Genomic DNA, 57039 nt, shown 5'->3' on the forward strand with positions numbered 1-57039 from the left:
GGCGGCGGCCACCCGACGGTGGCCGCCGCTCCGCGGGTCCGCTCAGTAGGTGAACTGCGAGACCAGGGTGCGCAGCTCGGCCGCCATCGCGGCCAGCTCCCCGGCCGCCGTCCGGGTCGACTGTGCCGCCTCGGTGGTGTCCTCCGCCGACTTCGCCACCCCGGTGATGTTCTCGGCGATGTGCGTCGAGCCCGACGCGGCCTCCGCCACGTTGCGCGCCATCTCGTTGGTGGTGGCGGTCTGCTCCTCGACCGCCGAGGCGATCGTGGCCTGGCTGTCGTTGATCCGGCCGATGATCTCGGCGATCTCGGCGATCGCCGTCGACGCCACGTCGGTGTCGCTCTGGATCGCCTCGATCCGCCGTCCGATGTCGCCGGTGGCGCGCGAGGTCTCCTGGGCCAGCTCCTTGACCTCCTGCGCCACGACCGCGAAGCCCTTGCCGGCCTCGCCGGCCCGGGCCGCCTCGATGGTGGCGTTGAGCGCGAGCAGGTTGGTCTGCTCCGCGATCGCGGTGATCACCTTGACCACGTTGCCGACCTCGGCCGACGACTCGCCCAGCTTGGCCATCGCCTGGGTGGTGCCGCCGGCGACCTCGACCGCTCGGGCCGCCACGTCGGACGCGGTGGAGGCGTTCTGCGCGATCTCACGGATGGAGGCCGACATCTGCTCGGTGCCGGTCGCCACGGTCTGCACGTTGCCCGAGACCTGGTCGGCGGCCGCGGAGACCACAGCGGCCTTCTGGGAGGAGTCGCCCGCCGAGCCGGTGACCTGTGCCGAGACCGCCGAGAGCTCCTCGGAGGCCGAGGCCAGGGTGTCGGCGTTGCGGTCGATCTCCTGCATCGAGCCCTGCAGCCGGGCGAGCGCCGCGTTCAGCGCGACGGCCATCCGCCCGACCTCGTCCCTGCTGTGCACCTCGAGCCGCTGCTCGAGGTGGCCCTCCGCGAGCCGCTCGAGGACGCCGACGGCGCTGGTCAGCGGTCGGGAGATCAGCCGGGCCAGCACCAGGGCCAGCACCATCCCCAGCACGCCGGCCGCGACGATCAGCCCGATCATCAGGGTCTGCGCCATCGCGGCGGCGTCCTCGGACTCGTCGAGGGACGCCTGCGCGTCGGCGTTCACCTGGTCCAGGAACGCCACCACGCTCTGCGACAGGGCGGCGGCCAGCGGCGTCAGGTCGTCGGCCCGCACCTGCTGGAACTCCTCGATCGCGTTGGCCCGGGCCAGGGGCAGCGACACCTCGTCACGGACCTCGGCGTAGGCCGCCATGGCCGCCTCGATCTCGTCGACGAGCGCGGCCGACTCCCCGAGGTCGAGCTTGCGCAGATCCGTGAAGTGGGCGCCGATCTCGGCATCGATCTCGTCCAGCATCGCCTGGACGTTGTCCATGCCCTCCTCGTCCTGGGTCAGCGCCATGTCGATCACCCGGAACCGGTTCTCGGTCACCGCGGTCTCGAGGCTGCCGGTGATGTCGACGGCGCGCAGCCGCTGGGAGTACATCTCCTCCAGCCGGTCCTCGGAAGCGGTCAGGCTCTGCAGGCCCACGACGCCGACCGCGATCATGAACACGACGACCGAGGAGAACCCGGCCAGCAGCTTGGTGGAGGTGGACAGGTCGCGAAGTCTGGTGAGGACGCCCCGGTGAGGATGATCACCCGAAGGGATGTCGTGGCGCTGCGGTTCGGACATGGCGTGCTCCTTCGGCCGGTGGGCCGTCACTGGGCAGGCCGACAGCTCCCCCCGAGAACCACCGGCCGGTCAGCACCAGCGGCGCAGCCCGTCGGCGCTCAGGTCGCGGTCCCGGAGCACGACCGCCAGTCGATCACCGAACCGGCGGCAGGTCCACCGGAAGTCGGAGCGGCGGTACTCGATGCTCAGCACCCGGCGTCCGTAGTGTCGGGTGTACGACGCGCACTCGCGGTAGCGGCCGCACTCCTCGGCGACCGCGAAGTCGAAGCCGGCCCGCCGTCCGTCCCAGCCGGCCAGGTTCTTCTGCGCGGCAGCCAGACCCTCGCGATGCGCCCGGCGCACCAGCAGCCGGGCGTAGCGGACCGCGTGCCGGCGGGTCAGCAGGCCGTCGCTGCGGGTGAACGAGTCGAGGTTGTCGAACTCCACCGCGTCGAACCCGTCGGCGGCGCAGCCGTGGGTCCAGCGGCCGACGATCCGGGCCAGCCGCTTGCGCTTGTCGGCGGTGCGCAGGTCGAGCAGCCGTTCGCCCCACGCCTCGTCGACCACGGGGTCGCCGTCGGCGTCGCGCAGCACCAGCCGGGGCCGCTTCTTCCAGAACCGGCGTTCGGAGGCCTGGGTCTGGAAGCCGTTGACGTAGCAGACGTTGTAGCGGCCCGCCCGCGGGTCGGCCTCCCGGTCGCGCACGACGATGCCGACCCGTCGCGGCACCGGGCGCACCCCGCCCAGCTGGTAGTCGACGTCGGTGCCGACCGTTGGCAGCGTCACCTGCCGGGATCGCTCGACCGCAGCGCCCACACCGACGGCCGGGGCAGCGGGCGCGACCGCGGGCGCGGTGAGCAGGAGCACCAGGACGAGTGCGGCCGACCACCGCATCCGGCCACTCCGCGACAGGGTCACGGCGTCAGAAGTCGAAGCCGTCGAACATGTCGCCGATGCCATCGCCGATGCCGCCCAGCAGGTCGCCGAACCCCTCGCCGATGCCACCGATCGCCTCCCCGACACCCTCGCCGATGCCACCGAGGGCGTCGAAGCCGCCCAGCCCGCCGAACATCAGCCCCATGAACATCCAGTCCATCGGCCCGAACGCGCCGAAGTAGCCGGCGGCGTACGGCTGGTAGGCGCGCCCGCCCTGCCAGTAGGGCACCCGGCGCGAGCCGACCATCACCTTGCGCACGTCCGGCTCGGCACCGACCCGCACCCGCTCGGCGTCCAGCGCGCAGGCCGGCACCTCGCGGGGTGCGCCGCCGGCCGGCGTCCAGGGGACGTCGACGACCGACAGCCCGTGGCGGGGGTCGAAGAAGCACGGCGGCCGGCGCGTGGGCAGCGGCCGGCCCTCCACCCGCGCACGCACGCAGGCCATGGCGTAGCGGCCGTCCTCGAGGATCTCGGTGATGTGCTTGATGTCCTCTGGCCGCTGGATCCGCTCACCGGCGGTCTTGGCCGCCTCGTAGGAGTCCAGCGCCCGCTGGTAGTCGGCGTTGGCGCCGGGGTCGAGCTGGTGACCGGCCAGGTCGAGGTCGAGCGACTGCAGGGCCTCACCGAGCGCGGTGATGTCCTCGAAGGCCAGCTTGCGCACCGGCTCGAGCTCGGCGTGCTGGCGCTCGAGCGCTCGCTGCTTGCTGCGGCGGCTGCTCACCCCGACCACGGCGAGCAGCGCGGCCAGCAGGACGAGGATGACCAGGAGCTCCATGGCCCCAGATTACGGCGCAGGACGAAGCCGGCCCCTCCCGACGTGGTGCGGGAGGGGCCGGCCGGCAGTCGATCGGGTCAGCGGCTGCTGTAGTCGCGGAACCCGCGCTTGGTCTTGCGGCCCAGGTAGCCCGCGGTGACCAGGTGCTCCAGCAGCGGGGCGGGCGCGAAGCCCTGCCAGCGGAACTCGAGGTAGAGCTCGCGCTGGATCGCCAGCGAGACGTCGTTGCCGACCACGTCGAGCAGCTCGAACGGGCCCATCGGCAGCGCGCAGCCCTGCTTCATCGCGGTGTCGATGTCGTCGGCGGTGGCGTAGTGCGCCTCGAGCATCTTGACCGCGTCGTTGAGGTAGGGGAACAGCAGCGCGTTGACGATGAACCCGGCCCGGTCCCCGCACTTCACGGCGACCTTGCCGACCTTGTCGCACAGCGCCAGGACGGTCTCGGTCACCGCGTCGTCGGTGGAGACCGTGGAGACCACCTCGACCAGCTTCATGATCGTCGCGGGGTTGAAGAAGTGCATGCCGATGACGTCCTGCGGACGCGAGGTCACCTTGGCCATCGAGATGATCGGCAGGCTCGAGGTGGTCGTCGCGAGGATCGCGCCGGGCTTGCAGATCTCGTCGAGGTTCTCGAACAGCGTGGTCTTGATCGACAGGTCCTCGGCGATCGCCTCGACCACGATGTCGACGTCCTTGAGGTCGTCCAGACTGGTCGTGCCGCTCACCCGGGCGAGCACCTCGGCCTTGGTCTCCTCGGTGGTCTTGCCCCGCTGGATCTGCTTGTCGAAGTTCTTGGTGATCGTCGCGACCACGCCGTCGACCTTGTCCTGGCTGCGGCCGACGAACAGGACGTCGTAGCCGGCCTTGGCGAAGACCTCGACGATGCCGCTGGCCATGGTGCCGGTGCCGACCACCCCGACCAGCTTGAGGTCGTGGCGCAACTGCGGCTTCTCGTCCGCCGACGGGGTCTTGTCGTCGGCCACGACCACCGGGCTGCCGGGGGCCTCGTAGGTGTAGAAGCCACGGCCGGTCTTGCGGCCGAGCATGCCGGCGGTGACCATCTGCTTGAGGATCGGGGCCGGGGCGTGCAGGCGGTCGCGGCCCTGGCGGTACATCGTGTCGAGGATCTCGTAGGCGGTGTCGAGCCCGATCAGGTCGAGCAGCGCGAGCGGACCCATCGGGTAGCCGCAGCCGAAGCGCATCGCGGCGTCGATGTCCTCGCGCGAGGCGTACTTGCCCTCGAACATCGAGACCGCGTGGTTGAGGTAGCCGAACAGCAGCGTGTTGGCGATGAAGCCCGCCTTGTCGCCGCAGACGACCGGGTTCTTGCCGAGCCGCCGCACCAGCGCGGTGGCATCCTCGAGCACCGACGGCTCGGTGACGACGGTCTTGACGATCTCGACGAAGTCCTGGACCGGCGCGGGGTTGAAGAAGTGGACACCGACCACCCGGCCGGGGTGCCGGGTGGCGGTCGAGAGCTCGGTGACCGAGAGCGACGAGGTGTTGGTGGCCAGGATCGTCTCGGGCCGCACCAGGTCGTCGAGCTCGCGGAAGATGGCCTTCTTCACCTCGATGTTCTCGACCACGGCCTCGATGACGATGTCGGCGTCGGCCAGCGCCTTGAGCTCGGTGGCGTAGGAGATGTGGCCCAGCAGCTCCTCGCGGGCCGCCTCGTCGAGCTTGCCGCGCTTGACCGCTCGGCCGGTGGAGTTCTCGAGGTGCCCCCGGCCCCGGGCGACGCCGTCGTCGTCGACGTCGACGCCGATCACGGTGAAGCCGTTGCGGGCGAACACCTCGGCGATGCCGGCGCCCATGGTGCCCAGACCGACCACGCCTACGGTGGTGATCGGGCGGGAGGAGCCGGAGGTGGGGCTGGTCTCGGTGGCAGTGGAGCTCGTCATGGCGGGCATCATGGCACGCCGCAGCGGGCCAGGACATGACGTGGTTCACCCGTCGGTAACTTCCGGGCCGCACCGACCCCCCGGCGGCACCCCCGGGTAGATTCTCCGCCCGTGAGACTCGTCGTAGCCCGTTGCCAGGTCGACTACGCCGGACGCCTGACCGCCCACCTGCCGATGGCCACCCGGGTCCTGATGATCAAGGCCGACGGGTCGGTGCTGGTCCACTCCGACGGCGGCTCCTACAAGCCGCTGAACTGGATGTCGCCGCCCTGCACGCTGCGCGAGGGCACCACCGACGACGGCGTCGTGGAGTGGACCGTCACCAACGCCAAGTCCGAGGACACCCTGCGCATCCTGATCGAGGAGGTGCTCCACGAGTCCAGCCACGAGCTCGGCGTGGACCCCGGGCTGCAGAAGGACGGCGTCGAGAAGCACCTGCAGGAGCTGCTCGCCGAGCACCCGGCGAGCCTCGACCCCGGGCTCAAGCTGGTCCGCCGGGAGTACCCCACGGCGATCGGCCCGGTCGACCTGATGTGCCGCGACGCCGACGGGCGCAGCGTCGCGGTGGAGATCAAGCGCCGCGGGGAGATCGACGGCGTCGAGCAGCTCACCCGCTACCTCGAGCTGCTCAACCGCGACCCGCTGCTCTCCCCCGTGCGCGGCATCTTCGCCGCCCAGGAGATCAAGCCCCAGGCCAGGGTGCTGGCCACCGACCGGGGCATCGCCTGCGCGGTCGTCGACTACGACGCACTGCGCGGCCTCGACGACCCGAGCCACCGCCTCTTCTGAGGTCTCACCCGCCGGTCGCGTAGGGCAGGCGCACTCGCACCACCGTGCCGGCGCCCGGCTCGCTCTCGATCTCGACGGTCCCCTCGTGGGCCTCGACGATCTTCTGCACGATCGGCAGTCCCAGGCCCGCGCCGGGGACATGCGCGGCGATCGCGTCGGGCGTGCGATAGAGCCGGTCGAACAGGTGCGGGAGGTCCTCGGGCGCCACCCCGACCCCGGTGTCGGCCACCTCGACCACGGCGCCGCCGTCCTCACCACGGACGGCGACGTCGACCCGACCGCCCGCCTCGGTGAACTTGAGCGCGTTGGTGAGGAGGTTCTCGACGACCTGGACCAGCCGGAACTGGTCACCGGCGACCGGCCGGACCTGCTCCGCGGACCAGCCGAGCGCGATGCCGGCGTCCTCGGCCCTCCGGGCGTGGTCGTCGACCACCCGGTCGACCACCTCGGCGAGGTCGGTTGGCACCCGGGCCACGCGCAGCCGGTGGTCATCGAGGAAGGCCATCGTCAGCAGGTCGTCGACCAACCGCAGCTCCCGGGCCGCGTTGCGCTCGATCCGCTCGACCAGGTCGCGGGCCCGGAACCCGACCTCGTGCTCGGCCAGGTCGCCGAGCAGCTCGGCGTACCCGATGATCGACGTCAGCGGCGTGCGGAGCTCGTGGGAGACGGTCGCGATCAGCTCCTCGCGCAAGCGCTCGGACTCGGCCTGCATCCGGCGCCGCTCGGTGATGTCGCGCACCGCGGCGGAGACCAGCAGCCCGCGCTCGGTCTCCAGCGGGGAGAGCGAGATCTCCACCGGCAGCTCGTGTCCGTCGCGGTGCAGGGCGTACAGCTCGACGCTCCCACCCATCGGTCTCGAGGCCGGGGAGTGGGCGTAGCCGTCGCGATGCTGGGGGTGGGCCGCCCGGAATCGGGAGGGCACGAGCACCTCGACCGGCCTCCCGACCAGCTCGGCCTGCGGGTAGCCGAGGACCTGCTCGACCTGCCGGTTGGCCAGGACGATCCGGCCACGGGCGTCGACGATGACGGTGGCGTCGGGCGCCGCGTCCAGCAGGCCGCGGAACAGCTCCTCCTCGCGCAGCCGCGAGGTGATGTCGCGGACGGTCGCCGCGGTGAACGTGCGGCCCTCGGCCCGGATCGGGGCCAGGGAGATCTCCGCGGGGAACTCGTGACCGTCACCCCGCACGGCGGCCAGTCTCAGCAGGCCCATCGGCCTCCGGTCCGGGGTGCGCTGGTAGCCGGCCCGCCGCTGGGGATGGGTCCCCCGGAACCGGGCCGGCACCAGCGAGTCGACGTGGCGACCGACCAGCTGATCGGGGTCGAGGCCGAAGACCGAGCGGCACTGCGCGTTGGCGCACACGATCAGGCCCTCGTCGTCGGCGACCAGGACCGCGTCGGGGACCGCGTCGAAGGCGCCCCGAAGGAGGGCCTGCGCCGGCGCGGTCGGTCCGTCCACGGGCGAACCCTAGACGAGGCGGCACGCCCGGCGGCGTCGCCATGCCCGCGGACCGGCCTGGAAGCGAGCACCGTCACGTCCGGACACGCTGCGGGCGACCCCAGGGTCGAACCGATCGGTAACCACCCACTTGGGCCATGCCCGACCCCAGCCTCGGGCCTAGCGTGGATGGATTCGGTCACCGCACTCCCGGGAGCAGCCCATGGGACGGACCAGCAGCCACACCGACACCGCGACCCAGCACTCCGGCCGCCGGAGAGTCCGCCACGTGGCACGCACCGCGCTGGTCGCCTGGCTGACGCTCCTGCTGGCCCTCACCCTCGCGTTCGGCGCCGGCCTCGCGCCGGCGACGGCGGACAGCACCATCACCGTCGACTTCGACGACCTGCCGCCGGCCACGCCCGTCGGCACCCAGTACGTCGCGCAGGGGGTCACGTTCGTGGAGACCGCGGGCGCGCTCGGGGCCACCGGCCTGCCCGCGACGCTCGCCGACTCCGCGCTCGCCCACAGCGACGCCAACGTCGTCGAGTCCACCTGCTTCGCGTGCGAGTTCGTGCCGCACTCGATCCGGGCCGACCTCAGCACCACCGCCAAGGCGGTCTCCGCCCACGTGGCGAGCGGCTGCACCGCCGCCACCGTCAGCCTGCGCGGCTACTCGGCCGACGGCGCGACCGTCGCCACCGCGTCCGCGCCGGTCGGCCGCACCGCGATGGTGCCGCTCACCGTCGACGACCCCGAGGGCTCCGACATCGCCTTCGTGCGCTTCTTCGACGACCAGCCCGGCTGCACCATCCGGGTGGACACGCTCTCGGTGACCCACCCCGACGTCGGGCCACCCGCGGACGTCGCGCTCAGCACCACCGCGAGCGTGGTCACGATCGCCGCCGGCGCGCCACAGAGCGTGCCGATCACGGTCAGCCGGATCAACGGGTCGACGGGCGGGCTGACGATGAGCGCCACCGGCCAGGGAGCGGGGGTGGGCGCGACGTTCACCCCCAACCCGGTCACCGGCACCGGCACGTCCACCACCCTGCTCATGGAGGCTGCCTACAGCGCGCCCTTCGACGAGGACGGCTCGACGGTGGTCACCGTCACCGGCACCCCAGCAGGCAGCGGTGTCGCCCCCGGGCCGCGCAGCACCTCGTTCCGTCTCCGGGTGGTGCCCACGTTGGTCGCCTCCGCACCCGCCGCGATCACCGCCGCGGTCTGCTCGTCGGCCCGGCAGAGCGTCTACATCGACCGCGCCCCCGGTTTCACCGGCCCGGTCACCGTGGTCGCGGCCGGTGCCCCAGCCGGCGTCCAGGTGTCGTTCGACCCTCCGGTCGATCCCGACGCCGGCGGCACCGACCCGTCGCCGCACACCATGGAGATCTCCCCCGGGCCGACGGCCACGCCGGGCACGAGCACCCTCAGCGTGGCGGGCAGCAACCCGAGCGCCACCTGGCGCGCGGACGACACGGTGCTCACCGTCACGCCGCTCCAGCTGACCGGCGTCCCGTCGTCGGCCGCCCCCGGCGAACGGATCACCCTGCGCAGCAGCGGCTTCTGCCCGGGCAGCACGTTCCGCTTCGGCAACGACCTGGCGTCGGTGACGCCGCCGGCGGACGCCTACAACGCCGACCGCACCCAGGTGCAGGTCACGGTGCCGCGACTGGCGACGACCGGCCCGGTCCGGGTGCTGGCCTCCGGCACCGAGGTCGGCGCGAGCTCCCGGGTCCGGATCCGCGAGTTCCGGCGGCAGACCGGGTTCTCCTTCGAGAACTGGTCACCCAACCACCCGATGAACCACGCGATCCTCGAGCGCACCTACGGCCGAGCCGAGACGAACCTGTCGATCGACCTGTGCTGGCCCTTCGGCTGCTCCATCGTGACCGACTGGATCGACCCGCTGGCCTGGGTGTTCATGAAGATCTCCAACGAGGTGCTCACCAAGGGCGAGTGCTTCGGCATCGCGATGACCGGGCAGCGGCTCGCCCGGGGTCTGGAGCCGATGAGCCGCTACCAGCCGGCGGGCGCGAGCACCCCCTGGGAGCTCACCGGTCCGAGCGGGCCGGCACCGGCATTGCGCGACACCATCGCCGGCTGGCACTCGGTGCAGCTGAGCACGCAGTTCATCCAGAAGTGGGTGCGCGAGTTCGTCGCCAACGCCACGATGCCCACCGAGACCCTGCGCAGCCGGTTCAGCGCGATCTCGCCGGCCAACCCGGCGCTGGTGTCGATCAAGGAGGGCACCAAGGGCCACGCGTTCATCGCCTACGGCTTCCGCGCGCTGCCGGGCGGCGGCTGGGAGGTCGACATCAACGACCCCAACATCCCCTACACGCTGGCCGAGGAGACCGACACCAGCGGTGTGCCGCACCGGGACCGGCTGGCCCTGAGCACCCTGACCTTCGACGCCTCCGGCAACTGGGTCTACCCCGGATTCAACCCCGACTGGGACGGCGGCAAGGAGGCCATCGCGCTCGTGCCGATGAGCGAGTGGCCACGCGATCCCTCGATGCCGACAGGCGTGCGCGACCTGCTCTCGCTGATCGTGCCGTTCGGCGAGGCGCCCGACGGCGTGGTGACCGACGCTTCCGGACGCAGTCTGGCCGCCGACGGCACCGGCGACCTCCCCGGCACCACGATGCCGATCCTCAGCGGCGAGGACGACGACCAGGTGGCGTTCGCGGTCGAGGGCACCGGACCGCTCACCTACGCGGTTCCGAACCCCACCGGCCGCAGCTACGGCCAGGGACTCGTCGGCCCCGGGCTCGCCGCCCGGATCGACGGCATCGACGGCACCGCGGGCGGCACCGACCTGATCGGCAGCGATGCCTCGGCCGGGCGGGTGTGGCTCGACGCCGCCGGTGACGCGGGCGACCTCGAGGTGCAGGTCGCCCGCCAGGAGCGCGGCCGGGACGGCGGCCAGCGGCTGGTCGACCTCCGGCTGGGCGAGGTCGCCGACGAGCAGCTGAGCGTGACCGTGCCGGACGGCGCCGGCGCCGTGGTGGTCGAGAACGAGGGCGACACCGCCACCGTTCGCGGCACCGTCGGCTGGGCCGGACCCGGCGGGCTCCCCGGGACCGTGCGCCTGCCCGGCACCTCCCTGGAGCCCGGGCAGAGCCTGCTCGTCCGGCCCCGCGACTGGCACAGCCTGACCGGCCGGCCGACCGTGGTGCAGGTGCGCGACGCCGGAGGCGACGTGGTCAGCCAGACCACGGTCACCGCCGCCGTCCCCGACCTGGTCCAGCGGCACGCGGCCCGGCTTCGCGGCGTACGCGGCACGCAGCGGCGGCTCGTGGTGTCGGCCAGGACCTCGCGCCTCCCGGCCGGCTCGCAGCTGGTGCAGACCGTGCAGGTCCTGCGGGGCAAGCGGGTGGTGCGTACTGTGCAGCGCGACCGCGACTTCCGCGGCGGCAAGGCCCGGTGGACGGCGAAGCTCGCACTGCCCGACGGCCGCTACCGGCTGCGGCTGGTCACCTCCGCGGTGATCGTGCGGGGTGCGGTGCCGACCACCGACTCGGCCACCCGCACGGTCCGGGTCAGGCTCCGCTGACCAGGCCGGCCACCTCGGCGGCGCAACCCCAGGCCAGCGTCACCCCCGCGCCGCCGTGGCCGTAGCAGTGCACGACGCGGCCGTCCCGCTCCAACCGCACGGTCGAGCGGGCCGGCCGCAGGCCGACCCGGTGGCGCAGCACCTGCGCGTCGGCGATCGACGGCACCAGGCTCGCGGCGCGCTCCAGGATGGCCCGCGCCGACTCCGGCGACGGGGTGCGGCTCCACTCCCCCTCCTCGTCGGTGCCCCCGACGACGACGTGGTCCTCGAGCGGCACGACGTAGGTCGGCCCGTCGCCGTCCAACCACCACTCGTCCAGGCCGAACGGGGCGACGTGCACCACCTGGCCCCGCACCGGGACCACGGACAGGTCGCCGGCGAGCAGGCGGGCGCCGATGCCCGAGCAGTTCACGACCATGTCCGCACCGGTGGGCAGCGCGCGCAGGTTGAGGCGGGTGAGAGTGCCACCCAGCTTCAGCAGCCGGCCCCGCAGCCAGTCCAGGTGGACGGCCATGTCGACCACCGGGGTCGTGAACCGTCGCGCACCGGCGTAGCCGTCGGGCGGCTCGGTCGCCTCCAGGGCCGGGACGGCCGAGCGCCACCACGGGTCGGGTGCCGGCCAGCGCAGCGCCTCGGTGCCGGGCAGCATCCGCACACCGGTGGCCGGGTCGTCCGCCAGCCCCGCGAACACCTGGTAGGAGGTGGCGGCCCATCGCGCGGTCCTCTCCTGGGGCTCCGCCCGGTAGGGGTACCACAGTGCGGCCGCCACCACGGATGTCGTCTCCCGCGGCAGGTCGCGGGCCAGGACATCGACCCGGTGGCCCCCCTCGAGGAGCCGCACCGCACAGGTGAGCCCGACGACACCGGCGCCGACGACGACCACCCGGGTCGGCCCACCGTGCCCGTTCGATTCGCTGGTCATGCCGTGAAGTGTGACGTACGCGACGGTTGCGGGGGTGGGAGCGCAGGGACAATCCGTCCAGACTGGTCACCGCTGCTGTCACAGCGGTTGTCACACACAGTTACCGATTGCCTGCGGGCGAGGAGTGGTGGAGCACATGGGGTTCGCGGCCGGCATGACCGCACGACTCACCAGGGCACGGTCCGGGAGGGGCCGAGCTTCCCTGCGCACGGCGACTGCCGGCGCGCTGGTCCTCGGAGCGCTGGCCGCAGGCAGCCTGGCCGCCCCGACCGCGCCCGCCGTCGCGGCCGTCGCCGGCGTCACGGCGCCGAAGGCCGGCGGCGCCGAGGTGGTCACCCGGCGAGTGACCTTCACACTCGACAACAGCAACGAGAGCGCGCTGCCCTGTCTCGCCGACGGCGAGCTCCACGAGGTCCGCGGCCGCCTGGTCGGCCCCGCGGGGCAGCTCACCGGCTCGACCTTGCACCGGGTGAACGTGCTGGTGCACGACGTGAGCACCGGAGGCTGGTTCTGGAACCTGCGCCGGCACCCTGCCTTCGACTACGCCGGCAACCTCGCCCGCCGGGGAGAGGTCTCGCTGGTGCTCGATCGGCTCGGGCACGGGCGCAGCCCGCTCGCCGACGGCACGGGCACCTGTCTCGGGGCGCAGGCCCAGATGCTGCACGAGCTGGTGCAGCACCTCTACTCCGGCAAGTACGCCGCCGCGGACGGCCACGCCCCCGCCGCCACCCACGTGGTGCTGCACGGCCACTCGGCCGGCGCGGCGATCGCCCAGCTCACCGCCTCCATCGACCGGGACGTCGAGGGCCTGGTCCTGATGTCGTGGTCGGACCTCGCGCCGTCGACCACCGCGCTCACCGAGGCCGCGACCCAGACCGCGACCTGCCTGACCGGCGGGGAGACCTTCGGCGACCGGGAGCACTACGCACTGTTCGGCGGCACGGACGCGGCCTACCGCAAGCTGCTGTTCGCCAGCGCGCCCGCGGCCGTGCAACGCGCCGCCACCGCCCGGCGTACCCCCACTCCGTGCGGCGACGCGCTCAGCCTGGCCGGCCTGCTCACCAGCGGCAACCTCGCCAAGCTCCGCGTCGACGTGCCGGTCCTGCTCCTCTTCGGCGGCAAGGACGCCCTGCTGGGCGGCGCCGCGGCCGCGCTGCAGCCCGGCTCCTACGCGCCGAGCGCCGACGTCACCACCCGCACCTTCCCCGGCGCCGGCAGCGCGCTGCCGCTGGAGAAGCAGGCGCCCAAGGTGCGTCGGGCCGTGGTCCGGTGGCTGCGGAGCACGCCGGAGCTGGCGGAGTAGGCGCCGCCTCCGCTAGAAGCGGTGGAACGGAGCGGCGAACCGGAAGACGCCCTTAGCCGCGACATCCGCGAAGGTCTTGACCTGGAAGTAGTCGCCGTAGGCGGGCTCACCGACGAGCGCAACGAGCGACTCCCCCGCCTCTTCGGCGCGCGCCAGCACGGCGCGCACCAGCGCGGCCCCGATGCCGTGGCGCTGCCGCCAGTCGGTCCGTCGACTTTCACCCACATGGCCGATGACAGAGCTGCCGCTCGTCCGCCCCATGCACGGGGTCGACCCTGCCGATGAGCGGCTGGGGCTCCTATGGTGGGAACCATGGGGGTGAGCGTCCGGCGGGCCGAGTTCGACGATCTTGATGCGATCGTCGCCTTCGGTTCGGCCGTGATCCCGCCGTACTACACCCCCATCCTCGGGGAGCGTGCCGCACAGGCGCAGTTGTCCTGGTGGTCGCTCGATCGCATGGCACCCGCTGTCGAGGCAAACCGAGTCCATGTCGCCGCGACGGATCGCGACGTTGTCGGCGTGTGCCAGACCAGTGAACTGGCCGGCGAGCAGGTCATTTGGAAGCTGTACCTCACTCCGGAGTACCGGGGCCGATCACTCGGGGTGGAGTTGCTCCGTCAGGCCATCGCATCGCTTCCGCAGGGAGTGCGCCGCGTCGACGTAGAGCACTTCGCCGGGAACACCCGGGCCGCGAAGTTCTACGAACGCGAGGGCTTCAAGGTCATTCGGACAGACCCGGCCCCGACAGGCGAGTCGCCGAACAGCGCCATCGTTTGGCGTAGGCGGCAACTGAGGTAACGCTGGCTCTGCCACGAATCCGCGCTCTTCGAGCTGCGCCTTACCGCCGCCAGTGGGACAGGGCCGACCCCGCCGAGTGCACGCGGTCAGCTGGGCCAGGTGCCGCTGGTCAGGTCCATCTCGAGGTGGGCGCCGGTCGTGGACTCGGGGTAGATCTCGAAGCCGGGTGGTGCGGTGAGCATGAGGTCGGCCTCGGCGTCGGTGAGCGCACGGGTGCCTTGGTCGTCGACGAGGAACGCCAGTCCGTGGGGGGTCTGCCAGAGGTAGCGGCCGGGGCCGGCGGCGCGGCCGCGGTAGCCGCCGTGAGTCTTCCATCGATGATGTCTTCGCCGTAGCGGTGCGCTGTTGTGGGGGCCGGTCTGGCCTGGTGGGCCGCCTTGGTCGGGGGGCTGGTAGGCGACGATGTGGTCGGCGTCGGTCTGGTCGCGGGTGGCTGCGGTGGAGTAGGGGAAGACGTCGCCGCCGGCCAGCAGCCAGGTGTGGTCCTTGAGCCTCTCGGGGTGTTCGTAGGCGTCGACTCGGGGCTTCGCGGCGAGGTCGAGGACGGGCTGGAGCTTCACGTCCGCGTGGCCCAGCAGCTCTGCGAGGCACTGGGCCAGCATCGGGCCCAGGCCCTCGACCCGGGCGATCCCGACTTGCCTCTGCAGGGCGGACTGGTGAAGGTGGACGAACACCGTCCCCCGCGGCCGCAGGGAGGCCAGCTGCCGCGGGGTCAACGCACGAAGCCGATCCAAGGTCTTGTCGAGGCGCTCGGGCGCGTAGCCAGGACGAGCCGTCGGCGCTGACTCCTCCGCCTCCTCGGGCTCGGGCTCATCGCAGGACGTCTCGGGCTCCTCTGAGGCTTCCGACTTCTCGTCCGCAGCGGTGGACGCCGGACCTGCATCAGCCCGCTCGGGGTAGGTGTGGTCCAGCAGGAGCTTCAACAGGTCGGCGGGTCGGGCGAGCCAGCCCACGGCCAGGGAGCGGAGCTCGTCGTGGTTGTGGTCGTGGCCGTGTTCGAGGGCGAGGATGTCGGCCACCCGGTCGACCAGCGCGTCGAACCAGACGGCGTCGCCGGCGGTGACTTTGGCGATGATGTGACGGAAGCCGTGCTCGTCGGTCTGGGAGAGCTTGACGTAGCGCTCGTGGCGGGCGCGTTCACGCCGCTGGGTGTGGGCTTCGGGGTCGGCCTCGATCACCTTGGCGGCGACCAGGTCGAACACCTTGCCGGGCGCCACCTTCCCGATCGCCTTCGCGACGGCCCGGTCGACCAGGGCCACCTTGTCGGCGGGAAGGTGGCGGGTCATCACCGCGACCCGCCGCGCGACCCACGGGTCGCAGCCCAGGGCTTCGACGATCCGCCAGGTCTTGGGGAGGCGGTGGCGCAGGTCGAGGGTGTCGGCGATCAACGCGCGGGCGGTGGAGGCGTGGACGCGCCGTGCCATGCCGAGCTCGGCGACACAGTGGTCACGGACCTCCGGGGTGCCGTCACCACCGGGCTGGGTCATCGGGTCCACCAGACCTGCGAGCTCGTCAACGGCCTCCCGCACCGGCTCACCGTGCAGGGCCGCCCAGTGGGCGGCGAGCCGCATCTCGGCGACCTCGGCTGCGCGGCGGGCGGTCATCGCCTCGGTGGCCGCGGCCAGCGTCGCCCGCGCGTCGAGCCCGTCGAGGTCGGGGACCTCGAACGGTTCGGGCTTCGGGGCGGCGGTCATGGAACCAGTCTAGATCGAATATCTGTTCGAATCAAGGATGTGTTCACAATGGAAACAAGAGGCGACCACGGCCACTCCGCCGTCGCAGGCCCGTCGGCTCACCGCGGCACGGCCCTTTCGCGGTGGTCACGACGAAGTCGCCGCGCAAAAGATGTCGAGGACCGGCCGCCGGCTCCGTCCCAGGTGTGAACGCGGCCAGCAGCGGCCGCCTCATCCCAGGAGAAGACCCATGGCCAAGTACCTACTGCTCAAGCACTATCGCGGCGGCCCCACTCCTCTTTACGACGCACCGATGACCGAGTGGACCGAGCAGGAGATCACCGACCACATCCAGTACATGTCCGACTTCGCCGCCCGGCTCCAGGGCACCGGCGAGTACGTCGACGGGCAGGCGCTCGCACCCGAGGGCACGTTCGTCCGGTACGACGGCGAAGGGCGCCCGCCGGTCACCGACGGGCCGTTTGCGGAGACCAAGGACCTGATCGCCGGCTGGATGGTGATCGACGTCGACAGCTATGACCGGGCGCTCGAGCTGGCCGGGGAGCTGTCGGCGGCACCCGGCGCGCGAGGCGAACCGTTGCGCGAGTGGCTCGAGGTGCGCCCCTTCCTCACCGAGCCGCCCACCGTGAGGGAGTGAGGTGGACGACCTACTGGTGCGCTCCCTCGCGCCGTCGGTGATCGGTGTCCTCGTCCGCCGCGGAGCCGACTTCGCGGCGGCCGAGGACGCCGTCCAGGAGGCGCTGTTCCAGGCGGTGCGTGTCTGGCCGGCCGATCCGCCACGCGACCCGTTCGGCTGGCTGGTCACAGTCGCCTGGCACAAGTTCCTCGACGCCACCCGGGCCGAGGAGTCGCGCCGGCGCCGTGAGGACCTGATCGCCGACCAGCCCTCACCGGAGCCGGGCCCAGACCGCGACGACACCCTGCAGCTCTACTTCCTCTGCGCTCACCCCTCGCTCACCCCGGCCTCGGCCGTGGCGCTCACCCTGCGGGCGGTCGGGGGCCTCACCACCCGCCAGATCGCCGAGGCGTACCTCGTCCCCGAGGCCACGATGGCCCAGCGGATCAGCCGGGCCAAGCGGACCGTGGCGGGCGTCCGTCTCGACCAGCCCGGCGACGTCGCCACTGTGCTGCGGGTGCTCTACCTCGTGTTCAACGAGGGCTACTCCGGCGACGTCGACCTGGCGGCCGAGGCAATCCGGCTCACCCGGCAACTGGCCTCCTCGATCGCGCATCCGGAGGTGTCCGGTCTGCTGGCGCTGATGCTGCTGCACCATGCCCGGCGCGCGGCCCGCACCCGGCCCGACGGTGCCCTGGTGCCGCTGGCGGAGCAGGACCGTCACCGGTGGGACACCCGGCTCATCGCCGAGGGGGTCGAGGTGCTGCAGGGCGCCCTGGCCGCGGACCGGCTCGGTGAGTTCCAGGCCCAGGCGGCCATCGCCGCCCTGCACGCCGACGCGCCCACCGCCGCGCAGACCGACTGGGTGCAGATCGTCGAGTGGTACGACGAGCTCGTCCGGCTCACCGACAACCCTGTGGTCCGGCTGAACCGGGCCGTGGCGGTCGGCCAGGCCGACGGGGCCCGCGCCGGCCTCGCGGCCCTGGCCGGACTCGACCCGTCGCTCCCCCGCCACCAGGCCGTCGCGGCCTACCTGCACGAGCAGGACGGTGACCTCGCCGGCGCCGCCCGCCGCTACGCCGACGCGGCCCGGACGGCCTCGAACGCGGCCGAGCGCGACCACCTCACCCGACAGGCGGCCAGGCTGAACGCGGCGCTGCGCGCCGGCTGAGTCGGCCCGGCCAGGCTCAGGCTCCGGCGGCCCGCGGCGCGGTCGGGTCGGCGTCCTCGCCGGAGTGCTCGCGGGCGACGTACTCCTCGATGTCCTCGATGTCGTCGCGGTTGCGAGAGACCACCGCGAGCAGGTCGCTCATCGTGGCGACCTCCTCGACCTGCTCCTTGATGAACCACTGCATGAACTGCTCGGAGGCGTAGTCGTGCTCCTCCCGGGCGATCCGCAGCAGCTCGTTGATCTGCCCGGTGACCCGCTTCTCCTGCTCGAGGGCCAGCGCCACCGGCGCCACCACGTCCTCGAAGCCCGAGACCGGCGCCTCGACCCCGGGGAACCGCACCTCGGTGTCGGTGTCGAGGAGGTACTGCACCATCATCATCGCGTGCTCGCGCTCCTCGACGGCCTGGGCATAGAAGAACGCGGCCATCCGAGGCATCGTCAGCGCGTCGTAGTAGACGGCGCAGGCGAGGTACTGGTTGTGGGCGGCCAGCTCGTTGCCGATCTGGACGTTGAGCTGGTCGACGAAGCGCGGGGCGGTCATGGCAGCAGCCTAGAGGTCAGGTCGGCCACCGGATCAGGCGACCTTCTGCAGCGACTTCTTCGTCGCCTTCTTGCCGTCGGCGCGCACCAGGACCCGCTTCTTCACCGTGTAGCCCGGAGGGAGGGTGCCCTCCTTGAGCATCCGGATCGGGCAGCGCTGGCAGCGGTCCTTGGACACGCAGCACTTGGTCTTCGGCAGCTTCGCCACCTTGCTTCCAGGCTTGCTCCCAGGCTTGCTCGCGGCAGTCTTGGCCGCCTTGCCGCCCTTGCCTTTGCCCTTGCCCACCCGGGCACCATACCCCAGACGACTTAGGCAAGCCTCACCTTCAGCGAGAGGTTCTCGCTGATCGAGACCGTCGCCGGCCGGCCGACGTCAGTCCAGCCCGTTGGCCCTCCGGATCACCTCGACCATGCCGCCCATGATCTCGGTGAGGCCGAAGTCCTTCGGGGTGTAGACCGCGGCGACCCCGAGCTCCTTGAGTCGCCGGCCGTCGGAGTCGGGGATGATGCCCCCCACCACGACCGGTACGTCGCCCAGGCCGGCCTCGCGCAGCCCGTCGAGCACCGCGGGCACCAGCTCCATGTGCGAGCCGGACAGGATCGACAGGCCGACGCAGTGCACGTCCTCGGCCACCGCCGCGGAGACGATCTGCTCCGGGGTGAGCCGGATGCCCTGGTAGACGACCTCGAACCCGGCGTCGCGGGCCCGCACCGCCACCTGCTCGGCACCGTTGGAGTGGCCGTCCAGGCCCGGCTTGCCGACCAGCAGCCGCAGCCGGCCACCCAGCTCCTCGCCGGTGGCCTTGACCCGCTCGCGCACCGCGCGCAGCTCCGCGCCCGCCTCGGCGACGCCCACGGCACCGCTCACGCCGGTCGGGGCGCGGAACTCGCCGAAGACCTCGCGCAGCGTGCCGGCCCACTCCCCCGTGGTCGCGCCCGCGCGGGCGGCGGCCAGGGTGGCGGTCATCAGGTTCTTGTCGGTCTTGGCGTCGGCGGCCAGCTGCGCCAGCGCCTCGGCCACCGCAGCCTCGTCGCGCTGCTCCTTCCAGGCCCGCACGGACTCGATGGCCGACTGCTCGGCCTCGGGGTCGGCGGTCTGGATCGCGGCGTCGAGGTCGGCGGTCAGCGGCGAGGGCTCGGTGGTCTCGAAGCAGTTGACCCCGACGATCTTCTCCTCGCCCGACTCGATCCGGGCCCGGCGCGCGGCGTGGCTGCTGACCAGCGCCTGCTTCATGTAGCCGGACTCGACCGCCGCGATCGCGCCGCCCATCGCCTGCACCCGGTCGATCTCGGCCCGCGCACCCTCGACCAGCTGCGCGACCTTCGCCTCGACCACCTTCGAGCCCTCGAACAGGTCGTCGTACTCGAGCAGGTCGGACTCGAAGGCCAGCACCTGCTGCAGCCGCAGCGACCACTGCTGGTCCCACGGCCGCGGCAGCCCGAGGGCCTCGTTCCACGCCGGCAGCTGCACCGCCCGGGCCCGGGCGTCCTTCGACAGCGTCACGCCGAGCATCTCGAGCACGATCCGCTGCACGTTGTTCTCGGGCTGGGCCTCGGTGAGTCCGAGGGAGTTGACCTGGACGCCGTAGCGGAAGCGCCGCATCTTGGGGTCCTGCACGCCGTACCGCTCGCGGGTGATCTCGTCCCACAGCTGCACGAACGCGCGCATCTTGCACATCTCCTCGACGAAGCGCACGCCGGCGTTGACGAAGAAGGAGATCCGGCCGACGACCTTCTCGAAGTCGTCCTCGGAGACCTGGCCGGAGTCCTTGACCGCGTCCAGCACCGCGATCGCCGTGCACAGCGCGTAGGCCAGCTCCTGCACCGGCGAGGCACCGGCCTCCTGCAGGTGGTAGCTGCAGATGTTGATCGGGTTCCACTTCGGGATCTGGTTGACCGTGTAGGAGATGGTGTCGGCGGTCAGCCGCAGCGACTGCTCCGGCGGGAACACGTAGGTGCCGCGGGAGAGGTACTCCTTGATGATGTCGTTCTGGGTGGTGCCCGCGAGCCGGGCGGCCACCTCGTCCGGAGCCAGCCCGGGGTTCTGCTCCTCCGCGGCCACCTGGTAGAGCGCGAGCAGCCACATCGCGGTCGCGTTGATCGTCATCGAGGTGTTCATCTCGACCAAGGGGATGTCCTGGAACAGCCGGCGCATCTCGCCCAGGTGCGGCACCGGCACCCCGACCTTGCCGACCTCGCCGCGGGCGAGCGGGGAGTCGGGGTCGTAGCCGGTCTGGGTGGGCAGGTCGAACGCGACCGAGAGACCGGTCTGCCCCTTGGCGAGGTTGCCGCGGTAGAGCGCGTTCGAGGCCGCGGCCGTCGAGTGCCCGGCGTAGGTGCGCATCACCCACGGGCGCGCCTTCTCGGGACGCTCCTGCGGCTGGGAGGGATCGATGGCGCTGGTCGGCTCGCTCATGGGATCAGAGGGTAGGTCCTCGATTACCGCTTGGTAACGCCTCCGCCATGTGGGATGGCCGACACCGCGCGGGTGGGGCCTCGGCGAGCCCGGGTCAGGCGGGGGCGGCGGCTCGCTCGACCTCGACCGCCCGGGCCAGCCGGGACAGGTGCAGCAGGCGGCGCACGGTCGGCTGGCAGCCACGCAGCCGGACGTGGTGCCCGACCCGCTCGGCGTTGCGCGTGGCCGCCGCGAGCACCTTCAGGGCGGTGACGTCGACGCTGTCGACCAGGGAGAGGTCGATGACGACGTCGCTGTCGTGGGCGTAGAGACGCTCGTAGATGGCATCGCGCACCTGGGCGGTGCTGCGGCCGTCGAAGTAGCCGCTCAGCACCAGGGTCGCCCCGTCGGTCGTGATGTCCATCGTCGCTGCCGTTCTCCGCGGTCCCGAGCACCGCGGTGAGCCGTTGTCGGGTGACGCTGACGCGTCCACTACCCACAATGACGCTGCGAGAGCCGATCTGGTTGCACCGAGATGCCGACTTTTCCCGACGTGTCCCGTCGGCAGCCGAGCCGCGGCCCGGAGACCGACCAGCCGCCGGCGCCACTGGAGCACTAGAGTCGCGGCCATGGTCAACCTCACCCGCATCTACACCCGCACCGGCGACGGCGGCCGCACCCGCCTGGGCGACATGAGCGAGACCACCAAGAACGACACCCGGCTACATGCCTACGCCGACGTCGACGAGGCCAACGCCCACCTCGGCGTCGCCCTGGCCCAGGGCGCGCTCGAGGACGACGTCGTGGCGGTGCTGACCCACATCCAGAACGACCTCTTCGACGTGGGCGCCGACCTGTGCACGCCGGTGGCCGAGAACCCCGACTACCCGCCGCTGCGGATCACCCAGGACTACGTCGACCGGCTCGAGGCGTGGTGCGACCACTACAACGAGGCGCTGCCGAACCTGCGCTCGTTCATCCTCAACGGCGGCACGCCCGGCGCGGCGCTGCTGCACGTCGCCCGCACGGTGGTACGCCGGGCGGAGCGGGCCGCCTGGGCCGCGTTCGACGAGCACGGCGCGACCATGAACCAGCTGGCCATCACCTATCTGAACCGGCTCTCGGACCTGCTGTTCATCCTGGCCCGGCACGCCAACCGCGAGCAGGGCGACGTGCTCTGGGTTCCAGGCGGAGACCGCGGCTAGCGATCCTCGGTCGCTAGGAGATGTCGCGGCGCAGGGTCGTGACCCGGCCCAGCACCGCGAACAGCGCGGCGTACCCGAGCAGCACGGCGGTGCCGCCGGCCCGCGGCAGCAGGTCGAGCAGCCCGGAGGCGCTGTAGAGGCTGGAGCCCACCATCGCCTCGGCGGCCGCGCCGGGCAGCAGCTTCGCGACGTCCTCGAGGGCGGAGACCGCGGTGAGCCCCAGCCGCAGGATCGGCTCGACGAACTGGGTGAACGCCAAGATCACCACGACCGCCGCGACCTGGTTGGTCAGCAGCGTCCCGAGCCCGACGCCGATCACCGCCCAGACCGCCAGCGCCAGCACCGAGAACACCAGCTGGGTGAGCACCTCCCCGTCGCCGAGGAAGAGCGGCTGGTCGCGCAGCGCCAGCACCGGCGCCCCGCCGAGCACCGCGCCGAGGGTGCCGGCGACGCCGTGCACCAGGCCGACCGCGAGGCCGGCGGCCAGCTTGGCGAGCAGCACCCGGGTGCGCCGCGGCTCGGCCAGCAGCGTGGCGGTGATCGTCTGGTGGCGGAACTCGCCGGTCATCGAAAGCGCGCCCACGACCAGAGGGAAGACGTAGCCCAGCGACGCCGCCAGCGTGTACGCCGAGAGCGCGACGTCGCGCTCGGCCAGCGGCGGTGCCGAGGAGTCGCCGGTCAGCGTGGCGCCGCCCTCCGCACCGGAGAGCGAGAAGGCCATGGCCGCGCCGAGGAACGCCATGTAGCCCAGGAGCAGGAGCGCCAGCAGCCACCACATCCTGGTGGTGAGCACCTTGCGCAGCTCCATCCGCAGCACCTCGCTCATGCCGCGCCTCCCCTGACCGGCTCGGCCGGCTCGGTGCGGGCGGTGAGCCGGAGGAAGACGTCCTCGAGCGACGCGCCCTCCTCGGCGAGTCCGTGGAGCTCCAGGTGCGCAGTGTGGGCGGCGGCGCCGACGGCGGCCGGCGTCGTGTCGTCGAGCAGCATGCCGTCGGAGGTGCGAGTGGCGGCCCAGCCGTGCTCGGCCGCGAGCCGTTCGAGTCCGGCGAGGTCGGGGGTGACGACCCGCACCTGCCGGCTGGCGAGGGCGACCAGGTCGCCGAGCGGCGAGGCGTGCACCAGCCGGCCGCCGGCGATGATCACCACGTCGTCGACGGTGGCCTGCACCTCGCCGAGGACGTGGCTGGAGATCAGCACAGTGCGTCCCTGACCGGCGAGGAACCGCAGGAACCCGCGCAGCCACACGATGCCCTCGGGGTCCAGCCCGTTGGCGGGCTCGTCGAGCACCAGCACCCGCGGGTCGCCGAGGAGCGTGGTGGCGAGTCCGAGCCGCTGGCGCATGCCCAGGGAGAACCCGCCGACCCGGCGACCTGCCGCATCGGCGAGCCCGACCTGCTCGAGGACCTCGTCGCAGCGCCGGTCGTCGACGCCGGCGCGGGGAGCGTAGACGCGCAGATGGTCGCGGGCCGTGCGGCCCGGGTGGAAGGCGGCGGCCTCCAGGTCGGCGCCCACCACCGCGGTCGGCCGCTCCAGTGCGGCGTAGCGGCGGCCGCCGATGGTCGCGGTGCCGTGGTCGGGCCGGACCAGGCCGAGGAGCATCCGCAGCGTCGTGGTCTTGCCAGCCCCGTTCGGGCCGAGGAACCCGGTGACCGCGCCGGGGCGCGCGACGAAGCTCAACCGGTCGACGGCGCGCACGGCGCCGAAGCTCTTGGTCAGCTCGTGCACCTCGACGGGGATCGCGTCGCCTGCTCCGTCGACGGCGGTCATGACGCCACCCCTCCCTGGGTGCGCCCGGGGGCCGGGCGCGCGGCGAACACGGTGAGCGCCGCCGGCACCATCAAGGCGGCGACGACGAGCAGCATCTCCAGCGTGCCGACCCGGTCGCCCAGCATGCCGAGCAGCGGCGGGCCGGCCAGGAACGCGCCGTACCCGATCGTGGACACGACGCTGACCCGCGCGGCCGCGCCGATCGGGTCGTCGGCGGCCGCGCTCATCCCGACCGGGAAGCCGAGCGAGGCACCGACGCCCCAGACCAGGATGCCGACCGCGACGGGCAACCAGTGCCCTCCGAAGACCACCATCACCACACCGGCGGCCGAGGCGGCCGAGCTGGCCCACAGCACCGGGGCCCGGCCGAAGGCGTCCAGGGCGACGGGGCCGAACAGGCGCCCGGCCGTCATCGCCGCCACGAAGAGCGCGAACCCGGCGACACCGGCCCAGTGGGGCGCCTCGTAGCCGTCGATCAGCGCGAGGGTGAGCCAGTCGTTGGCGGTGCCCTCGACGACCGCGAACGCCAGCACCATCACGCCGATCGCGAGCGTGCGCGGCTCGGCCCACGCCGCCAGCACCCGGGTCGGCGTGTGCTCCTCGGGGGTCGGCGGCAGGAAGGTGCGCACCATCGTCATGGTCGCCAGCCAGCCGCCGACGACCAGGACCAGGACGTGGGCGACCATCGGCACGTCCCAGGCGGTGAGCGGGATGCCCAGGCCGGCGCCGGCGAAGCTGCCCAGGCTCCAGGCGGCGTGGAAGCGCGGCATCATCGTCCGCGCGAATCGGCGCTCGACCTCCGCGGCCTCGACGTTCATCGCGACGTCCCAGCCGCTGAAGCCCAGCCCGTAGACGAACAGGCCGACCGCGGTGGGCAGCACCGCGTCGACCACGGTCGCGCCGACCGCCGCGAGGATCAGCCCGACCGCGGCCAGGCTGGCCGCCAGCCGGACGACGTTCGCGGCGCCGAGGCGCTGGATCAACCAGCCGCTGCTCGGCAGCGCGATCAGCGACGCGGCGGACGCGGAGAGCAGCAGCAGTCCGAGGGCGCCGTTGTCGAGCGCGAGGTCGCTGCGCACGTCCGGCAGCCGCGAGACCAGCGTGGCGAACATGAAGCCGTTGAGCGCGAAGACGACGGCGACCGCGTTGCGGGTGGTGGTCAGCGCGGGCACTCCCCCATCCCACCGCACCCCACGGCCCAGCTCCAACTCCGGCGCCGCGTCTGATTCGCCACGTTCTTTACCGCGCCAGTGGGGACCACGGCGCGCGGTGCGTTCAGTGCAGCCGGGCGGCCCCCGGGGGGCCGGCCTCGAGCCAGGACTGAAGGCCGGTCAACGAGTCGGGACCCATCGCCAACTCGACCTCGCCCTCGGGCGTGCCGCAGACGACCACGACGTGTCCGGGGTAGAGCGACAGCTGCTCGGGACCCTCCGGTTCGCGGCGGCCGAGGTAGCGCAGCTCGGACCGGTGCCAGCGGCACCGCGGGCGTGGTGCCAGCGAGAAGATGCGGAACCACTCCAGCGTCTCGCCGGAGTAGCGGCCGAGCCCGAGAAGCCAACCGCGCCCGGCCCTGGTGGACCGGACGCGGAAGCTGAGCTCGAAGGTGCCGCCGTGACGCGAGAGCGCACGCCGGCGGACGATCAGGCAGACCCCGTAGAGCAGCACCAGCAGGAGCAGCGCGCCGGCTGCGTCCAGCAGCACCTGCCATACCGGCATGCGAGGCCTCCGTCGTCGGTCACCGGGACTCACCCGGGGCGCTCACCCTAGCGGGCCCCCGGTGACCGACGACGGTCGGGTCTGCCTCGTGGTCGGCGGTCGGTCAGCGCGCCTTCTCGACGGCCCGGATCCGCGCCTCGGCACGCCGCAGCCGCCGCTCCGCCTCGTCGGCGGGCAGCAGCCCACGGGCCGTCTCGAGCTCCGCGCGCGCCTCGTCGATGTCGATGTCCTCCGAGAGCACGACGTGCTCGGAGAGGATCGAGATCCGGTCGCCGGCCACGGAGAGGAACCCTCCGTCGGCCGCCGCGATGATCACCTCGTCCTCGTCGTCGCGGACGATCTCCACCACGGCGTCGGTGAGCAGCGAGAGCATCGGCGCGTGGCCGCGCAGCACTCCGACGTCGCCCTCGGTGGTGCGGGCGATGACCATCGTGGCGCTGCCGGACCAGACCGTGCGGTCGGCCGCGACCAGCTCCACGTGCAGGTGGTCGTCAGTCATCGTCGCCTCAGAGACTCTTCTGGATGTCGGCCCACTTGCGCTCGACGTCGTCGAGGCCACCGCACATGAAGAAGGCCTGCTCCGCCACGTGGTCGTACTCGCCGTCCGCGATCTTGTTGAACGCCTCGATCGTGTCGGACACGGGGACGGTCGAGCCCTCGATGCCGGTGAACTGCTTGGCCACGTAGGTGTTCTGCGAGAGGAACCGCTGGATCCGGCGGGCCCGGGAGACGATGATCTTGTCCTCCTCGGAGAGCTCGTCGACACCGAGGATCGCGATGATGTCCTGGAGCTCCTTGTTGCGCTGCAGGATCTGCTTGATCCGCACCGCGCAGCGGTAGTGGTCCTGGCCGATGTACTGCGGGTCGAGGATCCGCGAGGTCGACGTCAGCGGGTCCACCGCCGGGTAGATGCCCAGCGAGGCGATCTCGCGGGACAGCTCGGTGGTCGCGTCGAGGTGGGCGAACGTGGTCGCCGGGGCCGGGTCGGTGTAGTCGTCGGCCGGCACGTAGATCGCCTGCATCGAGGTGATCGAGTGACCGCGGGTCGAGGTGATCCGCTCCTGGAGCACACCCATCTCGTCGGCCAGGTTCGGCTGGTAGCCCACCGCGGACGGCATCCGGCCGAGCAGCGTGGAGACCTCGGAGCCGGCCTGGGTGAACCGGAAGATGTTGTCGATGAACAGCAGCACGTCCTGCTTCTGCACGTCGCGGAAGTACTCCGCCATCGTCAACGCGGAGAGCGCCACGCGCAGCCGGGTGCCCGGCGGCTCGTCCATCTGGCCGAACACGAGGGCGGTCTGCCCGATGACGCCGGCCTCCTCCATCTCGACGATCAGGTCGTTGCCCTCACGGGTGCGCTCGCCGACGCCGGCGAACACCGACACACCGCCGTGGTCCTTGGCGACGCGCGCGATCATCTCCTGGATGAGCACGGTCTTGCCCACACCGGCGCCACCGAACAGGCCGATCTTGCCGCCCTGGACGTAGGGGGTCAGCAGGTCGATGACCTTGATGCCGGTCTCGAACATCTGGGTCTTGGACTCCAGCTGGTCGAAGGCCGGGGCCTTGCGGTGGATCGGCCACCGCTCGGTGACCTCGAGCCGCTCGCCCTCGCCGAGGTTGAGGCACTCGCCGAGCGCGTTGAACACCCGGCCCTTGGTCACGTCGCCGACCGGCACCGAGATCGGGTCGCCGGTATCGGTGACCTGCGCGCCGCGCACGAGGCCGTCGGTCGGCTGCAGCGAGATGGCACGGACCATGCCGTCACCGATGTGCTGCGCCACCTCCATCGACAGCGTCTTGGCCTCGCCCGAGAGCTCCAGCTGGACCTCGAGCTTGTTGTAGATCTCGGGCATGGCGTCGACGGGGAACTCCACGTCGACGACCGGCCCGATGACCCGGGCGATCCGGCCGACGCCAGCCGAGCCCGCCTGGTTGGTCTCTTCAACCGTTGCAGTCATTTGTCTTCACTCACCTTGTGATTCGGTGTGGGGTTCGGGTGTCACTCGCTGGCGGCGTTGGCGTCGGCCAGCGCGTTGACGCCACCGACGATCTCGCTGATTTCCTGGGTGATGCCGGCCTGGCGGGCCTGGTTGGCGATCCGCGTGTACTTCTTGATCAGCTCCTCGGCGTTGTCCGTCGCCGACTTCATCGCCTTCTGCCGGGCCGCGAGCTCGGAGGCGGCGGCCTGGAGCAGCGAGAAGAAGATGCGGCTCTGGACGTACTGCGGGAGCAGCGCGTCGAGGACCTCCTCGGCGGAGGGCTCGAACTCGTAGAGCGGCAGCAGCTCGCTCTCCGCGGGGCGCCCCTCGTCCTCGACGACCTCCAACGGCAGCAGCCGCACGGCGGTGGGCTCCTGGGAGAGCATCGACCGGAACCGCGTGTAGACCACGTGGACCTCGTCGACGTCGCCGTCCTCACCCTGCTCCTTGAGGAACGAGTCGATCAGGGCGCGGCCGACCTCGGCCGCCACCTCGTAGGAGGGCTGGTCGGAGAAGCCCGTCCAGCTCTGCACCACGGGGCGGTTGCGGAACTTGAAGTAGGCCTCGCCCTTGCGACCGCAGATGTAGGTGTCGATCTCCTTGCCCTCGTCGCGCAGGCGCTCGGCCAGCCGCTCGTACTCCTTGAGCACGCTCGAGGAGTAGGCGCCGGCGAGACCGCGGTCGCTGGTCACGACCAGCACCGCCGCCCGCTTCGGGTTCTCCTCCTCGCGGGTCAGCGGGTGGTCGACGTCGGAGAACGTCGCCAGGGCCGACACCGCGCGGGTCAGCTCGCGGGCGTAGGGCGCGGCGGCCTGGGCCCGCTGCTGGGCCTTGATGATCCGGGAGGCGGCGATGAGCTCCATGGCGCGGGTGATCTTCTTCATCGACTCCGTCGACTTGATCCGCGCGCGGTACTCGCGCACCGAGAGAGCCATGTGAGATCAGCCCCGCTTCTGCTTGACGATCTGCTCCTGCTCGACCTCGTCGTCGCCCAGTGCCTCCGCCTCCGGCTCGTGGCCGACCTTGACCGAGCCCCCGTCGGAGGTCTCGAACTGGTCGAGGAACGAGTCGTAGGCGTCGGCGACGCTGCGCTCGGTGTCGTCCTCGAACTTCAGGGTCTCGCGGATCGTGGCCAGGATGCCGTCGTGCGAGCGGCGCAGGTAGTCGAGGAACTCGTGCTCGAAGCGCAGCACGTCGTCGGCCGGCACCTTGTCGAGACGGCCGCTGGTGCCCAGCCACAGGGAGACGGTCATCTCCTCGAGCGGGTAGGGCGAGTACGCCGGCTGCTTGAGCAGCGCCATCAGCCGCTGGCCGCGGTCGAGCTGCTGGCGGGACGCCGCGTCGAGGTCGGAGGCGAACATCGCGAACGCCTCCATGGCGCGGAACTGGGCCAGGTCGACCTTGAGCGATCCGGTGACCGCCTTCATCGCCTTGGTCATCGCCGAGCCGCCCACGCGCGAGACCGACACACCGACGTCGATCGCCGGCCGCTGGTTGGCGGCGAACAGGTCGGACTGCAGGAAGATCTGGCCGTCGGTGATCGAGATGACGTTGGTCGGGATGTAGGCCGACACGTCGTTGGCCTTGGTCTCGATGATCGGCAGACCGGTCATCGAGCCCGCGCCGAGCTCGTCGGAGAGCTTCGCGCAACGCTCGAGCAGGCGGCTGTGCAGGTAGAACACGTCGCCCGGGTAGGCCTCACGGCCCGGCGGGCGGCGCAGCAGCAGCGACACCGCGCGGTAGGCCTCGGCCTGCTTGGTCAGGTCGTCGAAGACGATGAGGACGTGCTTGCCCTGGTACATCCAGTGCTGGCCGATGGCCGAGCCGGTGTAGGGGGCGAGGTACTTGAAGCCCGCGCTGTCGGAGGCCGGCGAGGCGATGATCGTGGTGTACTCCAGGGCGCCCGCGGCCTCGAGCGCGCCACGCACCGAGGCGATCGTCGAGCCCTTCTGGCCGATCGCGACGTAGATGCAGCGGACCTGCTTCGTCGGGTCGCCGGAGTCCCAGTTCTGCTTCTGGTTGATGATCGTGTCGATCGCGATCGTGGTCTTGCCCGTCGACCGGTCGCCGATGATCAGCTGCCGCTGCCCGCGACCGATCGGCGTCATCGCGTCGATCGCCTTGATGCCGGTGGCCAGCGGCTCGTGCACCGACTTGCGAGCCATCACGCCCGGCGCCTGGAGCTCGAGGGCACGGCGTCCCTCGGCCTCGATCTCGCCGAGGCCGTCGATCGCGTTGCCGAGCGGGTCGACGACCCGACCCATGAAGTTGTCGCCGACCGGGACCGAGAGGATCTCGCCGGTGCGGCGCACCGACTGGCCCTCCTCGATGCCCTCGAAGTCACCGAGGATGACGACACCGATCTCGCGGGTGTCGAGGTTCAGCGCCAGGCCCAGCGTGCCGTCCTCGAACTCCAGGAGCTCGTTGGCCATGGCCGACGGGAGGCCGCTCACGCGGGCGATGCCGTCACCGGCCTGCGCCACGGTGCCGACCTCTTCCTTGCTCGCGGCGTCGGGCTGGTACTCGGACACGAAGCGCTGCAGCGCGTCCCGGATCTCGTCCGGACGGATCGAAAGCTCCGTCATCTCTGCCTACTCTCTTGGGCTCTCTGGGGCTCTACGTACAACGGATGTCTGGGGTTCGGGGCGGCAGCGGCTCAGCCCGCGAGCGCCCGGCGTGCCTCGTCGAGGCGGGAGGAGACGGTGCCGTCGATGACGTCGTCGCCGATGGCGATCCGCAGACCACCGACCAGCTCCGGGTCGACCACGACGTTGAGGTGCACAGGCCTGCCGTACTGGGCCGACAGGGTGCGCTGCAACCGCTCCTGGTCCGAGGCGCTCAGCGCAGCAGCGACCCGCACCTCGGCAACGGACTCCTGGTGCACGGACGCGGCGACCTTCTGGTACTCCTCGATCGCCACGCCCACGGTCCGGTACGAGCCGGCCAGCGCCTGCTCGGCCAGCGCCAGCGTGGCCGGCAGCACCCGGTCGCCCAGCAGGCTGCTCAGCAGCCGCCGCTTGTCGGCCACCGACCGCGACCGGTCCGAGAGCGCGTTGCGCAGCTCGGACTCGTCGTTGACCAGCCGGCCCACGGCGAACAGCTCGTCGGAGAGCCGACGAGCGTCGGCGTCACCGGCGGAGCGCACGGTGGCGACCACCCCGAGGTGCTCGAGGGCGTCGGCCAGGTCGCGCGCCAGGGTCCACCGGCTCGCCACCGCCTCGCCCACCAGTTGCAGCGAGACGGGGTTGACCTTGCCCTCGAGCAGCCCACGCATCAGCCCGGCCCGGGCCTGGCGGTCCTTGCCGGGGTCGGTGGCGCTGCGCCGCAGCGCGGGCTCGGAGCGCAGGATCTCCGCGACCGCGAAGAGGTCCTTGCCGACCCGAGCCAGGTCGGTCGAGCCGGCCGCCTGGTTCAGCTGCTCGGTCAGCCCGGTCGCCGCCTCGGCCGAGGCCCCGCGCAGGTTGCTGGGCAGGGTCATCGGCTGGTTCCCTCGAGGCTCTCGAGGTCGGCCAGGAACCGGTCGACCACGCGGGCCGAGCGCTCGTCGTCGGCGAGGCTCTCACCGACGATCCGCCCCGCGAGCGAGGTGGCGAGGGTGCCGACCTCGGCCCGCAGCGAGGTGACCGCCTGCTGGCGCTCCGCCTCGATCTGGGCCTTGCCGGCCCCGACGATGCGGTCGGCCTCGGTCTGCGCCTGCTGCCGCATCTCGGCGATGATCTGGGCACCCTGCTCGCGCGCCTCCTCGCGGATCCGCGCGGCCTCGTGCCGGGCCTCGGCGAGCTGCTGCTCGAGCTCGGCCAGCTTGGCGTCGGCGGCGGCCTGCTTGGTCTCGGCCGCCTCCAGCCCGCCCTCGATGGCCTTGGTGCGCTCGGCGAAGGCCCGCTCGAAGTTCGGGACGACGAACTTCGCGACGGCGAAGAGCAGCACCAGGAAGACGGCCGTGCCCAAGATGATCTCGGACAGGTGCGGGATGAGCGGGTTCAGCTCCTCCGCGGCCTGGATGGAATCACGCATGTGTCACCTCGTGGTCTTCCGGACTCCCGACCGGATCACTGAATGGCGAAGGCGAGCGCGATACCGATGATGGCCAGCGCCTCGGCGAGCGCGAAGCCCAGGATGGCGATCGACTGCAGTCGGGACTGCGACTCGGGCTGGCGCGCGACGCCGTTGATGTAGGCGGCGAAGATCAGGCCCACGGCGATGGCCGGGCCGATCGTCGCGACACCGTAGCCGAGCATGTTCAGAGAGCCTTCCACGGCTTTCCCTTTCGTCGTGACGCGTGCGCGTCGTATGTGCGGATCGAGCGAACTTCGAGGGGTACTTCGAGGGTATGCAGTTGTGGTCGGGCGGCGGGCCGCCGACTTCTCAGTGGTCCTCGGCGACCGCGCCCGCGACGTACATCGCGGTCAGCAGCGTGAAGACGTAGGCCTGCAGGAACATCACCAGCAGCTCGAGGGCGCTGACGGCGAAGAACATCACGAACGACATCACGCCGCCGAAGATGTTCATCAGCGAGGAGCTGGCCTCGAAGAGGAGGTACTCGCCGCCGAGCGCGAACAGGATGAGCAGCAGGTGGCCGGCGAACATGTTGGCGAACAGACGCAGCGCCAGCGTGACCGGCCGGACCACGATGTTGGAGAGGAACTCCAGCGGGATGATCAGGGCGAGCACGGGGCCGCCCACGCCGCCGGGGACGGTGGTGTGCTTGATGTAGCCCCACACGCCGTGCTTCCACATGCCGGCGCCGTTGTAGAGCAGCCAGGACAGCGCGGCCAGGCCGTAGGCGTAGCCCGAGTGCGAGAACGTCGGGAACTGGACCAGCGGGATCATGCCGAAGTAGTTGTTCACGAGCACGAACAGGAAGAGCGTGAACAGGTAGGGCACGAACTTCATGAAGTGCTCGGAGCCGATGGAGTCGCGCGCGATGCTGTTGCGGACCCCTCCGTAGACGAACTCTCCGGCGAACTGCAGCCGGCCCGGCACGACGGCCGCGCGCCGCGACATGGCGTAGGTCAGCGCGAAGATGAGCACCGCGGAGAGCACGATCATCACCATCGGCTTGGTGACCTCGCCGAAGATCGGCGGCAGGTCGAAGTCGGCCGGCCCCGGCGGGGTGAAGCCACCGCCGCTCGCCATGGGGGCGAGCGTGGTAGCGAGGTTCCCAGCGATCAACGCCGTGTCTCCTTCGTGTAAGTCACTCGTCCGAGGCGCTGGGCGCCCCGAACCGCTTCATCACCAGGTAGATGCCGAGCCCGGCCCCGAACACGATGCCGAGGGCCACCAGGAAGGTCGTCCCCAGCCAGCGATCGGCCAGCCAGCCGAGGCCACCGTAGAAGAGCACCCCGGCCAGCAGGTAACTGACGGCCTGCCAGGGATCCACCGACGGCGGCTCCGGGTCTGCGTCCCCCACGTGTCTCGGTGCCATCGGGCACCGGACTGTAGCAGTCGGTCGGGGTCATCGCGTCCCCGCCCCGTGGTCGTCCGACCCGCGGTCGGGCAGCACGAAGATCGGGATCCGGGCCCGGGTGGTGACGGCGACCTGACCGGCCATCCAGATCAGCGTCGCGCCGATCACCGAGCCCGCCACCCAGCCCCGGTCCAGCTTCTCGTCCAGGACCGCGGAGTCGGCCAGGGCGGCCAGCGCGACGAGCACCAGCAGCACCTGCAGGAAGTAGGTCAGCAGCGCGATCATCAGCGCCGCCTCGGGCATCAGCCCCGAGACGACGTTGACGGCCGCGGCGCCGCCCGAGAACACGACCGTGACCAGCGCGGTGCCGACCAGAACGCTCCAGGCGGCCGCCGGCCCCTGGGCCAGCCAGCCGATCGCGGCGACCAGCATCCCGGCCAGCACGGACACCCCGACGGTGCGCACGAGGATGCCGCCGATCGAGTGCGAAGTGCCCAGTCGGCGGCCGACGGGCGGTCTGTCTCGGGCCCTGCCTCGCGCAGACCCGGGTCGCCCGGCGGGGCGGTTCTCGGTCGTCATGAGGCGGCCGTTCCTGGTCGGGGTCGAGGGGGTGACGCACGGTCGCGGACCGAGGTCGGAGCGGCTTCTCCAGCCGCTCGTGAAAGTTATCACAAGGTCTTTGGACCCTAGAAATGGAACGTTCCAGGGCGGATCCTCCCCCGCAGCCGGGCTGGCGCCGCTCTAGGCGACCGGCTTGCGGGGCCGGTGCAGCATCGGCAGGGCGAACGTCGCCACCAGTGTGACCGCGGTCATCGACGCCAGCGTGCCCCACAGGGCCGGACCCGTGTAGAGGCTGGCCAGCACGGTGCCGAACGCCACCAGCCCGGCCCACAGCCACATGATGAACACCGCTCGCCGCTGGGTGTGCCCGATCTCCAGCAGGCGGTGGTGCAGATGCTGCTTGTCGGGAGCGAACGGCGAGCGCCCGGCGCGCGTTCGCCGCACCACGGCGAGCACCAGGTCGGCGATCGGGACCAGCAGCAGCGAGACCGGCAGCAGCAGCGGCAGCAGGGTCGGCAGGAGGCTGGACCGCGAACCCGACGCCCCCTGCGAGATCTCGGGTCCGGGGAACTGGCCGGTGAGGGTGATCGCGCTCGCCGAGAGCACCAGCCCGATGAGCATCGACCCGCTGTCGCCCATGAACAGCCGGGCCGGGTGGAAGTTGTGCACGAGGAAGCCCACACAGGCACCGGCCAGAGCGGCCGTCAGCAGGGCCGGTGTGGTCGCTCGCGAGGCGTCGTTGAGACGGGTGAGCTCGTAGCAGAACAGGAAGAACGCGATCGCCCCGATGCCGACCACCCCGGCGGCTAGGCCGTCGAGGCCGTCGACGAAGTTCACGGCGTTGACGGTGGCCACCACGATGAACCCGGTGAGCAGCGCGCCTTGGGCGTTGTCGAGAGACAGCTGCTCGCCGTCCGGGAGCGGGAAGAGGATGTACTGCACCCCGAACGCGATCAGGAACGCCGCCGCGAGCATCTGGCCGCCCAGCTTGGTGAGCGCGTCGAGCTCGAACAGGTCGTCGAGCACCCCCACCGCGCAGATCATCGCCCCGGCGATCAGCACGATGCCCGCGTCGTGGAAGACGAACGGCCCGCTCAGCGACAGGAACGGCAGCTCACGGGCCACCAGGTAGGCGGCAACCAGGCCGCCCAGCATGGCCAGCCCGCCCAGGTAGGGCACCGGCTCGGCGTGCACGTCCCGGTCGCGGACCCGGGCGACCGCGCCGGTGCGCAGCGCGATCTCGCGGGCCACCACGGTCAGCAGCGACGTGACGGTCGCCGCCACCAGGAAGACCAGGAGGTACTCGCGCACGCCTCAGCCCTCGTCCACCAGCGCGGCCCCCGTCGGCTCCAGCACGGCGTTGAGCTCCTCGAGCGACAGCGCACCCAGGCGCAGCACCCGGCCCGGCGTGACGGTCGCGTCCACGATGGTGGACGCGGCCCCCCCAGGCGACTCACCGGCGTCGACCAGCACCGACACCGACTGTCCGAGCATCTCCTCGGCGGCGTCCGCGGTGGTCGCGGCCGGCAGGCCGGTGCGGTTCGCCGAGCTCACCGCGAGGGGGCCGGTGCGTTCGAGCAGCTCGCGCGCCACGTCGTGGTCGGGCATCCGCACCGCGACGGTGCCGCGTGTGTCGCCGAGATCCCACTGCAGCGAGGACTGCTGGTGGCAGACCAGGGTGAGCGGCCCGGGCCAGAACTCATCGACCAGGGTGCGCGCCCACGGCGGGACCCGCACCGCGAGCGCATCGAGGGTGGTGGCCGCGCTGACCAGCACCGGCGGAGGCATGTCGCGACCGCGGCCCTTGGCGTCGAGCAGTGCCCGCACGGCCGCCGGGTCGAAGGCGTCGGCGCCCACCCCGTAGACCGTGTCGGTGGGCAGCACGACCAGCTCGCCGCGCTGGACCGCCAGCGTCGCCGCCGCGACCGCGGCCTCGCGATTCTCGGGGGTGTCGGTGGGGAAACGCTCGCTCACGACGCTGATCCTGCCAGTGTGGCCGTCACGAAGCGCGGCCGACCGGCCAGGTCGCGGTGGTCGCGCACCTCACGCCACCGGCCGGTGTCGGTGAACACCGCCGGCGCGGACTCGCCCTGCTGGTCGGCGTGCTCCACCGCCACCACTCCCCCGGGCCGCAGCAGCAGCGCCGCCCGGCGCTCGAGCACCCGGATCGCGTCGAGCCCGTCGGCGCCCGAGAAGAGCGCGAGGTGCGGGTCGTGGTCGCGTGCCTCCGGAGCGACGGACTCCCACGCCTCCAGCGGGATGTACGGCGGGTTGCAGGTGAGCACGTCGACTCGGCCCAGCAGCTCCTCGAACACCTCGGCCATGTCGCCGAGCCGTAGCTCGACGCCGGTGCCGGCCAGGTTGCGCTCGGCCCAGGCATGGGCGGCGGGGTCGAGCTCGGCGGCGTGCACCCGGGCGGCCGGCACCTCGTCGGCGATGGCCCGAGCGATCGCCCCCGAACCCGTGCACAGGTCAAGGACCACGGGCTCGGAGAGCGCTGCGGCGCGCTCGACCGCCCACCCGGCCAGCAGCTCGGTCTCGGGCCGCGGGACGAACACCCCGGGCCCGACCTGGAGGTCCACGTGCCGGAAGGCGGCCACGCCGGTCAGGTGCTGCAGCGGCGTCCGCCCGGCGCGCCGGGTCACCAGCGCGGCGTACCGCTCGGCGTCGCCGGCGCTCACCTCGTCGACGAGCGGCAGCCGGCCGCGCGAGCAGCCGAGCACGTGCGCGAGCAGCTCGGCCGCGTCGTGCTCCGGGCTCGCCACCCCCGCCTCCCGCAGCCGCGCCGTCCCCTCGTGCAGCAGTTCTCGCCGACCCGTCACTGCTCCAGGGCCTCGAGCCGGGCGGCCAGGTCCGCCTCGACGCAGGAGTCGAGCAACGGCTGCAGGTCGCCGTCGAGCACCTGGTCGAGGTTGTAGGACTTGTAGCCGGTGCGGTGGTCGGAGATCCGGTTCTCCGGGTAGTTGTAGGTGCGGATCCGCTCGGAGCGGTCGACGGTGCGAACCTGGCTGCGGCGAGCCTCGCTGGCCTCCGCGTCGGCCTCCTCCTGGGCGGCGGCGAGCAGCCGGGAGCGCAGGATGCGCAGTGCCTGCTCCTTGTTCTGCAGCTGGCTCTTCTCGTTCTGGCAGGAGACCACGATGCCGGTGGGCAGGTGGGTGATCCGCACCGCGGAGTCGGTGGTGTTGACGCTCTGGCCGCCCGGGCCGCTGCTGCGGAACACGTCGATGCGCAGGTCGTGGTCGTCGACCTCGACGTCGACCGGCTCGGCCTCCGGCAGCACCAGCACCCCCGCGGCGCTGGTGTGCACCCGGCCCTGCGACTCGGTGACCGGCACCCGCTGCACGCGGTGCACGCCGCCCTCGAACTTGAGCAGCGCGTACGGCGCCTCGCCGGGCTCGGGCGTGCCCTTGGCCTTGACGGCCACCGTCACCGACTTGTAGCCGCCCAGGTCGGACTCGGTGGCGTCGAGCACCTCGACCTTCCAGCCCCGCCCCTCGGCGTAGCGGGTGTACATGCGCAGCAGGTCGCCGGCGAACAGCGCGGACTCCTCACCGCCCTCGCCGGACTTCACCTCGAGGATGACGTCCTTGTCGTCGGTGGCCTCGCGCGGCACCAGCAGCCGCCGCAGGCGCTCCTCGGCCTCGGCGCGCCGAGTGGTCAGCAGGTCGACCTCGTCGGCGAAGGCGGCGTCCTCGGCGGCCAGCTCATGCGCCGCCTCGAGATCCTCGCCGAGCCGGCCCCACTCGCGCCAGGCGCCGATCACGGCGGACAGCTCGGCGTACCGGCGGTTGAGCTGCTTGGCGAGGCGTGCGTCGGCGTGCGTCTCGGGCGCCGCCAGCTGCGACTCGAGCGCGGTGTGCTCGGCGAGCATGCCCTCGACGGCCTCGAACATGGCGGCTCCCGGTGGGTGGCTTCGGTGGGTGACCCGGGGCCGTCGATCCGGCCGGGCCCAGGCACAGCACGGGCGCCGGCCCCCCGCATGCAAGCGGGGCGACCGGCGCCCGGAGACGGCTACTTCTTGTTCTGGGTGGCCTTCGCGTAGCGGGCCTCGAACCGGGCCACGCGGCCGCCGGTGTCGAGGATCTTCTGCTTGCCGGTGTAGAACGGGTGGCACTGCGAGCAGACGTCGGCGTGGATCTTGCCGGACGTCGCGGTGCTGCGCGTGGTGAACGTGCTACCGCAGGTGCAGGTCACCTCGGTGTCGACGTACTCGGGGTGGATGTCCTTCTTCATGGTGTCCTCTCTGGGCCGCCGGGTCGCCGACCGCGCTCTGCGGACGACGTGAACCGGAACCGGCACGCAATTGTGCCACCCTCCAGAACACGGCGGTAATCGGTGGCATTCCGCCGACGACGGCCGGTCAGGAGGCCGCCGTCACCCGCCCCCGCTCGACCGGCCCCACGACCGGCCCGGAGACCGGCTCCACGACCAGCGGGGCAGGCTGGAGCCGCAGCCGCAGGGCGACGGTCGTGCCGACGCCCTCACGGGACTCGATGACCACGTCGCCGCCGTGCCGGTCGACGATCGTCTGCACGATGCGCAGCCCCAGTCCGGTGCCGGCGATCTCGTTGGTGACCGCGTTCGACGCCCGGAAGAACCGGGTGCCGAGCCGGTCCAGCTCTGCCGCCGGGATGCCGATGCCGTGGTCGGTGACCGACACCACGACGTCGTGGCCGACGTGCCGGGCGGAGACCTCGACCTGGCCCCCCTCTCGGCTGAACTTCACCGCGTTCGTCAACACGTTCAGGAAGGCCCGTTGCAGCATCGCCCGGTCGGCCAGCACCGGGAGCGGCTCGGCGATGTCGACCCGGACGCCGATGGAGCGGCGGGCCGCGGTGATCCGGACGTCGGTGACCGCGTCGCGGAGGATCCCGCCGAGCTCGCCCTGCTCCAGGTCGGCCGGCCGACTCTCGGCCTTGGAGAGCGTGAGCAGGTCGTCGATGAGCGTCTTCAACCGGGTCACGTTGCGCCGCGTCGCCTCCAGGATGCGCTCGTGGCGCGGCTCCATCTTGCCCTCGAACTCCTCGGCCACCAGCTCCAGGTAGCCGCTGATCGTCGTGAGTGGGGTGCGCAGCTCGTGCGACACGTTGGACACGAAGTCGTCCTTCGCCGTGTCGAGGACCCGCAGCTCGTTCTGGATGCGGGACTCCACTGCCTGGGCCCGGGCCTGGGCGTCGGCGAGGTCGTTGAGCGCGGCCGCGACGGCGCGCACCTCCTTCGGGCCGTGCTCGGCGGCCCGCACGTGCGACTCGCGGCGGGCCATCTTGTGGACCACCGACTCCAGCCCGCGCAGCGGCTCGGACAGCTCGACGAGGAACCTGCGCTTGGCCCGCCCGAGAAGCAGCGTGGCCAGGACGGCCAGGGCGACGACGCCGAGGATGGTGCCGCGCAGCACCCACGTCACCTGCCGGTCGGCGCTGCGGACCCGGGCGTCGAGCGCACCCTGGGTCTGCTGGTGGGCGGACAGCACATCGGCATAGAGCTCGTCACCGGCTCGAGACAGCCGGCGCTCCTGCTGGAGCGAGCCGGCGGCTCCCTCGCCCGTCCTGGCGATGCGCGGCGCGGCGTAGTCGGAGATCCACAGCCCGACGGCCTCCTCCTGCTCGGACACCAGCCGGGACAGCCCGGAGGAGCCGGCGACGGCGGCTCGGACCTGCCCCTGGTGCCCGGAGAGGCGCGAGCGCGCCTGGTCGTAGGCGTCGACGGCGGAGGGCTCCCGGGTCAGCGCCCAGTCGGACGTCGCGGCGTCCATCTCGGTGAGGTCCTGCAGGACCGCCCGGTTCGCCGCCACCGCGGGCTCGAGGTCACCGGTGAGCCTGCTGACCGCGACACTCGCGGCCACCACGCCCGCGACGGCAACCAGGGCCACCACGCAGACCACCGCACCCACTCGGGCCAGCACCGCGGTGACCAGCCCTGCCACCGTGCGTCCGTTGCTCGCTCCGAGCGCCATGTCGAGCATCCCCCTGCCTGAGTTCCCCCGCACAGACTCGGCAGGGGCCGAGTCCGCTCCGCCCACCGTAACGCCCGGTGGCGTGAGACGGGCGACACTTCGCTCCGCACGGCGCGTCTGTTGAGCGGCTGTGGCGAAGTTGTGGACTTGTCCTCACGATCGGTCGCCGGGGAGCCACGAAGGCTCCGGCCGGAGACCCGCCCTAGTGGGCGCGGGCGAGCAGCGCCTCGACGCGCGAGGCCAGCTCACGCGGGCTGAACGGCTTGGTGATGTAGTCGTCGGCACCGGAGTCGAACCCGGTCTCGACGTCGGACTCCTGGGCGCGGGCGGTGAGCAGGATGACCGGCAGGTCGGCCAGACCCGGGTCTGCCCGGATCGCGCGGATCGCCTCGAGCCCTGAGACACCGGGCATCATCACGTCGAGCACCGCCAGGTCGGGGCGTCTGGCCTGGCAGGCCTCCACCGCGGCCGCACCGTCTGCGACTGCCACGATGTCGTGCCCGAGCGTGGAGAGCTTGAACTCGACCAGCTCACGGATGTCGACGTCGTCGTCGGCCACCAGGATCCGTGCCACGACATCCCCTTCCCCTCTGGGTTCTGCGTGACTGCCCGCGGAGTGTGCGGGGTCGCGTTGCGGGAGTCGCCCACTGCCACGCCCGTTCGGGGTTCAGCCTATCCGCGATCTGGGCGCCGCGTCGGAACTCGCCGCAGAGTCCGGCGCCCGGCGTCCGCACAGAACGGTGTCAGTCCTCGTCGACGCCGTCCGCGGCCGGGGTCGTCTTCTGGATCTGCATCAGGAACTCCACGTTGCTCTGTGTCTTCCGCAACCGCTCGAGCAGCAGCTCCAGGGCCTGTTGGCCGTCGAGCCCGGAGAGCACCCGGCGCAGCTTCCACACGATCGCCAGCTCCTCCTTGCTGAGCAGGAGCTCCTCTCGGCGGGTGCCCGACGCGACGGCGTCGATCGCGGGGAACAGGCGCTTGTCGGCGAAGTCGCGGCGCAGCCGGATCTCCATGTTGCCGGTGCCCTTGAACTCCTCGAAGATCACCTCGTCCATCTTCGAACCGCTCTCGATCAGCGCGGTGGCGAGGATGGTCAGGGAGCCGCCGTTCTCGATGTTGCGCGCGGCGCCGAAGAACTTCTTCGGCGGGTAGAGCGCCGCAGAGTCCACGCCCCCGGACAGGATCCGGCCGCTGGCGGGGGTCGACAGGTTGTAGGCCCGCCCCAGGCGAGTGATGCCGTCGAGGAGCACGACCACGTCGTGGCCCAGCTCGACCAGCCGCTTGGCCCGCTCGATCGCCAGCTCGGCGACCGTCGTGTGATCGGACGCCGGCCGGTCGAAGGTGGAGGAGATCACCTCGCCCTTCACCGAGCGCTCGAAGTCGGTGACCTCCTCGGGACGCTCGTCGACCAGCACCACCATCAGGTGGCACTCCGGGTTGTTGGTGGTGATCGAGTTCGCGATCATCTGCAGGATGATCGTCTTGCCCGCCTTGGCCGGCGACACGATCAGACCCCGCTGCCCCTTGCCGATCGGTGCGGCCAGGTCGACCACCCGACCGATCAGGTTGTCGTGCCCGGTCTCGAGGCGCAGCCGCTCGGAGGGGTAGAGCGGGGTCAGCTGTGCGAACTCGACCCGGTGCTTGGCCGCCTCGGGGTCGGCCCCGTTCACCGAGTCGATGCGCACCATCGGGTTGAACTTCTCGCGCCGCTCGCCCTCCCGCGGCTGACGGACCTGGCCCACCAGAGCGTCGCCGCGGCGAAGGCCGAACTTGCGCACCATCGACAGCGAGACGTAGACGTCGTCGGGGCCTGCCAGGTAGCCGCTGGTGCGCACGAAGGCGTAGTTGTCGAGGACGTCGAGGATGCCGGCCGCCGGGACCAGGACGTCGTCGTCGAGGATCGTGGTGTCCGGCTCCCCGCGCTGGCCCGGACGCGTCCGCTCGCGGTCTCGTCCTCGGCGCCGCCGGTTGCGGCCGCGGCCGTCGCCGTCCAGGTCGTCCTGGTCGCTCTGGTCGCGGTTCTGGTCCCGGTCGCGGTTCTGGCTCTGGTCGCGGTTCTGGTCCCGGTCGCGGTTCTGGTTCTGGTCGCGGTTCTGGTTCTGGTCGCGGTTCTGGCTCTGGTCGCGGTCCCGGTTCTGGCTCTGGTCGCGGTTCTGGCTCTGGTCGCGGTTCTGGCTCTGGTCGCGGTCCCGGTTCTGGCTCTGGTCCCGGTCCCGGTTCTGGCTCTGGTCCCGGTCGCGCCGCTGCCCCTGCTCGCGCTTCTGGCCCTGCTTCTGGTCCTGCTCGCGCCCTTGCTTCTGATCCTGCTCGAGACCCTGCTTCTGGTCCTGCTTCTGGTCCTGCTGGTCCTGCCGCTCCCGCGGTCCGCCCTGCTGCCGCCCACGAGAGTCACGGCGCTCCGGCGCGGGCTCGCCGTCGCTCGCGGACGCCGTCGAGTCGGTGGGTGCCTCCGCACCGGTTCCCTCGGCGGTCGTGTTGCGCTGCCGGACCCGCCGCGTGCGGGTCGCCGTCACGCCGGCCGCCGGTGTTTCGGCACCGTCCTGGGCGGGAGTCGCCGGCGAGGCGGCGGCCTGCGCCCCGGTCTGGGAGGCCTTGATGGCCTCGACCAGCTGTGCCTTCTTCATCGAGCCGGCACCGGGGATGCCCATGCCTGCGGCCATCGACTTCAGGTCGGCGAGCAGCATCGAGCTGAGCCCACCACCGCGCTTCTTCGGCGCCGGCGACGCCTCCGTGCCGGCGGACGACCCCGACGCAGGGGAGGTGGGTTCGGAGGTCTGGGTCACGTGAGGTCCTTCCCACGTATCAGTGCCGCAGCAGCCGCGATGGACTGTCGGCAACGGGGTCTGGCTCTCCTCGCCGCAGCAGAGCGGAGTGGCGTGCGGACGAGGTCCGCACAAGAGGGAGAGTGTGTGCACCTGGGCTCGGCCGCAGGCACTGCGCCAGGATCTGCGGCGCCCGGCAAATGTAGCACCAGGCTCGCGGCTTGTGGCATCGGACACCCCAGCTGGGACCGGTCAGGCCAGCACCCGGGCACCCTCGACGTCGACGGCCAGGTGGTGGGCGGTCCAACCCTGCGGTGCCCGGGCCAGCAACCGTCGCGTGGTCGGCGCCTCGGAGGCCTCCGAGAAGGCCAACACGGTCGGGCCGGCACCCGAGATGACCGCCGGCACACGCTCGGCTCGCAGCCGCTCGACCAGCTCCAGCGAGGCCGGCATCGCCGTCCTGCGGTAGCCCTGGTGCAGGTAGTCGCGGGTGGCCAGGAACAGGTGCTCGGGCTGGCCCGCCAGGGCGGCCACCAGCAGGGCCGCACGACCGGCGTCCGCGGCGGCGTCCGCGTGGGGCACCTGAGCGGGCAACAGCGTCCGGGCGGTCCGGGTGCTCACCAAGTCCGGGGGCACGAACACGACCACGCCCACCCGCGGGTCGACCGCGGACGGGACCGCGAAGAACGCCTCGTCCTGGCGGCCGGAGATGACGAACCCACCGAACAGGGCCGGGGCGACGTTGTCGGGGTGACCCTCGAGCGTCGCGGCCAACCGGAACAGCGCATCGTCGTCGAGGAGCAGCGAGCCGCCCGCCACCAACGCCCGAGCCAGCACCAGCCCACCCACGATCGCCGCCGAGGACGAGCCGAGGCCGCGGGCATGCGGTACGACGTTGCCGCACGAGAGACGCAGGCCGGGCGGCCGGGCGCCCATCTCGGTGAACGCCGCGCGCATCGCCCGCACCACCAGGTGCCGCTCGTCACGGGGCAGCTGCTCCGCCCCCGCGCCGGTCACCTCGATGCTCAGCCCGTCGGCGACCACCTCGGCCTCGAGGTGGTCGCGCAGCCCCAGCGCCAGTCCGAGCGAGTCGAATCCGGGCCCCAGGTTGGCCGAGGTGGCCGGGACCGAGACTCGGACCGGACCCTCGACGAAGGTCACCACGGCCGGTTCAGGCCAGACCCGCCGCGGACGCGGCGGCGCCCACGTCGGGCTCGATCACGGTGTCGACGATCGGCCCGACGCCCTCCAGCGCGGTGACGGTGTCCTTGAGCCCGTGACCGGTGACCGTCAACACGACCGTCTTGCCGGCATAGGACTCGCCCTGCTCGAGCTCCTGCAGCAACCCGGCGACGCCCGCGGCCGACGCCGGCTCGACGAACACCCCGTCGTGGCGGGCGAGCAGCCGCTGGGCGGCCAGGATCTGGTCGTCGGTCACCGAGGCGAAGCGCCCCCCGGACTCGTCACGCGCCGCCTCGGCCAGCTTCCACGACGCCGGGTTGCCGATGCGGATGGCGGTGGCCTTGGTCTCGGGGTCGGGGAACGGCTCCCCCGTCACCAGCGGCGCGGCGCCGGCAGCCTGGAAGCCGCGCATCACCGGGGTGCGGGTCGCGGCCCCGCGGGCGGCGTACTGCGTGTAGCCCAGCCAGTACGCCGAGATGTTGCCGGCATTGCCCACCGGCAGCAGGTGGAAGTCGGGCGCGTCTCCGAGGAAGTCGACGATCTCGAACGCCGCGGTCTTCTGTCCCTCCAGCCGGGCCGGGTTCACCGAGTTGACCAGCGCGACCGGGAACTCCTCGGCGAGCCCGCGGGCCAGCCGCAGGCAGTCGTCGAAGTTGCCGCGCACCATGATCACCTGGGCGCCGTGGACGATCGCCTGCGCCATCTTGCCGGCGGCGATCTTGCCCTCGGGGACCAGGACCAGCGGCTTGAGGCCGGACTTGGCGGCGTAGGCGGCCATCGAGGCCGAGGTGTTGCCGGTGGAGGCGCAGACCACCGCCTCGGCGCCCTGGTGCCGCGCCACCGAGATCGCGGCGGTCATGCCGCGGTCCTTGAAGGAGCCGGTCGGGTTGTCGCCCTCGACCTTGAGGTGCACCTGGGCGCCGGTGAGGCCCGACAGCCAGCCGGAGTGCACCAGCGGCGTGCCCCCCTCGCGCAGCGTGACGGCCTCGACGCCAACAGGCAGGTCGAGCAGCGGGCGGTACTCCTCGATCACCCCGCGCCACTGATGCGTGTGGACGGCCCTGGCCTCGACGGTGCTCATTCGCTCTCTCCCTCCACGCGCATCACGGACGTGACCTCGCGGACGATCTCCAGGTGGCGCAGTGTCTCGACGGTGGCGCTGAGCTGGGCGTCGGTGGCCTCGTGCGAGACCACCACCAGCTGCGCGTCGAGGTCGCGGCCCTCCTGCCGGACGGTCTGGATCGAGACCCCGTGCTCGGAGAACGCGGTCGCGACCTGGGCGAGCACCCCGGCGCGGTCGTCGACGTCGATCGCCACGTGGTAGCGGGTCCGGGTCTCGCCCATCGGCAGCACCCGCCGGTCGGCGTACGCCGATTCGCCGACGCCGCGGGCCCCGGCCAGCGCGTTGCGGGCCACCGTGACCAGGTCGCCGAGGACCGCGGAGGCGGTGGGCGAGCCGCCGGCACCGGGGCCGTAGAACATCAGCTGTCCGGCCGCCTCGGACTCGACGAACACCGCGTTGTAGGCCTCACGCACCGAGGCCAGCGGGTGGGAGCGCGGGATCATCGCCGGGTGCACCCGCACCGCGACGGCCGGCTCGTCGGCGTCCTCGCGCAGCTCACAGATCGCCAGCAGCTTCACCACGCAACCCATGTCGCGGGCCGAGGCCACGTCGGCGGCGGTGACGTCGGAGATGCCCTCGCGGTGCACATCGGCCGCGGTCACCCGGGAGTGGAAGGCCAGCGAGGCCAGGATCGCCGCCTTCGCGGCCGCGTCGAAGCCCTCGACGTCGGCGGTGGGGTCGGCCTCTGCGTAGCCGAGGTCCTGGGCCTCCTCGAGCGCCTCGGAGAAGCCGGTGCCGGCGGTGTCCATGCGGTCGAGGATGAAGTTGGTGGTGCCGTTGACGATGCCGAGCACCCGGGTCACCCGGTCGCCGGCGAGCGACTCGCGCAACGGCCGCAGGATCGGGATCGCGCCCGCCACGGCGGCCTCGTAGTAGAGGTCGCGTCCGGCCTTCTCGGCGGCCTCGAACAGCGTCGGGCCGTCCTCGGCGAGCAGCGCCTTGTTGGCGGTCACCACCGAGGCGCCGTTCTCGAGGGCGGCGAGGATCAGCGACCGGGCCGGCTCGATGCCGCCGATCACCTCGATCACGAGGTCGATGTCGGGGCGCGAGACCAGGCCGTGGGCGTCGGTGGTCAGCAGGCCCTCGGGCACCTCGACCTCGCGCGGCGCGTCGAGGCGCCGCACCGCGACCCCACCGAGCTCGAGGCGCGCGCCCACCCGGGCCGCCAGCTCCTCGGACTGCTCGTCGATCAGGCGCACCACCTGCGACCCCACCGAGCCGCAGCCCAGCACGGCCACCCGCAGCGGCTTGTCCGCCCTCCCGGCGTCACTCGTGCTCACGCGTCATCACCCATCTCGCCCATCTCACCGAAATCGACGGTACCGCCGGCATCGCCCACGTCCGTCGCCAGCAGGTCGTCCTCAGTCTCGCGCCGGACGACGACCCGGGCCACGCCGTCCCGCACCGCGACCACCGGGGGCCGCAGCAGGTGGTTGTAGTTGGAGGCCATCGAGCGACAGTAGGCCCCGGTGCCGGGCACCGCGACCAGGTCGCCGGGCGCCAGGTCGCCGGGCACGAACTCGTCCTTGACCACGATGTCGCCGGCCTCGCAGTGCTTGCCGACCACCCGCCCCAGCAGCGGCGCCGCCGACGAGGCGCGGGAGGCCAGCGTGCAGGAGTAGTCGGCGTCGTAGAGGGCGGTGCGGATGTTGTCGCTCATGCCGCCGTCGACCGAGACGTAGGTGCGGCTGGCGCCGCCGTCGAGCGCGACCCGCTTCACGGTGCCGACCTCGTAGACCGTGCACATCGCCGGCCCGACGATGGCCCGGCCGGGCTCGATGGAGAGCCGCGGCTCCGCCACGCCCAGCGCTCGGCACTCGTGCTCGACGATCTTGGTCATCTCGGTGGCCAGCTGCGCCGGGTCGGCCGGGTCGTCCTGGGTCGTGTAGGCGATGCCGAACCCGCCGCCGAGGTCCATCTCGGGCATCGTGACGCCCAGCTCCTCGCTGACCCGCGCGTGCAGGGCCAGCACTCGCCGGGCGGCCACCTCGAAGCCGGAGGAGTCGAAGATCTGCGACCCGATGTGGGAGTGCAGGCCGAGCAGCTCCAGCCCCGGGGCCGCGAGCACGCGGCGTACCGCCTCGAGGGCATCGCCCGCGTTGATCGAGAACCCGAACTTCTGGTCCTCGTGCGCGGTGGCGATGTATTCGTGGGTGTGCGCCTCCACGCCGGCGGTGACGCGGACCATCACGGGGGCGACCGCGTCCAGCTCGGTGGCGATCCGTGCGAGCCGCTCGATCTCGTGGAAGGAGTCGACGATGATCCGGCCCACCCCGAGCCGCACCGCCCGGCGCAGCTCGGCCTCGGACTTGTTGTTGCCGTGGAAGCCGATGTGGGCGGGGTCGAACCCGGCCCGCTCGGCGACCGCGAGCTCACCGCCGGAGCAGACGTCGAGGCGCAGCCCCTCCTCGGCGACCCAGCGAGCCACCGCGGTGCACAGGAACGCCTTGCCGGCGTAGTAGACGTCGTAGCCCGCGAAGCCGTCACGGAACGCCCGGGCCCGGGCCCGGAAGTCGGCCTCGTCGAGGACGTACGCCGGGGAGCCGTGCTCGGCGACCAGGTCGGGCAGCCGGACCCCACCGACCTCGAGCACCCCGTCGACCTTGCGTGCGGTCGCCGACCACAGCAGCGGCACCAGCGAGTTGACGTCGGCGGGCTCGCGGAGCCACATCGGCCCCTTCAGCGCTCCCTCGGCATGGGCCCAGCCGGCCTCGTGCGCGCGCACCACAGCAGCGTCCTCCTCGGTCGGCCGGTCACATCCGCTCGGGCGCCGAGACGCCGAGCAGAGCGAGGCCGTTGGCGAGCACGGTGCGGGTCGCGCCGACCAGGACCAGCCGGGCGCGGTGCAGACCGGTGGTCTCCTCGTCGCCCATCGGCAGCACCCGGCAGGTGTCGTAGAAGCGGTGGTAGACCCCGGCGAGCTCCTCGAGGTAGCGCGCGACCCGGTGCGGCTCGCGCAGCTCGGCGGCGCTGGCGACCACCCGCGGGAACTCGGCCAGCGAACGCAGCAGGTCGCCCTCCTTGCTGTGGGTGAGCAGCTCGGGGTCGAAGCCGTCGGTGGACAGCTCGATGCCGAGGTCGCCGGCGTTGCGCAGGATCGAGGAGATCCGGGCGTGGGCGTACTGCACGTAGAACACCGGGTTGTCGCTGGACTGCTTGGTGATCTCGGCGATGTCGAGGGCGAGCGGGGAGTCGGCCGGGTAGCGCGCGAGGGAGTAGCGCAGCGCGTCGGTGCCGATCTCGTCGATCAGCTCCTCCAGGGACACGATCTCGCCGGCCCGCTTGGACAGCCGCACCTCCTCGCCGCCGCGCAGGATCTTCACCAGCTGCCCGATGAGCACCTCGATGTTGCGCTCGGGGTCGTCTCCGGCGCAGGCGGCCATCGCCTTGAGCCGGCCGACGTAGCCGTGGTGGTCGGCGCCGAGGAGGTAGATGCAGCGGTCGAAGCCCCGGGCGCGCTTGTTGACGTAGTACGCCGTGTCGCTGGCGAAGTAGGTCAGCTCGCCGTTGCTGCGGATCAGCACCCGGTCCTTGTCGTCGCCGAAGTCGGTGGTGCGCATCCACAGCGCGCCGTCGGCGTCGTAGAGGTGGCCCTGGGCGCGCAGCTTCTCCAGCCCGGTGGCGACGTCGTCGCTGTCGTGCAGGCTGCGCTCGGAGAACCACACGTCGAAGACGGTGTTGAACCGCGCCAGCTGCTCCTGCTGGTCGGCCAGCTGCAGCGCGTAGCCCTTCTCGCGGAAGGCGACCAGCCGCTCGTCGTCGGGCAGCTCGAGCACCGACGGGTCGTCGGCGACGATCTGCTTGGCGAGGTCGGCGACGTAGGCCCCGTGGTAGCCGTCCTCCGGAGTCGGCTCGCCGAGGGCAGCCGCCGCGATCGAGGCACCGAACAGGTCCATCTGGTTGCCGCGGTCGTTGATGTAGAACTCCCGGGTGACGACCGCGCCGGCCGCGGCGAGCACCCGGGCGACGGCGTCGCCGACGACCGCCCACCGGGTGTGCCCGAGGTGGAGGGGGCCGGTCGGGTTCGCCGAGATGAACTCGACGTTGATCCGCTCGCCCTGCAGGGTCTCGGTGTGGCCGTAGCGCGCGCCGGCGTCGACGATCTGCGCCGCGACCACGCCCTGGGCGCCGGCGGCGACGGTGATGTTGAGGAAGCCCGGGCCCGCGATGTCGACGCCGGCGATGCCGTCGACGCCCTCGAGGCGGCTCTGGACGAGGGTGGCCAGCTCGCGCGGGTTGACGCCGGCCTTCTTGGCCAGCTGGAGCGCGACGTTGGTGGCGTAGTCGCCGTGCTCCCGAGATCGCGGACGCTCCACCTTCACCGAGGTCGGGACGCCGTCCGGCAGGGTGAAGGCACCCTCGAGGGACAGCGTCGTCAGGACGTCGACGATCGCGGTGGAGAGCTGCTCAGGAGTCACCGGTCCAGCGTATCGGCGACCGACCCGGTCCCTTGCATCGATATCCGGCCTGGGATGCCCGGGCCGATTGCGCGCCGGTCGCGGGTCGGCTGTAGGGTGACGCGCAGCCACCTCGACGGTGTCGTCGTCGCGGCAGCATGCCTCCGTAGCTCAGGGGATAGAGCACTGGTTTCCGGTACCAGGAGTCGCAGGTTCGAATCCTGCCGGGGGCGCCCACGCAGGTTCACTCGCACCACATCGCAGGCCCGGCGGACCGACAGGTCCACCGGGCCTGATCCGTCAGCAGCGCTCGATGGTCGCGTCGTCGCGGGCGGCGTCGCCGTAGCGGCGGGCCTGCTCGACGTAGGGCAGCACCACACTGGCCCCACCGACGTTGCCGATCGACCCCTGCACCACGCAGTTGGTGATCCTCGCCGGGTCGACCTGCGCGACCGCCTGGGCGAGCCGGAACAGCTCCGCCGGCGGCAGGTCGGTGTGCATGTGCTGCAGCACGCTCAGCACCCCGCGCTCGATGAACCCGGGCTGGTCGGCGCGGGCCGCGACCGCCTCCTGGATGCCGCGCAGGGTGCGCTGCTGGTTCGCGGAGCGGTCGAAGTCGCCTCCCGGCAGGGACTTGCGGATCCGGGAGAACGCCATCGCGCCGTAGCCGTCGAGCCTGATCCTCCCGGCGGCGAAGCCCTTCGGCTTGAGGTTCTCGTCGTAGAAGTAGCGCGGGTTCTGCACGTGGATGCCGCCGATGTCGTCGACCATGTCCTCGAAGAACGGGAACCGGGTGACGAACACGTAGTCGGGCTGGACGCCCACCAGGTCGCCGACGGTGCGGCCGAGCAGCTCGGGACCGCCGTAGTAGAGCGCCGCGTTCACCCGGTTGGAGCCCACCCCCGGGATCGGCACCCACGAGTCGCGCGGGATGCCGATCGTGGTCGCCGCGCCGGTGCGGGTGTTCATCCCGACCAGTTGCAGCGCGTCGCCGCGGGTGCGGTTCATGTCCTCCCCGGGGCGGGCGTCCGAGCCGACCGCGAGGATCCAGACCACGTCGGGGTCGACGTCGACCCCCGAGGCGTGCTCGAGCTTGACCAGCGTGACGTCGGTGGGCGCGACGGTCGAGTCCGGGACCACCAGTCCCGCCACCGCGAGCACGGCGCCCACCGTGGCCACCCGCGCCGCGCGGCGCCAGCGCCGCCCCATCCCGATCATCCTCGGCCACCCTTCTTGCCGGCCTTGCCGTTCTTGCCGTTCTTGCCGTTCTTGCCGTTCTTGCCGTCCTTGCCCTTGCCGGCCCCGTCGGCCTTGCTCTTCCCCGGCACGGCAGGGCCCCGGCTCAGGTCGTAGCCGAACACCGTCCAGCCCTTCGCCCACCCCTTCGCCGAGGGCGTCAGCAGCAGCCGCCCGCGCACCTGGTCGGTGCGCGCGATCTCGCCGTCCAGCCGCAGTCGCACGTCGATCCGGGCCGTGGCACCGACCGGCCGGCCGTCGACGGAGAGCACGTCGACGACCACCCGGCGCCGGGTGGCGGTCACGGACTCGACCTGCTCACCGATCCGGGCGTTGCTGGTCAGGCCGGCGTCACGCCGTGCCTGGACGCGCGCGTCGGCGCTGAAGCCCGGCCAGGCGTCGCCGAACCCGGAGCGCGGGTAGTCCCCGGCGACGTACGCCGCGTCCAGCCAGCCGTCGACGACCCGGACCACCTGCCGCAGCACCAGCCGCCGGCGCGGCGCCGACACGCGTCCGCTGAGCTCGCCGAGCCTGGCGGTCGTGGCCAGCGGCTCGCTGGCCGGACCGGCTCCCGTCTCCCCCGGGTCGCCCGGCTCGCCTCCACCGTCGTCTCCGGTGCACGCACCGAGCGTCAGCGCGAGGCCCAGGGCCACGCCCAGCGCGCGGACCGCGCCGCTGCGGGCTGCGCCCGACGACGCGCGGGTCTGGGGTTTCATCAGCGGACTCCCTCGTCCTGGCTCGTCCTGGCTCGTGGTAGCTCGACCCGGCTCGGCAGCCCGGTCACGACCAGGGTCGACCGGGCGTCGACCGGGGCCCGGTCCCCCACTCGCCGGGCCCGAAGGACAAGCCTGCCCGACGTGCGACCCTGACCTGAGCATTTGCGTGCGTGTGCGACTAACCTTGCACCCGCCAAGCATCCGCGCGCGCTCATTGGAAGAGGCGAACCTAGTCGTGCCGCAGCCCTCAGGCAGCCAGTCTCCTGACGAAACCTCACTCGACCCCTCCGGGGACTTCGGAGCCAACGACTGGCTCGTCGAGGAGATGTACGAGCAGTTCAAGCGTGACCCGAGCAGCGTCGATCCGGCCTGGGCCCGGTTCTTCGCGGCCAACGGCGGCGGCACCGCCAACGGGCAGCAGTCGTCCGTCGCGCCCACGCCGTCGACCGGAGTCGCCAAGGCGCCGGAGCGCAAGTCCACGCCCGCCCCCGAGGCGTCGGCCCCGCGGCGATCGACCGGCAAGGCCGCCGAGGCGCCGGCCGAGTCCAAGCCCGCGCCGGCCGCGAAGCCGCGCCCCGAGGCACCGGCCGCCGAGCCCGCCAAGGGCACCACCTCGCCGGTGCCGAAGGAGTCCCGCCCGCCGGCGCCGACCGCGGCGAAGGACGAGCCGACGTTCACCGTGCTGCGCGGCGCCACCGCCCGCACCGTGAAGAACATGGACGAGTCGCTGACCGTGCCGACCGCCACCTCGGTGCGCACGGTTCCGGTCAAGCTGCTGTGGGACAACCGCACGGTCATCAACAACCACCTCGCCCGCGCCCGCGGCGGCAAGGTGTCGTTCACCCACCTCATCGGCTACGCGATGGTGCAGGCGCTCAAGGCCATGCCCGAGATGAACGTCGGGTACGACGTCGTCGACGGCAAGCCGAACCTGGTCACGCCCGCGCACATCAACCTCGGTCTCGCGATCGACGTGCCCAAGAAGGACGGCACCCGCCAGCTGCTCGTGCCGAGCATCAAGGCCGCCGAGAGCATGGACTTCGCGGGCTTCTGGACCGCCTACGAGGAGATCGTCCGCAAGGCCCGCGACGGCAAGCTGGGCGTCGAGGACTTCCAGGGCACCACGATCTCGCTGACCAACCCGGGCGGCATCGGCACCACCCACTCGGTGCCGCGGCTGATGAAGGGCCAGGGCGCGATCATCGGGGTCGGCTCGATGGAGTTCCCCTCCGAGTGGCAGGGCGCCTCGCCGGAGACGCTGGCCCGCAACGCGGTCGGCAAGGTGATGACGCTGACCTCGACCTACGACCACCGGGTCATCCAGGGCGCCCAGTCCGGCGAGTTCCTGCGTCGCCTCCACCACCTGCTGCTGGGCGAGGACGGCTTCTACGACGAGATCTTCCGCAGCCTGCGGATCCCCTACCAGCCGATCCGTTGGGCGCGCGACATCGCGACCAACCACGACGACGAGATCTCCAAGCAGGCCCGGATCCTCGAGCTGATCCACGCCTACCGCGTCCGCGGCCACATGATGGCCGACACCGACCCGCTGGAGTACCGCCAGCGCAGCCACCCCGACCTCGAGGTCGAGTCGCACGGGCTGACCCTGTGGGACCTCGACCGCGAGTTCGCCACCGGCTCGTTCGGCGGCGAGGGCCGCCGGTTCATGAAGCTGCGCGACATCCTCGGCGTGGTGCGCGACTCCTACTGCCGCACCATCGGCATCGAGTACATGCACATCATGGACCCCGAGCAGCGCCGGTGGATCCAGCAGCGCGTCGAGCAGCCGCACGTGAAGCCCCCGCGCGAGGAGCAGCTGCGGATCCTGCTCAAGCTCAACCAGGCCGAGGCCTTCGAGACCTTCCTGCAGACGAAGTTCGTCGGCCAGAAGCGGTTCAGCCTCGAGGGCGGCGAGACCACGATCCCGGTGATCGACGAGATCTGCGAGGCGGCCGCCGAGGCCGACCTCGACGAGGTGTGCATCGGCATGGCGCACCGCGGCCGGCTCAACGTGCTGGCCAACATCGTCGGCAAGAAGTACTCCCAGATCTTCCGCGAGTTCGAGGGCAACATCGACCCGCGCACCGTGCAGGGTTCCGGCGACGTGAAGTACCACCTCGGCGCCGAGGGCGAGTTCGTCGCCGGCTCCGGGGAGAAGATCAAGGTCTCCGTGGCCGCGAACCCCTCGCACCTGGAGGCGGTCGACCCGGTGCTCGAGGGCATCGCCCGGGCCAAGCAGGACGTCCTCGACCGGGGTGCGGAGTACCCCGTCCTCCCGCTGCTGGTCCACGGCGACGCCGCGTTCGCCGGTCAGGGCGTGGTGGCCGAGACGCTGAACCTCTCCCAGCTGCGCGGCTACCGCACCGGCGGCACCATCCACCTGGTCATCAACAACCAGGTCGGGTTCACCACCTCCCCCGGCTCGTCGCGCTCCACGCTCTACAGCACCGACGTGGCCCGGATGGTCCAGGCGCCGATCTTCCACGTCAACGGCGACGACCCCGAGGCCTGCATCCGTGTGGCGCGGCTCGCGTTCGAGTACCGCCAGGCGTTCAAGAAGGACGTCGTCATCGACCTGGTCTGCTACCGCCGCCGCGGGCACAACGAGGGCGACGACCCGTCGTACACCCAGCCGCTGATGTACGACCTGATCGAGCAGAAGCGCTCGGTGCGCAAGCTCTACACCGAGTCGCTCATCGGTCGTGGCGACATCACGATCGAGGAGGCCGAGCAGGTCCTGCGCGACTACCAGCAGCAGCTGGAGCGGGTGTTCACCGAGGTCCGCGAGGCGAGCAGCCAGCCCGAGGAGTGGACCACGGTCCCCGACTACCCTGAGAAGCCGGCCGGCGAGGCCGAGACCGCGGTGGCCCCGGAGGTGCTCAAGCGGATCTCCGACGCCTACGTCACCCCGCCGGAGGGCTTCACCGTGCATCCGAAGGTGCTGCCGCAGCTGCAGCGCCGGGCGAGCGCGATCACCGACGGCCCGATCGACTGGGGCACCGGCGAGATCCTCGCCTTCGGCTCGCTGCTGATGGACGGCCGGCCGGTGCGGCTTGCCGGCCAGGACTCCCGGCGCGGCACCTTCGTGCAGCGCTTCGCCACGATCATCGACCGGCGCAACGCCGACGAGTGGACCCCGCTGTCCTCGCTCACCGAGGACCAGGCCAAGTTCCACGTCTACGACTCGCTGCTCAGCGAGTACGCCGCGCTGGGCTTCGAGTACGGCTACTCCGTGGCCCGTCCCGACGCCCTGGTGCTCTGGGAGGCGCAGTTCGGCGACTTCGTCAACGGCGCGCAGACGGTGATCGACGAGTTCATCTCCGCCGGCGAGACCAAGTGGCGCCAGCAGTCCGGCGTGGTGCTGCTGTTGCCGCACGGCTACGAGGGGCAGGGACCCGACCACTCCTCGGCCCGGATCGAACGGTTCCTGACCATGGCCGCCGACGAGGCGTTCGTGGTCGCGCAGCCCTCGACCCCCGCGTCGTACTTCCACCTGCTGCGCCGGCACTCGCTGGGCGAGGAGCACCGGCCGCTGGTGGTCTTCACGCCCAAGTCGATGCTCAAGCGCAAGGAGGCCGCCTCGCGACCCGAGGAGTTCACCTCCGGCACCTTCCGCCCGTTCATCGGCGACGACGCCGCCGACACCGGGTCGGTCGACACGCTGCTGCTGTGCTCGGGCCGGGTGACCTGGGACATCATGGTCGAGCGGTCCAAGCGCGAGGACGCCGAGCGCTTCGCGGTGGCCAGGGTGGAGCAGCTCTACCCGCGCCCCGACGAGGAGATCAAGGCCGAGATCGCCCGGTTCCCGAACCTGAAGAAGGTGCGCTGGGTGCAGGACGAGCCGCTCAACATGGGCCCGTGGCCGCACTACCAGCTCAACACCTGGCCGGGCCTGGACATCACCGTCGAGCCGGTGACCCGGCCGGCGTCGTCCTCGCCGTCGGTCGGCACGGTCAAGCGGCACGTCGAGGAGCAGAAGGGGCTCCTCGGCAAGGCCTTCTCCTGACCGGGCCCGCCATGTACTTCACCGACCGCGGCATCGAGGAGCTGGAGAAGCGCCGAGGCGAGGAGGAGGTCACCCTCGCCTGGCTCGCCGACCGGCTCGGCGAGTTCACCGACGCGCACCCGGAGTTCGAGGTCGCCGTCGAACGGTTCGCCACCTGGCTGGCCCGTCTCGACGATCCCGACGACTGACCGCTCCCCCGGCGTCCCCGCGTCCCGCCGGGCGGGCCGGCTGCTTGCGGCCGGCCCGCCCGCCCGGTTGGGTGGCGGCATGACCGAGCCCGCCGACACGCCGTCCGTGACCGCCTATCCGCCCGCGCCGTGGCGGATGGTCGGACAGCTGTGGCTCTCGCTGTTCCGGGTGCCCGACCCGGTCGACGAGCTGCGCCCGGCCGGCGTCTACGGGGTGGCGTGGGTCAGCTACGAGCCGGGCAGCCCGTTGACCTACTCCGAGCTGCTCGTGGCCCGGCCGGTGCGCTCCGCGCAGCACGGGCGGCGGGTCTCGATCACCGACATCTGGGTCGACTCCCCCGCCTCGGTGGCGGGCGGCCGCGAGCTGTGGGCGATCCCCAAGGACCTGTGCGACTTCACGCTCGAGTCCGACTACCGCGGGCCGCTGGCCCACACCGAGTGGAGCGCCTCGGCCCAGCGCCGGCCGATCGCCGAGGCGCGGTTCACCGACGTCTCCCGGGCGGCGCCGCGGGTTCCGTTCAAGGGCGGCACCTGGCAGCCGGGCATCGCCGAGACCGACGGCGCGGAGCGCACCGCGGAGCTGACCGGCTCCGCGCGGAGCCTGCCCTGCCGCGGCTCGTGGGAGTTCGCCGCCGACGGGCCGCTCGGTTGGCTGCGCGGGCGCCGCCAGCTGGCCTCGTTCCGGATGTCGGGGTTCCGGATGTCGTTCGCCTGACCGGCTCGGCCCCGGATCAGCGGGGTCCGGGGCGCACCGTCACGTCGGTGAGCGTCGCGTCGCGCGGCAGGTCCAGCACCTGCAACACGGCGTCGGCCACGGTCCCGGGCCGGATCCAGTCCGCGGGGTCGTAGGCCTTGCCCTCCTGCTCGTGCACCTTGCGCTGCATCGCGGTGGCCGTGCGTCCGGGGTAGACCGAGGTCACCCGCACCCCGTGCGGAGCCTCCTCGGCGCGCAGCGAGTCCGCCAGCGCGCGCAGGCCGTGCTTGGACGCGGCGTACGCCGCCCACTGCGGGTGGGCGGCCAGTCCGGCGCCGGAGTTCACCAGGACCACGGTGCCGCGGGCGGCCCGCAGGGCCGGGAGCGCGGCCCGGGTGAGCGCGGCCGGGGCGACGAGGTTCACCGTGGTCTGCTCGACCCAGGCCGCGGTGGAGAGCTCGGCCACCGGCCCCAGCTCGACGACGCCGGCGGCGTGGACCACCGACTCGAGCCGCGCGGGCAGGGCCAACTGCTCGATCGTCGTGGGGTCGGCGAGGTCGGCCACCAGGGTCGAGGCGCCCGCGAACCGTTGCTCGAGCTCGGCGGCCCGCTCGGCCGAGCGGGCGACCAGCACCAGCCGGTCGCCGCGCTCGCTCAGCCGGTCGGCGAGCTCCGCGCCGATGCCGGAGCCGGCGCCGGTGAGCAGGTGGGTCCGTCGGCCGGTCACCGGGTGAAGACGACCTTGCCGAACAGGTCACCGCTCGCCATCGCGGCGAAGCCGTCGGCGGCGTCGGTCATCGGCAGGGTGCGGTCGACGAGCGGGCGGGTGCCGGTGGCGTCGAGCATGGTGACCAGCGAGGCCAGCTCGGCGCGGGTGCCCATGGTCGAGCCGATCACCCGCAGCTGCAGGAAGAAGATGCGGGTCAGCTCGGCGTCGTCGAGCTTGGGGCCCGAGGTCGTTCCGGAGATCACGATCGCGCCGCCGGGACGCAGCGAGCGCACCGAGTGCGACCAGGTGGCGCGGCCCACGGTCTCCATGACCGCGTCGACCTTCACCGGCAACCGGGCGCCGGACTCGAAGACCTCGTGGGCGCCGATCTCGAGGGCACGCGCACGCTTGGCCTCGTCGCGGCTGGTGGCGAGCACCCGCAGCCCTCCGGCCCGGGCGAGGATGATCAGGGCGGTCGCGACGCCGCCGCCGGCGCCCTGCACCAGCACCGTGTCACCGGCCTTGAGCTGGCCCTGGGTGAACAGCATCCGATAGGCGGTCAGCCAGGCGGTGGGCAGGCAGGCCGCCTCCTCGAACGAGAGCGAGGCCGGCTTCGGCACGACGTTGCGGCGCGGCACGGCGACCCGGTCGGCGAAGGTGCCCTGGAACCGCTCGGAGAGCAGCGACCGCTTCGGGTCTAGCGTCTCGTCGCCGACCCAGGAGGGGTCGCTGACCACCGCGTGCACCACGACCTCGTTGCCGTCCTCGTCGAGGCCGGCGGCGTCGCAGCCGAGGATCATCGGCAGCGACTCCTCGCGCAGCCCCACCCCCCGCAGCGACCACAGGTCGTGGTGGTTCAGCGACGCGGCCTTCACGGTGACCGTGGTCCACCCGTCGGGGACCTCCGGGTCGGGCCGCTCCCCCACCACCAGGGCG

53 protein-coding genes and 1 tRNA gene (1 of these 54 only partly in view) are annotated in these 57039 nt (G+C 72.1%); 11 read left to right on the plus strand and 43 right to left on the minus strand.

Annotation, left to right across the window (positions count from 1 at the left end; all coding sequences use genetic code 11):
- Positions 1–42 precede the first annotated feature (42 nt).
- The 4 genes from D6B71_RS18920 to D6B71_RS18935 all read right to left on the minus strand — a co-directional run bounded on the left by D6B71_RS18920 (position 43) and on the right by D6B71_RS18935 (position 5277).
- Positions 43–1686, minus strand: a complete 1644-nt coding sequence (locus D6B71_RS18920; protein ID WP_121257997.1) for a methyl-accepting chemotaxis protein — start codon at positions 1684–1686, stop codon at positions 43–45.
- A gap of 69 nt (positions 1687–1755) precedes the next feature.
- Positions 1756–2559: an endo alpha-1,4 polygalactosaminidase gene (locus D6B71_RS18925; RefSeq protein ID WP_121257999.1), complete on the minus strand. Its 804-nt coding sequence runs from the start codon at positions 2557–2559 to the stop codon at positions 1756–1758.
- Positions 2560–2587: 28 nt separating this feature from the next.
- The gene (locus D6B71_RS18930) at positions 2588–3376 is read right to left on the minus strand and encodes a hypothetical protein (RefSeq protein ID WP_121258001.1); all 789 of its coding nucleotides are present in this window, start codon (positions 3374–3376) and stop codon (positions 2588–2590) included.
- A 77-nt stretch (positions 3377–3453) separates the two neighbouring features.
- The gene (locus D6B71_RS18935; protein ID WP_240641561.1) at positions 3454–5277 is read right to left on the minus strand and encodes a 3-hydroxyacyl-CoA dehydrogenase family protein; all 1824 of its coding nucleotides are present in this window, start codon (positions 5275–5277) and stop codon (positions 3454–3456) included.
- A gap of 111 nt (positions 5278–5388) precedes the next feature.
- Here D6B71_RS18935 and nucS point away from each other — a divergent pair, with 111 nt between their 5' ends.
- On the plus strand, positions 5389–6066 hold the full coding sequence (gene nucS / locus D6B71_RS18940) for an endonuclease NucS (RefSeq protein ID WP_121258003.1): 678 nt from the start codon (positions 5389–5391) through the stop codon (positions 6064–6066).
- Between the two features lie 4 nt (positions 6067–6070).
- Here the strand turns inward: nucS and D6B71_RS18945 are convergent, their stop codons facing one another.
- On the minus strand, positions 6071–7522 hold the full coding sequence (locus D6B71_RS18945) for a PAS domain S-box protein (RefSeq protein WP_121258004.1): 1452 nt from the start codon (positions 7520–7522) through the stop codon (positions 6071–6073).
- 268 nt (positions 7523–7790) lie between these two features.
- Between D6B71_RS18945 and D6B71_RS18950 the strand changes: the two genes are divergently transcribed.
- Positions 7791–11060, plus strand: coding sequence for a hypothetical protein (locus D6B71_RS18950; protein WP_126688324.1), 3270 nt, complete (start codon positions 7791–7793; stop codon positions 11058–11060).
- On the opposite strand, the gene D6B71_RS18955 is transcribed toward D6B71_RS18950, so the two are convergent.
- Positions 11047–11982, minus strand: a complete 936-nt coding sequence (locus tag D6B71_RS18955; protein WP_121258008.1) for an FAD-dependent oxidoreductase — start codon at positions 11980–11982, stop codon at positions 11047–11049. The two genes, D6B71_RS18950 and D6B71_RS18955, sit on opposite strands and share 14 nt — an antisense overlap.
- Before the next feature lie 127 nt (positions 11983–12109).
- On the opposite strand from D6B71_RS18955, the gene D6B71_RS18960 reads away from it, so the two are divergent.
- Positions 12110–13285 (plus strand): alpha/beta fold hydrolase, encoded by a 1176-nt coding sequence (locus D6B71_RS18960; RefSeq protein WP_164519742.1) that lies wholly within the window; start codon positions 12110–12112, stop codon positions 13283–13285.
- A gap of 12 nt (positions 13286–13297) precedes the next feature.
- On the opposite strand, the gene D6B71_RS18965 is transcribed toward D6B71_RS18960, so the two are convergent.
- Positions 13298–13510: a hypothetical protein gene (locus D6B71_RS18965; RefSeq protein WP_126688325.1), complete on the minus strand. Its 213-nt coding sequence runs from the start codon at positions 13508–13510 to the stop codon at positions 13298–13300.
- 87 nt (positions 13511–13597) lie between these two features.
- Between D6B71_RS18965 and D6B71_RS18970 the strand changes: the two genes are divergently transcribed.
- Positions 13598–14083 (plus strand): GNAT family N-acetyltransferase, encoded by a 486-nt coding sequence (locus tag D6B71_RS18970; RefSeq protein ID WP_164519743.1) that lies wholly within the window; start codon positions 13598–13600, stop codon positions 14081–14083.
- Positions 14084–14169: 86 nt separating this feature from the next.
- Here D6B71_RS18970 and D6B71_RS18975 read toward each other — a convergent pair whose 3' ends face one another.
- A complete protein-coding gene (locus D6B71_RS18975) occupies positions 14170–15777 on the minus strand; it encodes a DUF222 domain-containing protein (RefSeq protein WP_121258016.1) in 1608 nt (535 codons plus the stop codon).
- Between the two features lie 229 nt (positions 15778–16006).
- Between D6B71_RS18975 and D6B71_RS18980 the strand changes: the two genes are divergently transcribed.
- Together D6B71_RS18980 and D6B71_RS18985 are read left to right on the plus strand one after the other, a co-directional pair.
- On the plus strand, positions 16007–16414 hold the full coding sequence (locus D6B71_RS18980; protein ID WP_121258018.1) for a YciI family protein: 408 nt from the start codon (positions 16007–16009) through the stop codon (positions 16412–16414).
- Between the two features lies 1 nt (position 16415).
- Entirely contained in the window at positions 16416–17564 is a 1149-nt protein-coding gene (locus D6B71_RS18985) for an RNA polymerase sigma factor (protein WP_121258020.1), read from the plus strand.
- A gap of 16 nt (positions 17565–17580) precedes the next feature.
- Here the strand turns inward: D6B71_RS18985 and D6B71_RS18990 are convergent, their stop codons facing one another.
- From D6B71_RS18990 to D6B71_RS19000, 4 genes are all read right to left on the minus strand, one after another.
- Entirely contained in the window at positions 17581–18105 is a 525-nt protein-coding gene (locus D6B71_RS18990) for a ferritin (protein ID WP_121258022.1), read from the minus strand.
- A gap of 33 nt (positions 18106–18138) precedes the next feature.
- Positions 18139–18390 (minus strand): hypothetical protein, encoded by a 252-nt coding sequence (locus D6B71_RS22510; RefSeq protein ID WP_126688326.1) that lies wholly within the window; start codon positions 18388–18390, stop codon positions 18139–18141.
- A gap of 87 nt (positions 18391–18477) precedes the next feature.
- Positions 18478–20520 carry a protein meaA gene (locus D6B71_RS18995; protein ID WP_121258024.1) on the minus strand — a complete coding sequence of 681 codons (2043 nt, stop codon included), beginning with the start codon at positions 20518–20520 and terminating at the stop codon, positions 18478–18480.
- Between the two features lie 94 nt (positions 20521–20614).
- Entirely contained in the window at positions 20615–20923 is a 309-nt protein-coding gene (locus D6B71_RS19000; protein WP_121258026.1) for an STAS domain-containing protein, read from the minus strand.
- A gap of 205 nt (positions 20924–21128) precedes the next feature.
- On the opposite strand from D6B71_RS19000, the gene D6B71_RS19005 reads away from it, so the two are divergent.
- Positions 21129–21704, plus strand: coding sequence for a cob(I)yrinic acid a,c-diamide adenosyltransferase (locus D6B71_RS19005; RefSeq protein WP_121258028.1), 576 nt, complete (start codon positions 21129–21131; stop codon positions 21702–21704).
- Between the two features lie 13 nt (positions 21705–21717).
- On the opposite strand, the gene D6B71_RS19010 is transcribed toward D6B71_RS19005, so the two are convergent.
- The 27 genes from D6B71_RS19010 to argS all read right to left on the minus strand — a co-directional run bounded on the left by D6B71_RS19010 (position 21718) and on the right by argS (position 48575).
- Positions 21718–22530 carry an ABC transporter permease subunit gene (locus tag D6B71_RS19010; RefSeq protein ID WP_121258030.1) on the minus strand — a complete coding sequence of 271 codons (813 nt, stop codon included), beginning with the start codon at positions 22528–22530 and terminating at the stop codon, positions 21718–21720.
- Entirely contained in the window at positions 22527–23471 is a 945-nt protein-coding gene (locus D6B71_RS19015) for an ATP-binding cassette domain-containing protein (RefSeq protein ID WP_121258032.1), read from the minus strand. The genes D6B71_RS19010 and D6B71_RS19015 overlap by 4 nt, the downstream gene beginning before the upstream one ends.
- Complete coding sequence (locus tag D6B71_RS19020; protein ID WP_121258034.1) at positions 23468–24643, minus strand: MFS transporter; 1176 nt, start codon at positions 24641–24643, stop codon at positions 23468–23470. Before D6B71_RS19020 ends, D6B71_RS19015 begins: the two co-directional genes overlap by 4 nt.
- 103 nt (positions 24644–24746) lie before the next feature.
- Positions 24747–25187, minus strand: coding sequence for a DUF2550 domain-containing protein (locus tag D6B71_RS19025; RefSeq protein WP_121258036.1), 441 nt, complete (start codon positions 25185–25187; stop codon positions 24747–24749).
- 103 nt (positions 25188–25290) lie between these two features.
- Positions 25291–25686, minus strand: a complete 396-nt coding sequence (locus D6B71_RS19030; protein WP_121258038.1) for a F0F1 ATP synthase subunit epsilon — start codon at positions 25684–25686, stop codon at positions 25291–25293.
- A gap of 7 nt (positions 25687–25693) precedes the next feature.
- Positions 25694–27148: a F0F1 ATP synthase subunit beta gene (gene atpD, locus D6B71_RS19035; RefSeq protein ID WP_121258040.1), complete on the minus strand. Its 1455-nt coding sequence runs from the start codon at positions 27146–27148 to the stop codon at positions 25694–25696.
- 41 nt (positions 27149–27189) lie between these two features.
- Positions 27190–28104: a F0F1 ATP synthase subunit gamma gene (locus tag D6B71_RS19040; RefSeq protein WP_121258042.1), complete on the minus strand. Its 915-nt coding sequence runs from the start codon at positions 28102–28104 to the stop codon at positions 27190–27192.
- 6 nt (positions 28105–28110) lie between these two features.
- Positions 28111–29754 carry a F0F1 ATP synthase subunit alpha gene (gene atpA, locus D6B71_RS19045; RefSeq protein ID WP_121258044.1) on the minus strand — a complete coding sequence of 548 codons (1644 nt, stop codon included), beginning with the start codon at positions 29752–29754 and terminating at the stop codon, positions 28111–28113.
- A 71-nt stretch (positions 29755–29825) separates the two neighbouring features.
- A complete protein-coding gene (locus D6B71_RS19050) occupies positions 29826–30647 on the minus strand; it encodes a F0F1 ATP synthase subunit delta (RefSeq protein WP_121258046.1) in 822 nt (273 codons plus the stop codon).
- Positions 30644–31183 (minus strand): F0F1 ATP synthase subunit B, encoded by a 540-nt coding sequence (locus D6B71_RS19055; protein WP_121258048.1) that lies wholly within the window; start codon positions 31181–31183, stop codon positions 30644–30646. Before D6B71_RS19055 ends, D6B71_RS19050 begins: the two co-directional genes overlap by 4 nt.
- A gap of 35 nt (positions 31184–31218) precedes the next feature.
- Complete coding sequence (locus D6B71_RS19060) at positions 31219–31425, minus strand: F0F1 ATP synthase subunit C (RefSeq protein ID WP_121258050.1); 207 nt, start codon at positions 31423–31425, stop codon at positions 31219–31221.
- Positions 31426–31534: 109 nt separating this feature from the next.
- The gene (gene atpB / locus D6B71_RS19065; protein ID WP_121258052.1) at positions 31535–32305 is read right to left on the minus strand and encodes a F0F1 ATP synthase subunit A; all 771 of its coding nucleotides are present in this window, start codon (positions 32303–32305) and stop codon (positions 31535–31537) included.
- A 58-nt stretch (positions 32306–32363) separates the two neighbouring features.
- Positions 32364–32594 (minus strand): AtpZ/AtpI family protein, encoded by a 231-nt coding sequence (locus D6B71_RS19070; RefSeq protein WP_121258054.1) that lies wholly within the window; start codon positions 32592–32594, stop codon positions 32364–32366.
- A 30-nt stretch (positions 32595–32624) separates the two neighbouring features.
- Positions 32625–33041 carry a hypothetical protein gene (locus tag D6B71_RS19075; protein ID WP_121258056.1) on the minus strand — a complete coding sequence of 139 codons (417 nt, stop codon included), beginning with the start codon at positions 33039–33041 and terminating at the stop codon, positions 32625–32627.
- A gap of 276 nt (positions 33042–33317) precedes the next feature.
- Positions 33318–34448, minus strand: a complete 1131-nt coding sequence (locus D6B71_RS19080) for a glycosyltransferase family 4 protein (RefSeq protein ID WP_121258058.1) — start codon at positions 34446–34448, stop codon at positions 33318–33320.
- Between the two features lie 3 nt (positions 34449–34451).
- Positions 34452–35111: an L-threonylcarbamoyladenylate synthase gene (locus tag D6B71_RS19085; protein ID WP_121258060.1), complete on the minus strand. Its 660-nt coding sequence runs from the start codon at positions 35109–35111 to the stop codon at positions 34452–34454.
- Positions 35108–35959 carry a peptide chain release factor N(5)-glutamine methyltransferase gene (gene prmC / locus D6B71_RS19090; protein ID WP_121258062.1) on the minus strand — a complete coding sequence of 284 codons (852 nt, stop codon included), beginning with the start codon at positions 35957–35959 and terminating at the stop codon, positions 35108–35110. The genes D6B71_RS19085 and prmC overlap by 4 nt, the downstream gene beginning before the upstream one ends.
- The gene (gene prfA / locus D6B71_RS19095) at positions 35956–37029 is read right to left on the minus strand and encodes a peptide chain release factor 1 (protein WP_121258064.1); all 1074 of its coding nucleotides are present in this window, start codon (positions 37027–37029) and stop codon (positions 35956–35958) included. Before prfA ends, prmC begins: the two co-directional genes overlap by 4 nt.
- A 119-nt stretch (positions 37030–37148) precedes the next feature.
- On the minus strand, positions 37149–37370 hold the full coding sequence (gene rpmE / locus D6B71_RS19100; RefSeq protein WP_121258066.1) for a 50S ribosomal protein L31: 222 nt from the start codon (positions 37368–37370) through the stop codon (positions 37149–37151).
- A gap of 127 nt (positions 37371–37497) precedes the next feature.
- The gene (locus D6B71_RS19105; RefSeq protein ID WP_126688327.1) at positions 37498–39090 is read right to left on the minus strand and encodes a sensor histidine kinase; all 1593 of its coding nucleotides are present in this window, start codon (positions 39088–39090) and stop codon (positions 37498–37500) included.
- Between the two features lie 202 nt (positions 39091–39292).
- The gene (locus tag D6B71_RS19110; RefSeq protein WP_121258070.1) at positions 39293–39664 is read right to left on the minus strand and encodes a response regulator transcription factor; all 372 of its coding nucleotides are present in this window, start codon (positions 39662–39664) and stop codon (positions 39293–39295) included.
- A gap of 169 nt (positions 39665–39833) precedes the next feature.
- Complete coding sequence (gene rho, locus D6B71_RS19115; RefSeq protein WP_121258072.1) at positions 39834–41873, minus strand: transcription termination factor Rho; 2040 nt, start codon at positions 41871–41873, stop codon at positions 39834–39836.
- 231 nt (positions 41874–42104) lie between these two features.
- On the minus strand, positions 42105–43013 hold the full coding sequence (gene thrB / locus D6B71_RS19120; protein WP_164519744.1) for a homoserine kinase: 909 nt from the start codon (positions 43011–43013) through the stop codon (positions 42105–42107).
- Positions 43014–43023: 10 nt separating this feature from the next.
- Complete coding sequence (gene thrC, locus D6B71_RS19125; protein ID WP_121258076.1) at positions 43024–44115, minus strand: threonine synthase; 1092 nt, start codon at positions 44113–44115, stop codon at positions 43024–43026.
- Positions 44112–45437 carry a homoserine dehydrogenase gene (locus D6B71_RS19130; RefSeq protein WP_121258078.1) on the minus strand — a complete coding sequence of 442 codons (1326 nt, stop codon included), beginning with the start codon at positions 45435–45437 and terminating at the stop codon, positions 44112–44114. Before D6B71_RS19130 ends, thrC begins: the two co-directional genes overlap by 4 nt.
- A complete protein-coding gene (gene lysA, locus D6B71_RS19135; protein ID WP_121258170.1) occupies positions 45434–46882 on the minus strand; it encodes a diaminopimelate decarboxylase in 1449 nt (482 codons plus the stop codon). Before lysA ends, D6B71_RS19130 begins: the two co-directional genes overlap by 4 nt.
- Positions 46883–46910: 28 nt before the next feature.
- A complete protein-coding gene (argS, locus tag D6B71_RS19140) occupies positions 46911–48575 on the minus strand; it encodes an arginine--tRNA ligase (protein ID WP_121258080.1) in 1665 nt (554 codons plus the stop codon).
- 139 nt (positions 48576–48714) lie between these two features.
- Between argS and D6B71_RS19145 the strand changes: the two genes are divergently transcribed.
- Positions 48715–48787: transfer RNA gene (locus D6B71_RS19145), tRNA-Arg, on the plus strand.
- 67 nt (positions 48788–48854) lie between these two features.
- On the opposite strand, the gene D6B71_RS19150 is transcribed toward D6B71_RS19145, so the two are convergent.
- Both D6B71_RS19150 and D6B71_RS19155 read right to left on the minus strand, forming a co-directional pair.
- On the minus strand, positions 48855–49772 hold the full coding sequence (locus tag D6B71_RS19150; RefSeq protein ID WP_240641567.1) for an LCP family protein: 918 nt from the start codon (positions 49770–49772) through the stop codon (positions 48855–48857).
- The gene (locus D6B71_RS19155) at positions 49769–50506 is read right to left on the minus strand and encodes a hypothetical protein (protein WP_121258084.1); all 738 of its coding nucleotides are present in this window, start codon (positions 50504–50506) and stop codon (positions 49769–49771) included. The genes D6B71_RS19150 and D6B71_RS19155 overlap by 4 nt, the downstream gene beginning before the upstream one ends.
- A 325-nt stretch (positions 50507–50831) precedes the next feature.
- Here D6B71_RS19155 and D6B71_RS19160 point away from each other — a divergent pair, with 325 nt between their 5' ends.
- The 3 genes from D6B71_RS19160 (at position 50832) to D6B71_RS19165 (ending at position 55415) form a co-directional block, all read left to right on the plus strand.
- Positions 50832–54512 carry a multifunctional oxoglutarate decarboxylase/oxoglutarate dehydrogenase thiamine pyrophosphate-binding subunit/dihydrolipoyllysine-residue succinyltransferase subunit gene (locus tag D6B71_RS19160; protein WP_420846337.1) on the plus strand — a complete coding sequence of 1227 codons (3681 nt, stop codon included), beginning with the start codon at positions 50832–50834 and terminating at the stop codon, positions 54510–54512.
- 11 nt (positions 54513–54523) lie between these two features.
- A complete protein-coding gene (locus D6B71_RS22935) occupies positions 54524–54700 on the plus strand; it encodes a DUF6104 family protein (RefSeq protein ID WP_164519745.1) in 177 nt (58 codons plus the stop codon).
- Positions 54701–54779: 79 nt separating this feature from the next.
- A complete protein-coding gene (locus tag D6B71_RS19165; RefSeq protein ID WP_121258088.1) occupies positions 54780–55415 on the plus strand; it encodes an acetoacetate decarboxylase family protein in 636 nt (211 codons plus the stop codon).
- A 16-nt stretch (positions 55416–55431) separates the two neighbouring features.
- On the opposite strand, the gene D6B71_RS19170 is transcribed toward D6B71_RS19165, so the two are convergent.
- Positions 55432–56121 (minus strand): SDR family oxidoreductase, encoded by a 690-nt coding sequence (locus tag D6B71_RS19170; RefSeq protein ID WP_206051851.1) that lies wholly within the window; start codon positions 56119–56121, stop codon positions 55432–55434.
- A protein-coding gene (locus D6B71_RS19175; protein WP_121258090.1) for a zinc-binding dehydrogenase crosses the window boundary here: on the minus strand, positions 56118–57039 show its 3' portion. 47 nt of this gene lie beyond the right edge of the window; the window shows 922 of its 969 coding nt (coding positions 48–969); its start codon lies beyond the right edge, outside the window; the stop codon is at positions 56118–56120. Before D6B71_RS19175 ends, D6B71_RS19170 begins: the two co-directional genes overlap by 4 nt.

Source organism: Nocardioides ferulae (genome assembly GCF_003660455.1).
In the GTDB taxonomy this organism is placed as follows: domain Bacteria; phylum Actinomycetota; class Actinomycetes; order Propionibacteriales; family Nocardioidaceae; genus Nocardioides; species Nocardioides ferulae.

Coding starts and splice junctions, on each gene's coding strand:
- D6B71_RS19070 (WP_121258054.1), bottom strand. CDS start 32,594: ATGGCACCGAGACACGTGGGGGACGCAGACCCGGAGCCGCCGTCGGTG.
- atpA (WP_121258044.1), bottom strand. CDS start 29,754: ATGACGGAGCTTTCGATCCGTCCGGACGAGATCCGGGACGCGCTGCAG.
- D6B71_RS18980 (WP_121258018.1), top strand. CDS start 16,007: ATGGCCAAGTACCTACTGCTCAAGCACTATCGCGGCGGCCCCACTCCT.
- D6B71_RS19040 (WP_121258042.1), bottom strand. CDS start 28,104: ATGGCTCTCTCGGTGCGCGAGTACCGCGCGCGGATCAAGTCGACGGAG.
- D6B71_RS18970 (WP_164519743.1), top strand. CDS start 13,598: ATGGGGGTGAGCGTCCGGCGGGCCGAGTTCGACGATCTTGATGCGATC.
- prfA (WP_121258064.1), bottom strand. CDS start 37,029: ATGTTCGAGGCCGTCGAGGGCATGCTCGCCGAGCACACCGCGCTCGAG.
- D6B71_RS19030 (WP_121258038.1), bottom strand. CDS start 25,686: ATGACTGACGACCACCTGCACGTGGAGCTGGTCGCGGCCGACCGCACG.
- D6B71_RS19000 (WP_121258026.1), bottom strand. CDS start 20,923: ATGGACATCACGACCGACGGGGCGACCCTGGTGCTGAGCGGCTACTTC.
- D6B71_RS18920 (WP_121257997.1), bottom strand. CDS start 1,686: ATGTCCGAACCGCAGCGCCACGACATCCCTTCGGGTGATCATCCTCAC.
- D6B71_RS19055 (WP_121258048.1), bottom strand. CDS start 31,183: ATGCGTGATTCCATCCAGGCCGCGGAGGAGCTGAACCCGCTCATCCCG.
- rpmE (WP_121258066.1), bottom strand. CDS start 37,370: ATGAAGAAGGACATCCACCCCGAGTACGTCGACACCGAGGTGACCTGC.
- D6B71_RS18975 (WP_121258016.1), bottom strand. CDS start 15,777: ATGACCGCCGCCCCGAAGCCCGAACCGTTCGAGGTCCCCGACCTCGAC.
- D6B71_RS18930 (WP_121258001.1), bottom strand. CDS start 3,376: ATGGAGCTCCTGGTCATCCTCGTCCTGCTGGCCGCGCTGCTCGCCGTG.
- D6B71_RS19105 (WP_126688327.1), bottom strand. CDS start 39,090: ATGGCGCTCGGAGCGAGCAACGGACGCACGGTGGCAGGGCTGGTCACC.
- D6B71_RS18935 (WP_240641561.1), bottom strand. CDS start 5,277: ATGACGAGCTCCACTGCCACCGAGACCAGCCCCACCTCCGGCTCCTCC.
- D6B71_RS19165 (WP_121258088.1), top strand. CDS start 54,780: ATGACCGAGCCCGCCGACACGCCGTCCGTGACCGCCTATCCGCCCGCG.
- D6B71_RS19015 (WP_121258032.1), bottom strand. CDS start 23,471: ATGACCGCCGTCGACGGAGCAGGCGACGCGATCCCCGTCGAGGTGCAC.
- D6B71_RS18995 (WP_121258024.1), bottom strand. CDS start 20,520: ATGAGCGAGCCGACCAGCGCCATCGATCCCTCCCAGCCGCAGGAGCGT.
- D6B71_RS19150 (WP_240641567.1), bottom strand. CDS start 49,772: ATGATCGGGATGGGGCGGCGCTGGCGCCGCGCGGCGCGGGTGGCCACG.
- thrC (WP_121258076.1), bottom strand. CDS start 44,115: ATGAGCACCGTCGAGGCCAGGGCCGTCCACACGCATCAGTGGCGCGGG.
- D6B71_RS19005 (WP_121258028.1), top strand. CDS start 21,129: ATGGTCAACCTCACCCGCATCTACACCCGCACCGGCGACGGCGGCCGC.
- atpB (WP_121258052.1), bottom strand. CDS start 32,305: ATGGCGAGCGGCGGTGGCTTCACCCCGCCGGGGCCGGCCGACTTCGAC.
- D6B71_RS22935 (WP_164519745.1), top strand. CDS start 54,524: ATGTACTTCACCGACCGCGGCATCGAGGAGCTGGAGAAGCGCCGAGGC.
- D6B71_RS19025 (WP_121258036.1), bottom strand. CDS start 25,187: ATGCCGGTATGGCAGGTGCTGCTGGACGCAGCCGGCGCGCTGCTCCTG.
- D6B71_RS19010 (WP_121258030.1), bottom strand. CDS start 22,530: ATGAGCGAGGTGCTGCGGATGGAGCTGCGCAAGGTGCTCACCACCAGG.
- D6B71_RS19050 (WP_121258046.1), bottom strand. CDS start 30,647: ATGACCCTGCCCAGCAACCTGCGCGGGGCCTCGGCCGAGGCGGCGACC.
- atpD (WP_121258040.1), bottom strand. CDS start 27,148: ATGACTGCAACGGTTGAAGAGACCAACCAGGCGGGCTCGGCTGGCGTC.
- D6B71_RS19160 (WP_420846337.1), top strand. CDS start 50,832: ATGTACGAGCAGTTCAAGCGTGACCCGAGCAGCGTCGATCCGGCCTGG.
- D6B71_RS18925 (WP_121257999.1), bottom strand. CDS start 2,559: ATGCGGTGGTCGGCCGCACTCGTCCTGGTGCTCCTGCTCACCGCGCCC.
- D6B71_RS19155 (WP_121258084.1), bottom strand. CDS start 50,506: ATGAAACCCCAGACCCGCGCGTCGTCGGGCGCAGCCCGCAGCGGCGCG.
- D6B71_RS18955 (WP_121258008.1), bottom strand. CDS start 11,982: ATGACCAGCGAATCGAACGGGCACGGTGGGCCGACCCGGGTGGTCGTC.
- D6B71_RS18990 (WP_121258022.1), bottom strand. CDS start 18,105: ATGACCGCCCCGCGCTTCGTCGACCAGCTCAACGTCCAGATCGGCAAC.